Annotated in this window: 43 protein-coding genes and 1 pseudogene (2 of these 44 running past the window's edge); 21 read left to right on the forward strand and 23 right to left on the reverse strand. The window is 44.5% G+C overall.

What is annotated here, in order from left to right; genetic code table 11:
- A protein-coding gene (gene ahcY / locus AAE250_RS07980; protein ID WP_294596061.1) for an adenosylhomocysteinase crosses the window boundary here: on the forward strand, positions 1–165 show its 3' end. 1,254 nt of this gene lie to the left of the window's left edge; 165 of the gene's 1,419 nt are visible here — the last part of the coding sequence; its start codon lies beyond the left edge, outside the window; the stop codon is at positions 163–165.
- Positions 166–276: 111 nt separating this feature from the next.
- Positions 277–2,793, forward strand: coding sequence for a YfhO family protein (locus AAE250_RS07985; RefSeq protein ID WP_294596064.1), 2,517 nt, complete (start codon positions 277–279; stop codon positions 2,791–2,793).
- Positions 2,794–2,908: 115 nt separating this feature from the next.
- Here the strand turns inward: AAE250_RS07985 and AAE250_RS07990 are convergent, their stop codons facing one another.
- Positions 2,909–3,547 carry an HU family DNA-binding protein gene (locus AAE250_RS07990; protein WP_294596066.1) on the reverse strand — a complete coding sequence of 213 codons (639 nt, stop codon included), beginning with the start codon at positions 3,545–3,547 and terminating at the stop codon, positions 2,909–2,911.
- A 332-nt stretch (positions 3,548–3,879) separates the two neighbouring features.
- On the opposite strand from AAE250_RS07990, the gene AAE250_RS07995 reads away from it, so the two are divergent.
- From AAE250_RS07995 to AAE250_RS08005, 3 genes and pseudogenes are all read left to right on the forward strand, one after another.
- A complete protein-coding gene (locus AAE250_RS07995) occupies positions 3,880–4,029 on the forward strand; it encodes a hypothetical protein (RefSeq protein ID WP_294596069.1) in 150 nt (49 codons plus the stop codon).
- A pseudogene (locus AAE250_RS08000) lies at positions 3,993–4,796 on the forward strand (DUF3874 domain-containing protein); the annotation flags it as partial. The gene AAE250_RS07995 and the pseudogene AAE250_RS08000, both read left to right, overlap by 37 nt.
- Before the next feature lie 117 nt (positions 4,797–4,913).
- Positions 4,914–6,005, forward strand: a complete 1,092-nt coding sequence (locus AAE250_RS08005) for an AAA family ATPase (RefSeq protein WP_294596072.1) — start codon at positions 4,914–4,916, stop codon at positions 6,003–6,005.
- 16 nt (positions 6,006–6,021) lie between these two features.
- Here the strand turns inward: AAE250_RS08005 and AAE250_RS08010 are convergent, their stop codons facing one another.
- The gene (locus tag AAE250_RS08010; protein WP_294596075.1) at positions 6,022–7,224 is read right to left on the reverse strand and encodes an ATP-binding protein; all 1,203 of its coding nucleotides are present in this window, start codon (positions 7,222–7,224) and stop codon (positions 6,022–6,024) included.
- A 221-nt stretch (positions 7,225–7,445) separates the two neighbouring features.
- Here AAE250_RS08010 and AAE250_RS08015 point away from each other — a divergent pair, with 221 nt between their 5' ends.
- The 11 genes from AAE250_RS08015 (at position 7,446) to AAE250_RS08065 (ending at position 21,386) form a co-directional block, all read left to right on the forward strand.
- The gene (locus tag AAE250_RS08015) at positions 7,446–9,173 is read left to right on the forward strand and encodes a tetratricopeptide repeat protein (protein ID WP_294596078.1); all 1,728 of its coding nucleotides are present in this window, start codon (positions 7,446–7,448) and stop codon (positions 9,171–9,173) included.
- 108 nt (positions 9,174–9,281) lie between these two features.
- Positions 9,282–9,707 carry a DUF3244 domain-containing protein gene (locus AAE250_RS08020; protein ID WP_294596081.1) on the forward strand — a complete coding sequence of 142 codons (426 nt, stop codon included), beginning with the start codon at positions 9,282–9,284 and terminating at the stop codon, positions 9,705–9,707.
- A 24-nt stretch (positions 9,708–9,731) separates the two neighbouring features.
- Positions 9,732–11,273, forward strand: a complete 1,542-nt coding sequence (locus AAE250_RS08025; protein ID WP_294596084.1) for a vitamin K epoxide reductase family protein — start codon at positions 9,732–9,734, stop codon at positions 11,271–11,273.
- Positions 11,274–11,362: 89 nt separating this feature from the next.
- Positions 11,363–11,563, forward strand: a complete 201-nt coding sequence (locus AAE250_RS08030) for a hypothetical protein (RefSeq protein ID WP_294596087.1) — start codon at positions 11,363–11,365, stop codon at positions 11,561–11,563.
- Between the two features lie 102 nt (positions 11,564–11,665).
- Positions 11,666–12,874, forward strand: coding sequence for a TlpA family protein disulfide reductase (locus AAE250_RS08035; RefSeq protein ID WP_294596089.1), 1,209 nt, complete (start codon positions 11,666–11,668; stop codon positions 12,872–12,874).
- Positions 12,871–15,057 (forward strand): peptidase domain-containing ABC transporter, encoded by a 2,187-nt coding sequence (locus AAE250_RS08040; RefSeq protein ID WP_294596092.1) that lies wholly within the window; start codon positions 12,871–12,873, stop codon positions 15,055–15,057. Before AAE250_RS08035 ends, AAE250_RS08040 begins: the two co-directional genes overlap by 4 nt.
- Before the next feature lie 10 nt (positions 15,058–15,067).
- Entirely contained in the window at positions 15,068–16,363 is a 1,296-nt protein-coding gene (locus AAE250_RS08045) for an HlyD family secretion protein (RefSeq protein WP_294596096.1), read from the forward strand.
- 323 nt (positions 16,364–16,686) lie between these two features.
- A complete protein-coding gene (gene rbfA / locus AAE250_RS08050) occupies positions 16,687–17,019 on the forward strand; it encodes a 30S ribosome-binding factor RbfA (RefSeq protein WP_294596099.1) in 333 nt (110 codons plus the stop codon).
- Positions 17,019–18,245: an FtsX-like permease family protein gene (locus AAE250_RS08055; RefSeq protein ID WP_294596102.1), complete on the forward strand. Its 1,227-nt coding sequence runs from the start codon at positions 17,019–17,021 to the stop codon at positions 18,243–18,245. Before rbfA ends, AAE250_RS08055 begins: the two co-directional genes overlap by 1 nt.
- 118 nt (positions 18,246–18,363) lie before the next feature.
- Positions 18,364–19,440, forward strand: coding sequence for a sensor histidine kinase (locus AAE250_RS08060; protein WP_294596105.1), 1,077 nt, complete (start codon positions 18,364–18,366; stop codon positions 19,438–19,440).
- Complete coding sequence (locus AAE250_RS08065; protein WP_294596107.1) at positions 19,437–21,386, forward strand: tetratricopeptide repeat-containing sensor histidine kinase; 1,950 nt, start codon at positions 19,437–19,439, stop codon at positions 21,384–21,386. The genes AAE250_RS08060 and AAE250_RS08065 overlap by 4 nt, the downstream gene beginning before the upstream one ends.
- 3 nt (positions 21,387–21,389) lie before the next feature.
- On the opposite strand, the gene AAE250_RS08070 is transcribed toward AAE250_RS08065, so the two are convergent.
- From AAE250_RS08070 to aroQ, 3 genes are read right to left on the reverse strand one after another with little or no spacing between them, the layout of a single operon-like run.
- A complete protein-coding gene (locus AAE250_RS08070) occupies positions 21,390–22,019 on the reverse strand; it encodes an O-methyltransferase (RefSeq protein ID WP_294596110.1) in 630 nt (209 codons plus the stop codon).
- 6 nt (positions 22,020–22,025) lie between these two features.
- On the reverse strand, positions 22,026–23,483 hold the full coding sequence (gene pyk, locus AAE250_RS08075; RefSeq protein WP_294596112.1) for a pyruvate kinase: 1,458 nt from the start codon (positions 23,481–23,483) through the stop codon (positions 22,026–22,028).
- Positions 23,484–23,512: 29 nt separating this feature from the next.
- A complete protein-coding gene (gene aroQ / locus AAE250_RS08080; RefSeq protein WP_294596114.1) occupies positions 23,513–23,938 on the reverse strand; it encodes a type II 3-dehydroquinate dehydratase in 426 nt (141 codons plus the stop codon).
- 104 nt (positions 23,939–24,042) lie between these two features.
- On the opposite strand from aroQ, the gene xerD reads away from it, so the two are divergent.
- From xerD to AAE250_RS08100, 4 genes are all read left to right on the forward strand, one after another.
- Positions 24,043–24,993, forward strand: coding sequence for a site-specific tyrosine recombinase XerD (gene xerD, locus AAE250_RS08085; protein WP_294596117.1), 951 nt, complete (start codon positions 24,043–24,045; stop codon positions 24,991–24,993).
- Positions 24,994–25,129: 136 nt separating this feature from the next.
- The gene (locus tag AAE250_RS08090) at positions 25,130–26,824 is read left to right on the forward strand and encodes a tetratricopeptide repeat protein (protein WP_294596120.1); all 1,695 of its coding nucleotides are present in this window, start codon (positions 25,130–25,132) and stop codon (positions 26,822–26,824) included.
- 113 nt (positions 26,825–26,937) lie between these two features.
- Complete coding sequence (locus tag AAE250_RS08095) at positions 26,938–28,002, forward strand: thioredoxin-like domain-containing protein (RefSeq protein WP_294596123.1); 1,065 nt, start codon at positions 26,938–26,940, stop codon at positions 28,000–28,002.
- Positions 28,003–28,043: 41 nt separating this feature from the next.
- Positions 28,044–29,582 (forward strand): YifB family Mg chelatase-like AAA ATPase, encoded by a 1,539-nt coding sequence (locus AAE250_RS08100; RefSeq protein WP_294596127.1) that lies wholly within the window; start codon positions 28,044–28,046, stop codon positions 29,580–29,582.
- Here the strand turns inward: AAE250_RS08100 and AAE250_RS08105 are convergent.
- From AAE250_RS08105 to AAE250_RS08160, 12 genes are all read right to left on the reverse strand, one after another.
- Positions 29,579–31,090, reverse strand: coding sequence for a M81 family metallopeptidase (locus AAE250_RS08105; RefSeq protein WP_294596130.1), 1,512 nt, complete (start codon positions 31,088–31,090; stop codon positions 29,579–29,581). The genes AAE250_RS08100 and AAE250_RS08105 overlap by 4 nt on opposite strands.
- A 24-nt stretch (positions 31,091–31,114) precedes the next feature.
- Complete coding sequence (locus AAE250_RS08110; protein WP_294596133.1) at positions 31,115–32,512, reverse strand: hypothetical protein; 1,398 nt, start codon at positions 32,510–32,512, stop codon at positions 31,115–31,117.
- An 11-nt stretch (positions 32,513–32,523) separates the two neighbouring features.
- Complete coding sequence (locus AAE250_RS08115; RefSeq protein WP_294596136.1) at positions 32,524–35,190, reverse strand: carbohydrate-binding protein; 2,667 nt, start codon at positions 35,188–35,190, stop codon at positions 32,524–32,526.
- A gap of 32 nt (positions 35,191–35,222) precedes the next feature.
- Positions 35,223–36,662, reverse strand: a complete 1,440-nt coding sequence (locus AAE250_RS08120) for a sugar porter family MFS transporter (RefSeq protein ID WP_342288862.1) — start codon at positions 36,660–36,662, stop codon at positions 35,223–35,225.
- 17 nt (positions 36,663–36,679) lie between these two features.
- Positions 36,680–37,459: a glucose-6-phosphate isomerase family protein gene (locus tag AAE250_RS08125; protein WP_294596548.1), complete on the reverse strand. Its 780-nt coding sequence runs from the start codon at positions 37,457–37,459 to the stop codon at positions 36,680–36,682.
- 14 nt (positions 37,460–37,473) lie between these two features.
- On the reverse strand, positions 37,474–39,243 hold the full coding sequence (locus tag AAE250_RS08130; protein ID WP_294596141.1) for a class I mannose-6-phosphate isomerase: 1,770 nt from the start codon (positions 39,241–39,243) through the stop codon (positions 37,474–37,476).
- A 4-nt stretch (positions 39,244–39,247) separates the two neighbouring features.
- Positions 39,248–40,189, reverse strand: a complete 942-nt coding sequence (locus AAE250_RS08135) for an ROK family protein (protein WP_294596144.1) — start codon at positions 40,187–40,189, stop codon at positions 39,248–39,250.
- Between the two features lie 12 nt (positions 40,190–40,201).
- Positions 40,202–40,759 (reverse strand): glucose-6-phosphate isomerase family protein, encoded by a 558-nt coding sequence (locus tag AAE250_RS08140; protein WP_294596147.1) that lies wholly within the window; start codon positions 40,757–40,759, stop codon positions 40,202–40,204.
- A 20-nt stretch (positions 40,760–40,779) separates the two neighbouring features.
- On the reverse strand, positions 40,780–42,933 hold the full coding sequence (locus tag AAE250_RS08145; RefSeq protein WP_294596150.1) for a hypothetical protein: 2,154 nt from the start codon (positions 42,931–42,933) through the stop codon (positions 40,780–40,782).
- Positions 42,930–45,977 carry an alpha-L-rhamnosidase-related protein gene (locus tag AAE250_RS08150; RefSeq protein WP_294596153.1) on the reverse strand — a complete coding sequence of 1,016 codons (3,048 nt, stop codon included), beginning with the start codon at positions 45,975–45,977 and terminating at the stop codon, positions 42,930–42,932. Before AAE250_RS08150 ends, AAE250_RS08145 begins: the two co-directional genes overlap by 4 nt.
- Positions 45,978–46,072: 95 nt before the next feature.
- Positions 46,073–47,581 (reverse strand): RagB/SusD family nutrient uptake outer membrane protein, encoded by a 1,509-nt coding sequence (locus AAE250_RS08155; protein WP_294596156.1) that lies wholly within the window; start codon positions 47,579–47,581, stop codon positions 46,073–46,075.
- Positions 47,582–47,598: 17 nt separating this feature from the next.
- A complete protein-coding gene (locus AAE250_RS08160; protein WP_294596159.1) occupies positions 47,599–50,532 on the reverse strand; it encodes a SusC/RagA family TonB-linked outer membrane protein in 2,934 nt (977 codons plus the stop codon).
- Between the two features lie 341 nt (positions 50,533–50,873).
- Between AAE250_RS08160 and AAE250_RS08165 the strand changes: the two genes are divergently transcribed.
- The gene (locus AAE250_RS08165) at positions 50,874–51,605 is read left to right on the forward strand and encodes a GntR family transcriptional regulator (RefSeq protein ID WP_294596162.1); all 732 of its coding nucleotides are present in this window, start codon (positions 50,874–50,876) and stop codon (positions 51,603–51,605) included.
- 20 nt (positions 51,606–51,625) lie between these two features.
- Here the strand turns inward: AAE250_RS08165 and AAE250_RS08170 are convergent, their stop codons facing one another.
- The 6 genes from AAE250_RS08170 to AAE250_RS08195 form a co-directional block, all read right to left on the reverse strand.
- Positions 51,626–52,696, reverse strand: a complete 1,071-nt coding sequence (locus AAE250_RS08170; RefSeq protein ID WP_294596164.1) for a TIGR04133 family radical SAM/SPASM protein — start codon at positions 52,694–52,696, stop codon at positions 51,626–51,628.
- Between the two features lie 8 nt (positions 52,697–52,704).
- Entirely contained in the window at positions 52,705–53,169 is a 465-nt protein-coding gene (locus AAE250_RS08175; protein WP_294596167.1) for a radical SAM-associated putative lipoprotein, read from the reverse strand.
- 123 nt (positions 53,170–53,292) lie between these two features.
- On the reverse strand, positions 53,293–55,353 hold the full coding sequence (locus AAE250_RS08180) for an acetate--CoA ligase family protein (RefSeq protein ID WP_294596169.1): 2,061 nt from the start codon (positions 55,351–55,353) through the stop codon (positions 53,293–53,295).
- A 46-nt stretch (positions 55,354–55,399) separates the two neighbouring features.
- Positions 55,400–56,404 (reverse strand): sensor histidine kinase, encoded by a 1,005-nt coding sequence (locus tag AAE250_RS08185; RefSeq protein WP_294596172.1) that lies wholly within the window; start codon positions 56,402–56,404, stop codon positions 55,400–55,402.
- Positions 56,401–57,159: a LytR/AlgR family response regulator transcription factor gene (locus AAE250_RS08190; RefSeq protein WP_294596174.1), complete on the reverse strand. Its 759-nt coding sequence runs from the start codon at positions 57,157–57,159 to the stop codon at positions 56,401–56,403. The genes AAE250_RS08185 and AAE250_RS08190 overlap by 4 nt, the downstream gene beginning before the upstream one ends.
- 86 nt (positions 57,160–57,245) lie before the next feature.
- Positions 57,246–57,671: the end of a DUF6268 family outer membrane beta-barrel protein gene (locus AAE250_RS08195; protein WP_294596176.1), read on the reverse strand. The gene runs 480 nt beyond the window's last position; the window shows 426 of its 906 coding nt (coding positions 481–906); its start codon lies off the right edge, out of view; it ends in the stop codon at positions 57,246–57,248.

The raw sequence follows: 57,671 nt of genomic DNA on the forward strand, positions 1-57,671 counted from the left end.
TACGAAACCGGCGTTTACCGTCTGCCCAAGCACCTGGACGAAGAAGTAGCCCGCCTGCACCTCGAAAAGATAGGCGTGAAACTGACCAAGCTCACCCCCGCACAAGCTGCCTATATCGGCGTAAGCGTAGACGGACCGTATAAGGCAGACCACTATCGTTATTAACGAAGTTGAAAGTTGAAAGTTGAAAGTTGAAAATTACTATGCAGCCTGATAGCGCAGCCTAATTTTCAACTTTCAACTTTCAACTTTCAACTTCATAAAATCTTCGATTTTATGAAAAAGATTCTCCCCGACCTCATTGCCATCCTGGCATTTGCCCTGCTCTCGTTTGCCTACTTCTTCCCCGCAGACATAGAGAACCGTATTCTGTTCCAGCACGACACCGCTGCCGGAGCGGGTGCCGGACAAGAAGCGATACAGTATCATGAACAAACGGGCGAGCGTACCCGTTGGACCAACTCCCTCTTCGGCGGCATGCCGACGTACCAGATAGCTCCTTCGTACGACTCCACCAAGCCACTGCAATGGGTACAGAAAGTCTACCAGCTTTTTCTGCCCAACTATGTATACCTCACGTTCATACTGATGCTCGGCTTCTACATCCTCTTGCGGGCATTCGGCATACCCGCCTGGCTGGCAGCATTGGGAGGAATCATGTGGGCGTTTTCGTCCTACTTCTTCATCCTGATATCCGCCGGACACATCTGGAAGTTCATCACATTGGCCTATGTGCCGCCAACCATAGCGGGTATCGTACTTGCCTACCGGGGCAAGTTGTTGCTGGGAGGCATCGTCACAGCCCTGTTCATCGCCCTGCAAGTAACGTCGAACCACGTACAGATGTCGTACTACTTCCTTTTCGTCATCCTCTTCTTTGTAGGAGCGTACTTCGAGAAGGCGTGGCGCAACAAGACGCTACCACAGTTCTTCCGTGCAAGCGCCGTACTGGTAGTGGCAGCCCTCATCGGTGTGGCAGCCAACATTTCGAACCTTTACCACACCTATACTTATAGCAAAGAAACCATGCGAGGCAAGAGCGAACTGGTGCAAACCGGCGATGCCGCCAAGCAAACCAGCAGTGGCCTGGACCGCGACTACATCACCAACTGGAGTTATGGCATCGGCGAAACGCTGACCCTGCTTGTCCCCAATTTCAAAGGCGGATCATCGGCCGCCACCCTCGCCCAAAGTGAAACCGCGATGGAAAAGGCCAATCCGATGTACGCCGGACTTTACAACTCATTCCCGCAATACTTCGGCGACCAGCCCTGGACGGCAGGCCCCGTCTATGTAGGCGCTTTCGTATTGTTCCTGTTCGTCCTGGGATGTTTCATTGTGAAAGGCCCTCTGAAGTGGGCATTGGTAGGAGCCACCTTCTTCTCCATCGTTCTGGCATGGGGCAAGAACTTTATGCCGCTGACGGATTTCTTTATCGACTACATCCCGATGTACAACAAGTTCCGTGCAGTATCGTCCATCCTCGTCATTGCAGAGTTTACCATACCGCTGCTGGCAATCTTCGCCCTGAAACGCGTTCTGGACGAACCGGAGATCGTGAAGAAAGACCGGAAAGCCTTCGGCATCAGCATCCTCCTGACGGCAGGCATCGCCCTGCTGCTCGTCATTGCACCGGGCAGCCTCAATTCCGGCTTTGTACCTGCACAAGAAGCGCAGATGTTGCAAAATGCAGTGAACCAGCAGATGATACCCGCCAACGAGCTATCCGGTATTCTTGCCAATCTGCAGGAAATGCGTGCCGAACTTGTCAGCGCCGATGCCTTGCGGAGCTTCATCATAATAGCTATCGGCTGCGCCCTGCTTTTACTCTACACAAGAGGCAAACTGCGCAGTTCGCTGACCATCGCAGGTATCACACTGCTTTGCATCGTCGACATGTGGGGCATCAACAAGCGCTATCTGCACGACGATCAGTTCGTTCCCAAATCCATCCAGACGGAAACCTTCACCAAAACGAAAACGGATGAACAGATTCTTCAGGACACCTCGCTGGACTATCGCGTGCTGAACTTTGCAACCAGCACATTCAACGAGAACAACACTTCATACTGGCATAAGAATGTAGGAGGCTATCATGCCGCCAAGCTGCGCCGTTACCAGGAGATGATAGACCATCACATTTCTCCCGAAATGCAGGCTGCCTACGGAGCCATTGCTGCTGCCGGCGGCGAGATGGACAGTGTGGATGCCGCCAAATTCCGCGTACTGAACATGCTGAACACGAAGTACTTTATCTTCCCCGCAGGACAGCAGGGAGGAACAGTGCCTATCCTCAACCCCTACGCCTACGGCAATGCCTGGTTTGTGGACAAAGTGCAATACGTGGATAACGCTAATCAGGAGATCGATGCACTGAACACCATTCTGCCCACGGAAACGGCTGTGGTAGACGTCCGTTTCAAAGATATTCTGAAAGGTGCGACCGACGTTCATAAGGACAGTCTTTCCACTATCCGCCTGACGAGCTATGCTCCGAACCGGTTGGTATACGAAACCGACAATGCCCGGGACGGCGTTGCCGTATTCTCCGAAATCTATTACCCCGACGGCTGGCAAGTCACCATCGACGGACAGCCCGCCGAGCTGGCCCGCGCAGATTATATCCTGCGCAGTATGTATGTCCCCGCCGGCAAGCATACCATCGAAATGCGCTTCGACCCGAAGAGCCTGCACGTAACAGAAGGCATCGCCTATGCTGCCCTGGCATTATTGATAATCGGAGTAATGGCGGCAGTGCTGATAGCACGAAAGAAGTATTCCACCAAAAAGTAATTCATATTATTACCCTTCATCCTTTCACCCACCCTTGCAGCAGCCTGCGGGTGGGTGATGCGGGTGAAAGCGGGGCGATATGCCCGGTTTCAAGGGTTCACCCTATTATTTAATCTCACCGCCCCTGCGCCCCATCGCGCGACATCCCGTAATAGCCGGGTGCCGGGCGGTAAATGGGCTGTGTGCGCCGTCCCACATTTATCAGCTTGCCCTCGTCCTGAAGGCGACGCAGGTGTCCGTTGGCAGTAGTACGGGACATGCAGCACAATTCTTGAAAGTCATAGCGTATCATCACGTCGTGTTCGGCAAAGTAATCCTTCAGGCACATATCTATTTCCACTTCCGACAAATGCTGCGCAGAGCGGGTGTATTTGCTCCGGGTGATTTTAACCCCTGCCAACGCTGACTTCAGCCGGACGTCCGGCCGAAAGCTGATACTTTTCAACCGCAACTTTGTACTCTTATTTGAGGTTTTGCGGGTCACCTTCTCCGTGGCTTGCAGCGTGGGGGCAAAGTATCCCAACCCTTCAATGTGCACTTCCCGACCTTCGCGCAGTTCTTCGCCGAAGAGTTGCGCCAGTGTGTTCAGAGCGCTTTGGGCATCGCCCACGGTCAGCGAACTGCGTGCGTGTATCCATTCGCACAGTTGGGCTGTGCTCACTTTGCCGTTGAGAAAAGGACGCGGATGCAATCCCTTCTCCTCTGAATCCCCTTCGGCATTGGGGTTCTCATACCAATCGTAAACAATAGACATAGGCTTTTTACGTTTAAAAGATTCTTGATTTTCAGGTTGAAAGCGCCGAATTAGAAGTGAACGACTCCAGTCGGCCGATCGACCGACTCCAGTTGTTCGATCGAACGACTTCAGTCGGTCAGCTGAACAACTCCAGTCGGTCACTTCTAACTCACCGTCAAAGATAGGATAAAAATAAGACATTTACACCTTAAAAGGCTATGTTTCTCACGACAAACATTTTTATAATAATTTTCAGGCAATCGCTTGCAAAACGCCTCCCGACAGTAGTAACTTCGTGGCATCGGTACCGACAAAACTAAGTTTATAAATCATCAAAAAGAACAACTGAAATGAGAAAAAAAACAATGACACTGGAACAACACTGCCTCCTGAGAGAGGTGAAACAACTGATAACAGATTCCAAAGCAGACGGCAAACATGCCAAAGCAAAAACGATCCGTTCTGGACAAGAAGTTTCCATACCTGGATGCTTGCCCTGACCGCACAGTGGGCAGGTATGCAGAACATACACGCCAACAGTGTAGCCCCCATCCTCGTCAGCAGCGAACAGGGACGGCAAAAATCCACCTTTTGCAAGGCATTGATGCCACCCGCTTTGCAGCGCTATTATTCCGACAACCTGAAACTGTCCGCACAAGGCAATCCCGAACGCCTGCTGGCAGAAATGGGACTGCTGAACATGGACGAGTTCGACAAATACGGCGCCCGGAAGATGCCTTTGCTGAAGAATCTGATGCAAATGTCCAACCTCAACATCTGCAAGGCCTATCAGAAGAATTTCCGTAACCTGCCGCGCATAGCCTCTTTCATCGGGACCAGCAACCGCTTCGACCTGCTCAGCGACCCCACCGGCAGCCGTCGGTTCATCTGCGTCGAAGTGAAGCATGTGATAGATTGCAGTAACATAGAGCACGGACAAATCTATGCGCAGCTGAAGGCCGAATTGCTGGCAGGGGCACGCAGTTGGTTTACGAAGGAGGAAGAACATGAGTTGCAGCGCCGCAATGCCGCCTTCTACCACACCCCTCCCGCCGAGGAAGTATTTCACACCTGCTTTCGCCCCGCCGCCCCCGAAGAGAAGTGCGAGCAGCTTTCTGCCGCCGATATATACAAAGCGTTGAAGACCCGCAATGCTGCCGCCATGCATGGCAGCAATCCGGCTACCTTCGGGCAGGTGCTCCTGGCAATCGGGGTAAAACGGAAGCATACCAAGTATGGGAATGTGTATCTGGTGGTGCGGCAATAGAAGTCAGTACCGCTATATACCTGCTATTTCACAATGAACTTTTTCGCAAGGAAACGATGATAGCCAAGCAATAAATCCTATCTTTGCGAAAAAGTTCGCATTGAAAAAGTTCGCAAGATGGAAAACCCCTTTAAATTCGGTACAATAGTGGATGGTAGCTACTTCACAGACAGAGTGGAAGAGCAACAAAAAGTAAAGCAAGTCATATCGAGTGAGAATCATTTGATATTGATAAGTCCCCGTCGTTTTGGCAAGACAAGTCTTGTGCAAAAAGTAATGAAAGGACTCGCACGTCCGGTTTTTCAGTTGAACCTGCAGTTGGTGACAGACACGGAAGACTTTGCCTCCCATCTGCTTAAGCAGGTGCTTCACAAATACCCTTTGGAACGTTTAAAACATTTGCTGTCTCATTTCCGCTTCATCCCTACCATTGCCACCAATCCGATGACAGACGGCATAGAGCTGTCGTTTCAGCCTTCTGTAGATAGTTTCGTGCTTTTGGAGGATGTTTTTACGCTTATTGATAGAATAGGTGAAAAGGGAGAAAAACCGATTGTGGTCTTAGACGAGTTTCAAGAGGTAAAGACATTAGACAAGAATCTTGACAAGAAGATGCGTTCCATACTTCAGTTACATAGTCATGCCAACTACATCTTTTTAGGCAGTCAGGAATCTATGATGGAGGAAATATTCGAGAAGAAGAAATCTCCTTTCTATCATTTTGGCTATCTGATGAAATTGAATAAAATTCCTTATGATGATTTCTTCCAGTTTCTGAAGAAAGGTTTTCTGTTGCTTGGTGGAGAGGCAGAAGTAGAGAATATGAGTCGGCAAGTGCTTTCGTTTACTCAATGCCACCCATATTATACTCAACAATTGGCTTTTCAGGTTTGGGCACTTTGGCAGCAGAAAGGGTATGCAGATACATTGGTGCCCGATGCAATTCTCCAGTTGACGCAAGTGCACGATATGGATTACGAACGGTTGTGGGCAACTTTTAACCGTACCGACAAGAAAGTCTTGATAGGTTTGAATATGAACCTCGGCTCTCCTACCAGTTCTTCTTTTCTTAGAAAACAAGGCATAGAATCTTCCAGCACAGCTTTCAGTAGCTTGAAGCGATTGAGTAAACTGGGCTATGTCATCAAGAATGATGTGTATGAAATGGATGATCCTTTCTTTGCACAGTGGATTATGAATCACAGGTAACCATAAAAAAACAGCATCAATACAGGAAACCGAAAAGCCAAAGAGGAACTCTGTTTCCTGTACCGTATTCCACACCATCTATTGCCAAATAGCTATCAGGGATATCTTTTACCTGCTCAAAGGTCTTGTATTTCCCACCCACTTCAAACGTATAAGTATCGTCTATCCTAAAGTCTCCCTGCCCGGAGAATGCTATTTGATGGTTCTGTTTCAATTGATTGGCAAAGAATGTTTCACGGATGTTACCGATATCTGAAGTTGGAGAAAGCGCATACATCAGATTGGTATTATCCAAATAAACTTTCTCCGGCTTGGCAAGCTGCTGCATATTGCTCTTCCCGGAATATAGCGTAATAAGCAAGGCTGCGCGTTCCAGAATCTGAAACATGCGGACTACCGACTGGCGTGTCGTTTCTATACTCTCGCCCACCTTAGTCATATTAGGTGTAAAAGGAACCATCTGCGAAAGAATTACCAACAAACGCTTCATCTTTTTGATAGAAACATATTCTACCTTTTCTACAGCAGGCAAATCATTTTCAAGTATAGTAGTGACAACTTGTTGCAGCCGCAGTGGATAAGAAGCAGGAGCTTCCTTGTAGAAAGGATAATAACCATGCTTCAAGTATTCCTCAAATAGCGGAATAATTGTAACCTGCGAAACTACATCCGATGCAATCGCCAGATGTTCCTTCAATATCTGCTCTAAAGTGAAAGCAGGAAAGACACCTTTCTCTTCAAATGCCAAAAACTCTCTGAACGATAGTCCTTGAAGAGTATAAAAAACACATCTACGAGACAAATCGGCTAACGAAAAATCTATTTGCAATAAGGAAGAACCGGTAAATACGATATGAAGGCCTGGATAACGATCATAAATATTCTTTAGTTCCTGTATCCAGTTATCATAAGGATAGCGATGCACTTCATCTACAAACAGATGTGTTCCACCATGAAGGAAGTGATATTCTGCCAGGTCTATCAACCGATGTTCCGTGAACCAAAGATCATCCAAAGATATATAGACAGCTTGTTCTGTCTTAGGAAACAACTGCTTGATGCGTTGCAGCATAAGCGTAGTTTTTCCAACGCCACGCGCTCCTTTTATACAAATCATACGCGAGTCCCAATCTATTGCATCATACAAGTAACGGATGTGGGACATGCCAACCGAATTGACCAAACGGGTAGAATTAATATAAATGTCTGTTATTTCCATCTTTACACACTTATTATTTGTAAAGGCAAAGATAAGAAATGTTTTTTGTAAAGCACACATTTACTCCAAAAACGTGCTTTACAGATAACGTTTATGCGAGAAAAACGTGTTTTACAGATAACAGTTCGGTTACTATTCTATGAATTTTTTCAGTGTAGAAACGATGAAAACCAAGTAGTAAATCTTATCTTTGCAATAGACGAATCAATAACAAACCGACTATGAACCTACGCTTAATACTTGTATCAATACTTACTATCTTGCTTGCTGCCTGCACAACACGACCCGACTACAATAAAGTGTTGGTACAAGCAGACTCACTAATGATATCACGACCCGACAGTGCGCTGCACTTGCTGAAAGATTACGCAGTAAATAACTTAAAAACAAAGGCAGACAAAGCCTATTATGCACTACTGCTGACGGAAGCACAGGATAAAAACTACATTCAGCAAACGGATGATTCACTGATACGGACAGCCGTGCGCTACTATGACGCACAAGAGGATGCCGCTATGCAGGCGCGAGCATATTACCTTTGGGGAAGCGTTTACCGAGACAAGAACAAACAAGCAGAAGCTGTAGAGAAATATCTCAAGGCGACCGGTTTTGCACAAAAAGCAGAAGACAAAGCATTACTTGGACGAATATACGCCAATGCGGGCTACATTTATTACCTGCAAGAGTTCTATGAAAAAGCAGATTCCGCTTATAGGCAAGCTGAGCAAATAGGTCTCCAGCTAAGAGACACTTCCCTTTGGATTTCAAGCCTCACCATGCAAGGAGAAATGCAACTTTATCAGAAGCACTATCTGCAAGCAGAAGAAAAACTGCGGCAAGCGCTAAAGATTTCAAAAGGCTTTAAACAGAATGAGATAAAAGCAGGCATTTATTCTGCACTAAGTTCGCTATATGCCAGAACCGGAAAAGACTTGAAATCACTACACTATGCCAAGCAGAACTTCAGCCTGCAAAGAGACACAATGCATTGTTATCGCACTTTCTTGAAATTAGGAGACGCTTATTACCAAACGGGACAATACGACTCGGCCACCATATATATAAGGAAAAGCTTGTCATCACCCAGTCATACCACTAAAGCCGGAGCATATATGCGCCTGGCTGATATCGCAAAAGCTCAAGGCGATGTCGCACTGTCTCTTAACATGGAACGACTATATTCAGCCTATAAAGACAGTGCAAACTTATCTCGGCAAAAAGCCGAAATCATAGAAGCCGAACAAACCATAAAGATACAACATCAACGGACACGACACGAATATTACTTGAAAGAATATCGTTATTACATCCTCATTTTGATACTCATTGGTATTCTAAGCATTTGTCTACTACGAAAGCGCTATCTGAAGAAACTCAACAGACAAAGAGAAAAAAACCTCTTAAAAGAAAGAGAGCTGCACCAACAATACCTTTTATCGAAAGAAGAAACGAAACGGAAAGAAGAACAAATAGCCATCTTGCAACAAAAAATTGAACAGCACTACTTAGACGAAGTTCAAAAAGAACAAATGCAGAAGAAACTAAAGGAATTGAACAAGCAACACACCTTGCTGCTAAAGAAAACGCTGCAATATTCCGATGTCTATACCAAAATGAAACGAATTATTTCAGACTACAGAGAATACAGGAAGTCCAAGGAATCATTAACAGACGACGAATGGAGTAGATTCATGGTAGAAACAGATAAAAGCGGCTTTCTCCTGAAACTGGCCGCCGAACATAAACTTAATAAAAAGGAAATCTATTATTGCCATTTACTATTAGCCGACTTTTCTATAGAGGAAAGAATGCTGATTTTGCAAATTGCCCGTGCCACTATCTATCGGATAGAGCAACAAATCTTTCAGAAAATAGGCGTCCCCTATCAGGCAAAAGAATTACCCAAGCTACTAAGAGGCATAATAAGCAGCGTTTCTACCAATGTATGAGACATGTCTCATGCTAAATGAGACAAATTACACCCAAAATGAGACATTTTCTATTTGACAAATACAAAAAAATCACACTAACTTTGCCATAACAAAAAACAAAGAAGCATGAAACGAATCTTATACCTAACAGCTTTAGCTTTGCTCTTTATAATAACGAGCACAACAACTTCCAAAGCCGAAGAACTCGTTAATAACAGCAGAGAGATTACACTCACTGTAACCCAAGATGACACAAGAGATTTAGGGCAAGGACATGATGTGGAACCGGACGATATTAAAGTACCCCGTAGCATCATTCTTCAACCTGCTTATGCTTATCTATATAATAATGTGGTAAGTCTTGATTTCACTGAGACATTCTCTGCTGTCATCGTCACTATAACCAATAATGCAACCGGTGAAACCGTCTATTCAGAGACCTGTAGCAACCCTGCCACTCTTAACATAGACCTAAGTAGTGAAAGCAGTGGGAACTATCTCATTGAGATAGAAGCAGATGACACCCGATTGGAAGGAAATTTCTCTCTATAACAACATTAATATTTAGAATCACTTATGACGGCAGTTGATAACACCGGCATCGTTCTTTATCGCTATTTGCGGGCTTTGTCCGTAAAAGTGAGCCGGAGCACTGTGTCCCGCCTGCTCGATACCCCCGTAGGCAGTAGCATACGGGGTGTCAGCGATGCACTGGACGCACTGCACATAAAGAACGAGGTGTATCAACTCCCACCGTCACCCGATTACTTTTTCCAATTGGATGCACCCTTCATCACAATGCTGCAAGTGGACAAAAATCCATTCTGCGTAGTGACAAAAAAGGACGATTTCATCGTAGAATTCTCCCGTTCGGAGGGCAGAACGCAATGCATAAAAGTGGACACTTTTCTGAAGAAATGGGCAGGAACAGTGCTACTGGGAGAAACTACCGGAGAAACTCCTTCCGATTCTTTCTATATCTGGAAGAACATCGGCTACCGCCTCTTTAAGTTTAAAGCCGTAATTGCCCTATTCTTAATCTTGGCTTTGGGTTTTCTCTGTACGTTCCGACAAGAATATTCCCCAACCTTAATTGCTTATTTAGCAACATTAAGCCTTGGCATATTTGTATCCATTGCCATTATCTATAAAGAACAGTTCAATGACAGCTTTCTGGAACGTTTCTGTCATATCGGGCGAGCAGTGGACTGTAATAAAGTACTCCGTTCCAAGGGAGCAAACATAGCAGGAGTAAGTTTAGGAGAACTTTCCTTACTCTATTTCTCCACTTTATTCCTTTTCAGTACTTTGTGCCCAACGGACTTCTACGGTATAGCCTCCCTTTGTTGTGCGGCAGCCCTTTGCTTCACCCTCTATTCCGTCATCTATCAAATTTTCATCTTCCGCAAAGGTTGCATGCTCTGTATGCTGGTGAACATTACGATATGGATAAGTGCCGCTATACTCTACGGAAGCAGTCGCAATCTGACATTCCCAATTTCTTTGTCTGCTTTATCAACGTTAGCAGCTATCGGATGTATTTGTTTGATTACCGGAATATCCATAAAGGCTTTACTCAAAGACCGCAAAGAAAAAATTGCATTGCAACGTAGGATAACATCCTTACTAAAGCCTGAAGTATTTCAACGCTTGCTACCGATCGAAGCACATATAGAAAAACCGATAGCAGCGGAATTAGCTTTATCAAATCAAGGCGGGAACAGCAATCGCCTGATGATTGTCACTAATCCGAATTGCGGAAACTGCGCTAAAGTACACCGGCATATCAAGGAACTCGCATCAGCCGTTCCCATGGCAATGGTGTTACTGACTTTTCCGAACGACAAAGTGGGTGAGCACGTTGCACAGACCATCATCACAGCCTACCGGGCGGAAGGATGGCAGCGCGCCATGCAAATGCTGGAAGAGTGGTATAAAAACAAACGGATAAGCGAAGCGGACAAATATCCCGTTACTCCCGAAGCCGAACAGATTTGGAGAGAGCAGCAGGAGTACTGCCGGAAGCAAGGGATAAACAAAACCCCCGTTGGTATAGTTGCTGGGTATTATATATCGGATGTATATCCGCTATCGGAATTAAAATATGTATTAACATAAAGATATTGGTTTCGCGAACCAAGCAGGAGATTAAGGGACGCCAAGAATCTCAAGTTAACTTAATTATTAATCTTAAAATAATTCGTATTATGAAAGATTTTGCTAAATTTGAAGCATTTAGACTTGAAAAGAGTCAGATGGCTAAAGTAAGTGGAGGTGTAACCTGCCAAGTATATTACAGCGATGGAATGGGAGGTTCTTTTGCTCAATCTTACGATACTACTGATGCAAAGGCTATGCAGGAAGCTTTACAGAAACAACATCCGGATGGAAAAGCCTCTTGTTGGTAACAAGTGCCCGTTACAATCTACGTAACTTGCCAAAGAATTCGGGGAAGATGGTTATCCCTTTTCCCCGATATTTACAACAATTTCACAACAACATACAACGTCATGAAATATTTTATTTATTTATTCGCAGTGCTAATGTTCTCCTTTGGATTTCATCCTAACGAAACTTCCAAAGACAAAGAGTTAGTGTACAAAAACACGAAAGTGATTCTAAATGTAGATGATTATATTTGCAGCGAAGATCAGTGGGTATATGTTCATGACTATAAATGTTGGATTTCCGGAAATGAACATTTTTTTTTCGATTCGGCGTTTATTGCAAAAGGTCAACACCAAGTAGAACTCAACTTTAAAATTCCGTGTGCTATAAAAGCTAGATTATCATTTTCCAAAAATGGCCCTTTGGATCTTGGATTTGTAGCAGAGCGAGACTCTTGTCTTATTCTGAATATAGATGAATCTTCTCCTTATCTAAATATTGATTGCTGCATAAAGGCAGTTCAAGGAACTCTACATAACTTCTTCTACAAATTGACTCAAGAAACTAGTAAGTTTAGAAACAAGATACAACTTTACGCAGAAAAAGATCAGATAGACAGTATTCGCATATTAAGTGACCATTACCTTCAGCAGCTAACAAAGTGTATAGATGAAACAACTGAACCTGCAGTAGCATACGAGTGTCTTGCAATTATGAAATACGTTATTCCGGGTGTAAATACAAGTGAACTCTTTCCTAAATATGCTTCGAAATTTGATTGGTATCCTGCCCTAAAATCATTTTATGATCCATCGGCTGTCGTACCGCCTTCCGAAGAAGCCCGAAAATCATCTGCCCGATATGGAAAGTTACGTAAAGAAAGAATGCAATGTACTCTGATAAATAAAGATTTAGGCAATCATTTGGACTTAACCTTTAAAGATGTCAATGGAAAGGAAATTGCCACCAAGGATATTAGCACTCCCTATATATTTGTGGATTTTTGGGCAAGTTGGTGCAGGCCTTGCAGAAAAGAAATTCCCAACATAAAACAGGCTGTAGCCAAATATAAAGATGACCTGACCATTTATGCCGTTTCTTTGGACAATAAACGGGAGGCTTGGCAAAAAGCCATAAAGGAGGACAGCACTCAAGAATTCCTGCAAGTGATAGGAACTCTCCGAAACGAGTCACCCACACTCCTGCTGAGACAACTGGACATACAAACAATTCCCGCAAACTTCTTGCTGGATAAAGAAAGGCGCATTGTAGCCAAAGACTTACGTGGTGAACAACTGATGCAAACACTTGACAGCCTTATCAATCAATGAAATCTTTCCCCCATTACATCCAGCACGATGTCATGGATTGCGGCCCCACCTGCCTACGTATGGTCTCCGCCTTCTACGGAAAGCGTTATTCATTGGAAGGATTGAGGGAAAAGTCATTCATCACCCGCGAAGGAGTCTCCATGCTGGGTATCAGCGAAGCGGCGGAGAAACTCGGCCTGCGGAGCATCTGCGTGCAAGTAAGTTATGAAATGCTGCTGGAAGCTCCCCTGCCCTGCATCGTGCATTGGAACCAGCAACACTTCGTAGTAGTCTACCGAATAAACAGCAAGCATGTTTGGGTAGCTGACCCCGGGGCAGGGAAACTGAAATATACCCGTGAAGAATTCTGCCGTTGCTGGCTGAGCGCAAAGAAAGACGGAGAAGACACGGGAGTGGCATTATTGCTGGAGCCGACACCGGAATTCTACATCATGGAAGATGAAGGAGAAGCGGTGAACTATAAAGGTTTCGGCTTTCTGTACTCATACCTAAAACCTTACAAACAACTGGTGGGGCAACTGCTATTGGGCTTGTTGCTGGGCAGCATGATACAACTTATGCTGCCCTTCCTCACGCAGAGCATCGTAGATTTCGGTATTAACAACCAGAATCTCGGCTTCATCTATCTGGTACTCATCGCTCAACTGATGCTCACCTTCAGCAGCAGCGCCGTAGAGTTCATCCGAGGATGGATATTGCTGCACCTGGGCACACGCATCAACATCGCCCTTATCTCCGATTTCCTTATCAAACTGATGAAGCTCCCTATGGGATACTTCGACACCAAAATGACGGGCGACATCCTGCAACGCATCAACGACCACACCCGCATACAAAACTTCCTGACAGGAAGCAGCCTCAGCGTAGTGTTCTCTACCTTCAACATCGTGATATTCGGCATTGTACTGCTGGTGTACAGCGGCATGATATTCCTTATCTTCATGGGAGGAAGCGCCCTCTACATAGCCTACGTATGGCTCTTCATGAAGAAGCGCGCGGAGCTGGACCACAAGCGTTTTGCACAACAAAGCGCCAACCAGAGCACCGTAGTGCAACTGGTGAACGGAATGCAGGAAATAAAGCTGAGTGCCTGCGAGAGGCAGAAGCGCTGGGAATGGGAGCGCATCCAGGCGCGGCTGTTCAAAGTAAATATCAAAAGCCTTGCCTTGAGGCAATATCAGGATTCGGGAGCAGTGCTCATCAACCAGACAAAGAATATCGTGATTACAGGTTTGGTGGCCTCGCTGGTGGTGCAAGGACAAATGACGCTGGGTATGATGCTTTCCGTGCAGTACATCATCGGGCAGCTGAACAGCCCGATAAACGACCTCATCGCCTTTGCCCGTGACATGCAAGACGCACGCCTCAGCACAAACCGGTTGAGCGAGGTACGGGACAAGCCCGACGAGGAAGATCCGGCAAAGGAGTTGATAAGGGAGATACCTATAGGGAAAGACCTCAGGATAGAAAAACTAAGCTTCAAATATGATCCGCTGAATGAAACACCCACGCTGGACAACATCAGCCTGGATATAGGATCGGGCAAGCAGACCGCCATCGTAGGCATGAGCGGGAGCGGAAAAACCACATTGGTAAAACTGCTGCTGGGGTTCTATCCGCCTGCAAGCGGGCAAATATTGCTGGGCGATATACCTTTGGAGAACTTCAGCATCAGGGAGTGGAGAAAACGCTGCGGCGTAGTGATGCAGGACGGCTTCATCTTCTCGGACAGCATCGCGGGAAACATTGCCCCCGGAGTGGAGCACATCGACAAGGCACGGTTGCAGCATGCGGCAGAAGTGGCGAACATACAGGGATTTATCGGAGACTTGCCGCTGGGCTACAATACCCGGATAGGCCAGGAAGGACACGGACTGAGCCAGGGGCAGAAGCAGCGTATTCTCATTGCCCGCGCCGTATACAAGAATCCGGAATTCATCTTCTTTGATGAAGCCACCAACGCACTGGACGCCAACAACGAACGCATCATCATGGAGAACCTGCAAAAGTTCTTTGAAGGAAGAACATCGGTAATAGTAGCCCATCGGCTGAGCACTGTGCGCCATGCAGACCGGATCGTAGTAATAGAACAGGGACGGATAGCCGAAGAGGGAACACATGAGGAACTGATTGCAAGGGAAGGAAGATATTACAAGCTGGTGAAGAATCAGTTGGAGCTATAAGTGGGAGTGGATGGAAAAAGAGACGAAAGACATAGAATTGAGATGCGAGGAAGTGCAGGAGATACTGACACGACCGCCGCATACGCTGATACGGTGGGGCATCACGGTGTTCTTCATCGTGCTGGCCCTCTTCTTTATCGGCGGCTGCTTCTTTAAATATCCCGACGTGATAAGCGCCCCGGTCACCATCACCACGGAGCATCCGCCCGTATGGATTGTGGCACGGGGAAACGGAAAGATAAAAGAAGTGTATCACAAGGACCGGGATTCGGTATGGACCGAAGACATCATTGCCGTGCTCGAGAATCCGGCTGCAACGGAAGATGTGCTGCTGCTGAAAAAGGAATTGGATGCCTTCAGCCCGGCAGACAGCAGCGTATGCACAAAGTTGTTTCCCGAAAGACTGATATTGGGAAGCATACAGAATGCATACGCCTCATTCCTGAAAAGCCTGACGGATTACCGGAATTTCCTTTCGCTGGACCTCTATAAGCAGAAGATAGAGGCCACCCGAAAAGAATTGCAGGAATACCGGAACTACATAGCCCACCTGAAAAAGCAGGCGGAACTGGATAAGGAGCAGGTGCAGATAGCCGAGACTTCGCACCGCAGGGAAAAGAAACTCTTCGACGAAGGGCTGACCGCACAGTCGGAATACGAAGAAGCCAAACAGACCTTCCTGAACAAACAGCAGGGGCGGGAGCAGTTAATGACTTCCCTCTCGTCCGCCAAAATACAGGAAGCGCAACTGCAACAGAACATCGTAGAAACCCAAATGGAGCAAAGCCGCGAAGCCAACAACCTGCTGACGGCATTGAAGGCCGCCCGCAATGAGTTACAGGTCAGCATCAACGACTGGGAACTGGCATATCTGTTCACGAGCCCGGCAAGCGGCATACTGTCCTACAACAATATCTGGCAAAAGAACCAGAACGTCAACAGTGGAGACAAGGTATTCTCGATAGTGGCACAGGAGACAGGGGACATCATCGGAAAGATAAAACTCCCCGTCGGCGGTTCGGGAAAAGTGATGCCCGGTCAGCGGGTGAACATCAGTGTAACGGGTTATCCGTACATGGAATTCGGCTTCCTCACAGGCAAGGTTATGTCTGTCTCCCTGCTGGCAGATGACGAGAGTACCTATACCGTCACCATAAGCCTGCCGCAGGATTTACGCACTTCATACAACAAGACGTTGGAGTTCAAAGGAGAAATGACTGGCACAGCGGAGGTGATGACAGACGAACGGAGCGTAACCGAGAGATTGCTCAGTCCGCTACGCTATTTGTGGGAGAAGTATTTATAAAAAAAGTAAACCGTTTCTGCCCTCGCGGGTAAAAACGGTTAAGTCAATAATACATGAAAAAACGCTATTTAGAGAGAGTCTCTTCTATTATGAATAATCTATATCAAGATTGTTCTCAGACCGGAAGAACTTTCATAAAGTATCAATTCTTCAAATCCGATACAAAGGTAAAGAATCCCGAAGAGACTAACAAATAAAATCTACCAATTGGCAAATATTATCGACCAAAAGCCTCCGGAGTGCAAATGAAAAAAAAAGTATAAATAGCGCACTGAATAATATATTTACGTAACTTTGCTCTCTAATTCAAAAAAGAGAATCGTATGGAAACTACCAGACAGAACAAAATAGCCCGCCTGCTCCAAAAAGAGTTGAGCGACATCTTCTTGTTGCAAACCAAGTCAATGCCCGGTATACTGATTTCGGTCAGTGCCGTACGCATCAGCCCCGATATGAGTGTGGCACGTGCCTACCTCAGCGTATTCCCTTCGGAAAAGAGCGAAGAAATCATCAAGAACGTCAATGCGAACATGAAGTCCATCCGCTTTGAACTGGGCACACGTGTACGCCACCAGTTGCGCATCATTCCCGAGCTGAAGTTCTTCGTGGACGATTCGCTGGACTACCTGGAACGGATTGATGAATTGCTGAAATAGTGAATCTTCCGTTCTACATAGCCCGCCGGTATCTCTTCTCCAAGAAGAAGCACAATGCCATCAATATCATCTCCGGTATTTCGGTATGCGGGGTGGCGTTGGCAACTTTGGCGCTGGTGTGTACCCTCTCCGTGTTCAACGGCTTTCAGGATATGGTAGCGGGGTTCTTTACCGCCTTCGACCCCGAACTGAAGATTACCATCCGGGAAGGAAAAGTATTCGACCCGAATGAAGGGCGCGTCCGGCAAGTACGCGCCCTGCCCGAGATTGACATCTGGACGGAAACCCTGGAAGAGAACGCCATGGTGCAGTATAAAGATCGCCAGGCCATGGCCGTCATCAAGGGAGTGGAAGATAACTTCGAACAGCTCACCTCCATTGACAGTTTGCTGTACGGCACGGGAGAATTTATACTGAAAGATTCTCTGGTAGATTACGGCGTGCTGGGAGTGGAGCTGATATCCGAACTGGGAACGGGCATCCAGTTTGTAGACCCGCTGCAAGTCTATGCTCCCAAGCGAAACGTACGGGTAAACATAGCCAACCCTACCGCTGCTTTCAACCGGGATTACCTCTTCTCGCCCGGAGCAGTCTTTGTAGTGAACCAGCAAAAGTACGATGCCCGCTATATACTGACCTCCCTCAGCTTTGCACGCCGTCTGTTCAATTATGATACGGAGGTTTCTGCCATCGAACTAAAGCTGAAACCCGGTTCCAACGTCAACGCTGTGCAAAAGAAAATGGAGAATATACTTGGCGACCGCTTTGTCGTGCTGAATCGTTATGAACAGCAGGCCGACGTTTTCCGCATCATGGAAATCGAAAAGTTCATTTCTTACCTCTTCCTTACCTTTATACTTGCCATTGCATGCTTCAACGTCATCGGCTCACTGTCCATGCTGATACTGGACAAACGTGAAGACGTGGAAACACTCCGCAACTTGGGAGCGGACGACCGTCTCATTGCCCGCATATTCCTTTTTGAAGGACGACTGATTTCCGTCTTCGGTGCATTTTTCGGTATCATTTTAGGATTGCTACTATGCTTCCTGCAACAACACTTCGGACTCATTTCATTGGGAGGAGGCAACGGTAGCTTCGTGGTCGATGCCTATCCGGTAAGTGTACACCTGACGGATGTGATACTGGTATTTGTGACTGTCATCGCCGTAGGTTTCCTGTCTGTCTGGTACCCGGTAAGGTATCTCAGCAAACGGTTACTTTAGTACTTTTTTACAAGGAAAGCAGGCATTCCTATTACGCTACACATCTTTTAACGCTTATTCTCACTTTATTTGAATTTAATTCGTACTTTTGTAAAAGATACAACAAAACACAAATTGTATGAGATTCTATATTTCCCTATTACTGTTAGTATTTCTTCCTTCTGTTGGTTATGCCATCAATGACAGCTTACAGATAGAAGCCGATAAATATATGCAGGCACAACAGTATGAAGCGGCTGCAAAGTTATACGAAGAGATCGGGAATAAATCGGATTCCGCTTACCAAGAGGCAAACTCAAAAAAAATAAATGACCTACGCAAGGCTTATTCCATCAAAGAACTGGAGCTTGCCAATAAGCAACAACAAAATCATATCCTGCTACTAGCACTAATCATTCTGCCTATCGGCATTTTTATTGCCGTCGGCAGCATCATCTTCCTGAGCAAACAAAGAAAGAAACTCACCCTCTCGCAACGGAAACTCCAAGAGGCGCAGAAGGAAGTGGAAAAATCCATATACAATAAAAGCCTGTTCCTGTCGAATATGAGCCACGAGATACGCACTCCTTTGAATGCGTTGTCCGGCTTCTCGGATATACTGACGACTCCGGGCATCGACGAAGAAACACGCAAACAATGTAATGACATCATCCAGCTGAACTCCCGCTTGCTGTTGAATTTGGTAAACGACATAGTGGACATCTCCTGTCTGGACCTGACGAACATAAAGTTTAACCTCACAACGTGCGATGCAATTCCTCTTTGCGAAGGCATCATCCAGACACTGGAAGGCATCAAGCAAACACAGGCGGAAATCTCTTTCGAATCGTCACTTTCCGCACTGGAGATAGAAACCGATACCATGAGGCTGCATCAAGTGCTCATCAACATATTGGTGAATGCAACAAAGTTTACCAAAGAGGGCAGCATCGTCTTGGGACTTGAACTGAACGAACAGGGCATGGCCCAGTTCTCCGTGACCGACACCGGCTGCGGCATTCCGCCGGAGAAACAAGGCAAGATATTCGAACGCTTCGAGCGCGTCAATGAGAAGGCACAGGGAACAGGACTCGGTCTGTCCATCTGCCAACTTATCATCACCCGTCTCGGAGGGGAAATTTGGATCGATCCGGAATACACAGACGGATGCCGTTTCGTCTTTACTCATCCTTTAAAGCAGGAGGAAAAGAAATGAAGAAAGCAATACTCATCCTCCTATTTTTGAACGCCGTTCTTTGCGGAGGAAAGATACAAGCATCAGAATCCGACACTGATCAGTCACGCGACAGCATCTTCCGGGTAGCTGCCTCGCAGCCTAACGACACATTGCGTTCCAAGTTCCTCAGGGGGATATTCGAACAGCAAATCAGCCGGGAATCGGCTATGGAATATCTGGATTCGGCGTACGCACTCAGCATCAGGAAGCAGTTGAATACTGAAGAACTATGGGCACTCTTCGACTATTGCCGCCGCTATGAATTCTGCAGCGACATAGTCAATATGGATAAGTATCTTCAACTGCTGAAAGATGCCAGCAGCCGATATAAGATATATACATTTTACTATACTGCATGGATGGCGATGCTCCAGATGCGATGTATGCAGGGAGACACCGAGTACGCCATCCTGGAAGCCAAAAAAGTGCGTGAAGAAGCCGCTTCCTTAAAACAAGAGAACGGCGTTTTCATCGCTTCCCTTGCATTGGCGCAGGCATATTACTTTGCCAAACAAGATAAAGACGCCATCGAAGTCTACGAACGGGTTTTAAAAGAAAATCCCGACGCAAACAACAACGCATTGTTGTCTATTTACGGCAGACTGGCCGAACTCTATAAAAAAGAAAAGAAGTATCCGGAAGCTCTTCATAAATTGCAGCAACGACTTGATGTAATGAACAAGATAAGTGGAGGAGCTCCGCTATCGGATACGTACAGAAGTGTATTCTTAGGAATAGAGAATGCGTTCTGCACCATCTATATGGAAACCGGAGATAGAGAAAAGATGAGACAGCATCTGGAACAGGCCCGGAAATATTGCGATGAAAGCAGTTTCTTTGCAGGGATGATGGACTATTATGCTTTGTGGGGAGATTACTATCGACTCAACAAAGAGTGGGACAAGTCTCTCGCAGAATTCGACCGGGCGCTTTCTATATGTCGGGAAACGGCCCCCCTCCGCACAAACAATATACTCAAAATGAAAGCGGGAACCCTCATGGAAAGTGGCCGTTATAAAGAAGCTGCCGAAATATATCGGGTAGCCGCCCAAAAGAGCGACTCCCTCAACCGGGACATCATACTCCGCCACGAAGAGACTTATGACGCCAACTATACGATACAAAATGCACTGCTTCAAAAAGAAGAACTAAAGAAAGGATATCGACTCGGACAAGTAATTACCGCCGGCATCATTCTAATCTTTTTAATTGTCGTCATAGTCCGCGCCATACATTTAAGAGAATTGTTGCACCGCTCGGAAAAGCAGACCCGCGAAGCGTTCGAAATGATGAAAGCCTGCGACAAAATGAAGGAGCGCTTTTTGCATAACATCACCTTCGAGATACGCATACCGCTGAATAGCGTAGTGGGTTTCTCCGAATTGTTGTCTTCGGAAAGTGGTTTGCAGGAGAGCGAAATAGAGGAATATTCGCTTGCAATAAAAAAGAATTCCATCAAGTTGCTGGCATTGATTAACAATATCCTCGATTTATCGCGCCTGGAAGCCGGCATGATGCGCTTCAATGTGCAGGAATGCGACATCGTACAACTTTGCAAAGAAGCCAAAATGATGATAAACATGCAGTTCCCTCAAATCGTAGAACTGAACTTCCGAACAGACTTGGAGGAATTGATGATCCAAGCGGACAGCAAATGGTTTCTGAAGTTACTGACTGCTCTCTTCTCCGTCCCCGGAGATTATACAGGGGAAGGGTGCAAAGTAGAATATACATTAAGTAAAGCCGGCAAATATCTGACTGTTGTTGTGAAAGGAAGCCCGCTCTACCAATGCTGGGAGGATGAACAAGAACAACGCATCCTGCACGACATAAACCGCCTGTATGTGGAAACTTTCAAAGGGAGCTATCGGGTACTTGGAAAAGAAAATGAGAAGATAGTAGATATTACCTATCCTATCTCCTGATGCCTATTTCTTACGGATGATAGTCAGACCATCACGAAGGGGAAGAATGACTTTCTCGACGCGGACGTCTTGCGCCACCAGGTCGTTGAATGCTTTGATGCCGATAGTTTGCAAGTCTGTGCGGTGGGGGTGCTCTTCGAGCACATGACCGTCCCATAAAGTATTATCGGCGATAATATAGCCACCATCGGAAAGGCGGGCAAGTACCATTTCATAATAATCGATATACTTGCGCTTATCTCCGTCAATGAAAGCAAGATCGAAAGTAAGATCCAACCGAGGCACAAGTTTCAGGGCATCACCAATGTAGAATTTTATTTTATCGGCATAGGGAGACCGCTCCAACCAGGGACGGGTAAAGTCTTCCTGCTCGTCATTGATTTCGAACGTATGCAGTATTCCGTCCCCGGGCAGCCCCTCGGCAATGCAAAGGGCGGAATAGCCGCTATAAGTTCCTATCTCCAACACCTGACGCGGACGTATCATCCTGACAAACATTTTGAGCATGCGTCCCTGCAAATGACCCGAAGCCATGCGGGGATACAGCAATTTGACATGCGTATCGCGATAGAGGGCTTTCAGATAATCGCCCTCTTCGTCGATATGTTGCAGGATATATTCGTCGAGTGTCATAGTGGGTTATAAGTATCTGTTGCTGTTGGGCAACACGCTATCTTCGGCATGCTTCAAAGCATCTTCTACTACATTGATTTCGAGGAAAGAAGTCTGTGTACCTTCTTTGCCGCTACTCAAATAACCCACCATATCGGTAGGACACAAGCGGCCTTCCTTCAACAGGCGGCGCAAAGCGGCAAAGTAATATTCCTGTCCGTTGGCAAGTTCGGGCATATAAATAGCCTCTACACCGTAAGAAAGGGCAAGGTGACGCATCGTCTTTTCCTTGTAGCAAATAGCAAGTACCGGATATTTACCGCGGAAAGCAGCAAGATTGCGAGCGGTACGTCCGCTGTAGCTATCTGTAATAATGGCACGGATTTTCAACTTGGAAGTAGCTTTAACGGCTTGCTTGGCCAGGAAGGCAGTCACGTCGTTACTGTTCTCATCCAAAGGAATACGTATGTCATTATCGGCCAGTTTATCCTTCTCTGCCTGGGCGGCAACCTTGGTCATGGTCTTGACGGCTTCTACAGGATACTTTCCGTAAGCAGTTTCACCACTCAGCATCAAGGCATCCGTACGGTAGTAGATGGCGTTAGCAATATCCGTTACTTCTGCACGGGTGGGACGTGGGTTGGAAATCATGGTGTGAAGCATCTGAGTGGCAACAATAACCGGCTTCTTGGCAAGAATACACTTGCGAATCAGCATACGCTGGATGCCGGGAATACGTTCCTGCGGTACTTCAATGCCGAGGTCGCCACGAGCCACCATCACACCATCCGCTACTTCGAGGATTTCGTCGATATTGTCTACACCTTCCTGGTTCTCGATCTTGGCAACGATACGGATGTCGCTGTTATGAGCATCGAGAATAGCCTTGATATCAAGAATATCCTGCTTGTTGCGTACAAAAGAGTGGGCAATGAAGTCGATGTTCTTCTCGATGGCATAAAGGATATTGATACGGTCTTTCTCCGTCAAGGAAGGCAAATTGATGCGGACACCCGGTACGTTGACACTCTTGCGGCTGCCCAAAGTAGCCTCGTTCTGCACTTCGCAAAGCAGGTAGTCGGGAGTTTTCTCTACAACAACCAGCTCCAGGTCACCATCATCAATCAGGATATGCCCGTCTATATTCAAATCGTGTACAAAGTTGGGATAAGAAACGGATATGCACTCACGTGTAGTTTCCTGATCGGGATTGCCCACTACCTTTACACGGTCGCCCGTCTTAAAAGGAATAGGCTCGGCAAGGATAGTTGTACGCACCTCAGGGCCTTTGGTATCCATCAGAATGGCAATACGGTTGGACACCGCACGTACATTATTTATCAACTTCTCGGAACCTTCGCGGCCAAGATGCGCAGTGTTCATACGCACTACATTCATGCCGGCTTCGAACAACTGCCTTATAAAATCGACATCACAACGCTGGTCAGAAATCGTTGCGACAATTTTGGTTTGCTTTAATAACATAATCTATACCTATCTTATTTACTAATTTATTACTTGGAATGATCCAGCAGCGCTTCCAGAGCCAGACGGTAGGAATTCAATCCGAAACCGAGAATAACTCCCTTGCACGCGCAGGAAATCATGGATACATGGCGAAACGACTCGCGGGCATGCACATTAGAGATATGCACCTCAATCACCGGAGAAGTGACCGAACGGATAGCATCTTGCAGAGCAATGGACGTATGGGTGTAAGCACCCGCATTCAAAATGATGCCGTCCACATCAAAACCTACTTGCTGTATCTTGTCTATCAGCTCTCCTTCAATGTTGGACTGGAAATAGTCAATCTGTACATCCGCATACTTTGTGCGAAGTTCGGCAAGGTAGTCTTCAAAAGTAACACTACCATAAATGGAAGGTTCACGCTTACCCAACAGATTTATGTTGGGACCGTTGATAATTTGTATCCTCATAACACAATTTTTTATACCTTTGTCTCTGAAAGGAATCCGATGCATATCAAGCACGACTGAAATTCCTTCCATACTAAATCAGGCTGCAAAGGTAGAAAAAAGAAATGAAATCAGAAGAAAAATCAACGAATAAGGAGAGACAAGCGCTGATAATCAGAAAGTACCAGCAATACTTGAAGTTGGAAAAATCATTTTCAGCCAACACACTGAATGCTTATCAAGCGGACTTGGAAAAGCTGTTGCATTTCTTGGAAGGAGAAAATATAGGTGTCCTGGACGTCACATTGGACGACTTGCAACGCTTTGCCGCCGGACTGCACGATATCGGCATCCATCCCCGTTCGCAAGCACGTATTTTGTCCGGCATCAAATCGTTCTTTCACTTCCTTGTCATAGCTGATTACCTGGAAGGAGATCCCAGCGAACTGCTCGAAGGCCCCAAAATAGGATTCAAACTGCCGGAAGTATTGACCGTAGAGGAGATAGACCGGATTATAGAAACCGTAGATATGGATAAGAAAGAAGGACAAAGAAACCGTGCCATTCTTGAAACGCTCTATAGCTGCGGTCTGCGTGTATCTGAACTCTGCAATCTGAAACTATCCGATTTATACTTCGACGAAGGCTTCATCAAAGTAGAAGGGAAAGGAAGCAAGCAAAGGCTTGTCCCCATTTCTCCACGCGCCATCAAGGAAATAAAATACTGGCTCATTGACCGCAATCTGGGTAAAATCAAAACAGGATTTGAGGATTATGTGTTCCTGGCACGCTGGGGCAACAACATTTCACGTATCATGGTCTTCCACCTGATTAAGGAATTGGCAGAAAAAGCAGGTATCACCAAAAACATCAGCCCGCACACTTTCCGCCACTCTTTCGCCACCCACCTGCTGGAAGGTGGGGCGAACTTGCGCGCCATACAAAGCATGTTAGGACATGAATCCATCGCTACAACAGAAATTTACACCCACATAGACCGTAATATGCTGCGCAGTGAAATCATAGAACATCATCCACGCAACATAAAATACCACAAAGAGCAGGGAATTCATTAAATTATGATAAAATAGGCTCGCGAGTTAACAAATTGTAAAGGGATTTAATATCTTTGCGTTGTTGTGCGCGCACAAAGACAGTGCACAACAACAGAATAGACAAATTTCAATTACAAACAATTAATTTATACCTAAAATGACGAAGAAGTTGTATTTGCCTTTGTTAATGGCTATGTTCGTTGCATTGCTAACATCATGCAGCAGCAAAATGGGTGAATTGTCATCAGACTATTTCACAGTGACTCCCCAAGTATTGGAAGCAGTAGGCGGTAAAGTACCTGCTACTATCAACGGTAAATTCCCCGAAAAGTACTTCAACAAGAAAGCAGTGGTAGAAGTAACCCCTGTCCTGAAGTGGAACGGTGGCGAAGCCAAAGGCCAGTCAGCTGTATTCCAGGGAGAAAAAGTGGAAGGTAACGACCAGACTATCTCTTACAAAATGGGTGGTAACTACACCATGAAGACTGTTTTCGACTATGTACCCGAAATGGCTAAGTCTGAACTGTATCTGGAATTTAAAGCTACTGTCGGCAAAAAGACAATCACGATCCCTGCCGTAAAGGTAGCCGATGGTGTAATCGCAACTTCCGAGATGATCGGACAAACACTGGGCAGTGCCAATCCTGCTAACGGTGACGATGCTTTCCAACGCATCATCAAAGAAAAGCATGACGCTAACATTATGTTCTTGATCCAACAAGCCAACGTACGTGCCAGCGAGTTGAAGACTGCCAAGGAATTCGGCAAAGAAGTACAGGATGTGAACAATGCTGCCAACAAGCAAATCAGCAATATCGAAATCTCAGCTTATGCTTCTCCTGATGGTGGTGTAGGTCTGAATACCAAGTTGGCTGAAAATCGCCAGGACAATACTGCAAAGATCATCAGCAAAGATCTGAAGAAGTCTAAGATTGATGCAGCAGTAGATACCAAATATACTGCTCAGGACTGGGAAGGTTTCCAGGAACTGGTTTCCAAATCAAACATCCAGGATAAGGAACTGATCCTCCGTGTTCTGTCCATGTATTCTGATCCCGAACAAAGAGAACAGGAAATCAAGAATATCTCTTCTGTTTACAAGACTCTGGCTGACGAAATCCTGCCGCAACTGCGTCGTTCTCGTCTGACTTTGAACTATGAAATCATCGGTAAGTCTGACGACGAAATCGCAAGTCTGGCTGACAGCGATGCCAAGCAACTGAACATCGAAGAACTGCTCTACGCTACAACGCTGACAAAAGATCCGGCTAAGCAAGAAGTTATCTTCACGAAAGCTACTCAGATCTATCCGAACGACTTCCGTGCTTATAATAACTTAGGTAAGTTGGCTTATCAGGCAGGCAACCTTGACAAGGCTGAAAGCTATTTCAAGAAAGCCGCTTCTGTGAAGGATGCTCCCGAAGTAAATATGAACCTCGGTCTGATTGCTTTGACTAAGGGTGACAAGGCTGCTGCTGAAACTTACATGAGCAAGGCTTCCGGTTCTAAAGAACTGAACGAAGCGCTGGGTAACCTGTACGTAGCTCAAGGACAATATGACAAGGCAGTAAGCTCATTCGGCGACACGAAGACCAACAGCGCAGCTCTGGCACAAATCCTGGCTAAGGACTACAACAAAGCTAAGAGCACACTGGCAAGCGTTGAAAAACCGGATGCTTACACCGACTACCTGATGGCTGTACTTGGCGCAAGAACCAACAACACTTCTATGGTAACCAGCAGTTTGAAGAATGCTGTTGCCAAAAAACCGGCGTTGGCTAAGAAAGCTGCTTCTGATTTGGAATTCTCCAAATACTTCACGAATGCTGACTTTATGAATATCATCAAATAATAAAGGTCAAAAAATGAAAAGAACTTGCCCGGCATAGAAATATGTCGGGCATTTTTTTTTATTCACACCAAAAAGAAGTACTTTCGCAGCAAAGTATCAGTAAAAGAACCGGAATGAAGAAAATCTACCTTGCATACTTTCTGCTTATCGCCTTGTCTGCCTGTAGCAACAAGGATGCAAACTCTGTCAGCCTCAACGGTGAAATAAAAGGACTGGGGAACGATACTCTTTACATCTATGGAACGGACAAGCTATACAACCGTATGGATACATTGTTCGCCAAGGACGACAAATTCTCTGCTACCCTTACCACCGATACATTGGTTTCCACCTGGCTACAGTTCAGTGACGGAACGGAATACCCCCTCTTCCTGAACAAAGGAAACAAGATAAAAATCAAAGGCTCTGCCACCGACCTAACTGCACTGGAGATAACGGGAAACACCCCGAATGAAGAGCTGACCGCCTTCCAAAATGAGATGAAAGGTTTGGGCAAACCTTCAGAAAAGGTACTGGAGGAAAAGGTGAAAACATTTATCAGCAGCCATCCCTCCTCATTGGTGAGCATCTATCTGCTGGAGAAATACTTCGTACAGAAGCCTCAACCCGATTTCACTGTTATCCAACAATTGACAGACCGCATGACCGGTGAGCTAAAAGACCGTCCCTACATAGATGAACTGCTTGACCGCATCCAGGAGGAAGAAAAAGTATCTATCGGGAAAACGGTTCCTTACATCCATCTGCCCAATGTCAAAGGCGAACAAATCAGTCGTAATAATTTTAAAGATAAATATCTGTTAGTCCACTTCTGGGCATCTTGGGACCTTCAAAGCCAAGAGGCAAATGCCACCTTACGTCGTATCTATAAAAAAACAGAGAAGAACAAGAAATTTGCACTTTGGGGGATTTCTCTGGACATTGACAAGAAAGAGTGGGAAGAGGCTATCAAAAGGGATACGTTGAAATGGGAACAAAGTTGCGATTTCTCCGGTTGGAATACATCATCGGTAAAACAACTTGCCATACAGACATTGCCCGCCAATATATTGCTCAATCCTTCCGGAAAGATCGAAGGCAAAAATATGAGTGAAGAGGCAATAGAGAAGAAGTTGAAAGAAATAGAACAAAAAGAGAAGGAGAAAAAAGAAGCGGAAAAGAAAAAAATAAAACGCTAAAGTTTTTCTCTGATTTTATAACTCAAAATAAATCATTTAACGTGCTGATTAAAGTTTTTGGAGCGGCTGTTCAAGGTATTGATGCCACCCTTATCACTATCGAAGTCAACAGTTCCAGAGGTTGTATGTTTTATCTGGTCGGCCTACCGGACTCTGCAGTTAAGGAAAGCCACCAACGCATCATTTCGGCCTTGCAAGTCAATGGCTACAAAATGCCTACCAGCAATATCGTCATCAATATGGCTCCGGCAGATATCCGTAAAGAAGGTTCGGCATACGATTTACCTTTAGCTATCGGTATGCTGGCTGCCAGTGAAGTAATCCAATCCGACAAGTTAAGCAAGTATCTGCTGATGGGCGAGCTTAGCCTTGACGGTAGCCTGCACCCCATCAAAGGCGTACTCCCGATCGCTATCAAGGCCAGGGAATTGGGATTTGAAGGAATGATCGTACCTTTTTCGAATGCACGCGAAGCTGCCGTTGTGAACAATCTCAAGGTCTATGGAGTAAACAATCTCAAAGAGGTCATTGAGTTTTTCAACGAGAAACGGGAACTATCACCGACGCAAGTCAATACGCGTGAAGAATTCTACGCCCAACAAAGTAATTTTGATTTAGACTTTGCCGAAGTAAAAGGACAAGAGAACGTGAAGCGTGCTTTAGAAGTTGCCGCAGCCGGAAGCCACAATATTCTTCTCGTTGGTGCACCTGGAAGCGGTAAGTCCATGTTAGCAAAGCGCCTTCCGTCCATACTCCCTCCATTATCATTAGGAGAAAGCCTTGAAACAACCAAGATACATTCCGTTGCCGGAAAATTGGGCAGAGACGGTGGACTCATCTCCAAACGTCCGTTCCGCGATCCGCATCACACCATCTCAACAGTAGCCATGACCGGTGGAGGGAGTTTTCCCCAACCGGGTGAAATAAGTCTGGCTCATAATGGAATTTTATACCTGGATGAATTACCCGAATATAACCGCAGTGTACTGGAAGTGCTTCGCCAACCGCTGGAGGATCGGAAAATTACTGTAGCCCGCATCAAATGCAACGTTGAATATCCGGCCAGTTTTATGCTGGTTGCTTCAATGAACCCCTGCCCCTGCGGATATTACAACCATCCAACAAAAGCCTGCGTGTGCAGCCCGGGGCAAGTGCAGAAATACCTGAACCGTATATCGGGACCTTTGCTCGACCGCATAGACCTCCAAATAGAAGTTACCCCACTCCCATTCGAGAAGATGTCCGATAACCATCCCGGGGAATCGAGTGCCACAATACGGGAACGCGTAATGCGTGCCCGCCAGATTCAGGAAAAAAGATATGCCGACATTCCCGGAGTCTATTGCAATGCCCAGATGAGCAGTAAACTGCTTTCCCTGTACGCCCGCCCCGATGAGAAAGGACTCACCCTGCTCAAGAATGCAATGAACCGGCTCAATCTTTCAGCGCGCGCCTATGACCGCATCCTGAAAGTATCACGCACCATCGCCGACCTCGAAGGCTGCGAGGCAATACAACCTTCACATCTGGCAGAGGCTATTGGGTATAGGAATTTGGATAGGGAGGATTGGGCAGGCTAAATACCTGCCTTCCACTCCATTTCCAGATCAAGAGGGTAAGCCGGACGTCTCACCTTAGTAAAAGGTAAAGAAGGCATATCCAAATTACAAAATCCTGAAGTAAGGGCCATTAAATGAGCAGGAGCAATATCACGCAGTTCCGGATAAAGATAACCAAGCTTCACCACCACAATTTTGAAGTCTAACGGATTAAGGCCTATCTCTTCAAAATCTTTAAGAGAAACAAACGAGCGCCGACTATTAATGATTGCTATTTTTACACCCTCAGAGTGCACCAACGCTACTCCATGCGAAGTAGAAAGAAGAGAATCTGGTGATAAAGCGTCCACCGTAATATCCAAAGTTAAAGGAGAACCGAACACTGTGTCCTTCTTTCCTCCCATTGTCAGACGAATCGTATTGCCAACACCGGCTTCAATGCACTTCTGGTAGGCTTCCTCGTCTACCAACCCGGCCACCAATGCATCATGCGCATTATTTTTAAGTAACGCCCGAATGACCTGAGGATTATCTCCTGGTGCTCCGGCAGTAGTATTATCACCCGAATCAGATATAAATACAGTTTTCTGTGGTAACTGATAAGCACGTTTTATCATTTCATCAATATTGCCGGCCTCGACATCCAGTTCCAATCGATGCCGTACATCCCAAATATTCTGCGCCAAACTATATGCCTCATGCTTCGCCTTATCGAGATAAACAGAATCTTGAGCCACAACAAATACCCGCATTGCAGAACGAGGAAGATCAGCCCAGGCATATCCTACAAAAATAGATGCATCCAGAATTCCTTTCTGTTTCTCCAATGTATCCAGTCTGGCATAGATAGAATGGAGTGGTTCTACCTCGGTGATGCTCTTTTCACCCGGAACAAGAATAGGTATGTCTACATGTATAATCCGAGGATGCTCATGTTGGCGAAGCACTCTTACCAGATTTTTCACAGCCCGAAGTTTTGTTTCCTCTCCATCACGATGTGGGGCTGTACGAAATCCCGTAACCAGATTCAGTTCTTTTACAAACTCATCGGACAAATTACCATGAAGATCAAAACTACCACTAATAACGACCTCACTACCCACAATTTTACGGATTGCTTTTATCAAATCGGCCTGCGCATCTTCATAACCATCGACGTGTAAAGCACCATGCATATCCATATATACGCCATCCAGATCGCCAGCTTTTCTTATACCTTCCAAAATTTCACTCTTGAAGGTTTCATATGCTTCTTTCGACACAACTCCACCTGGCCATGCATAGGCATGAAGAGTGGGTATTATTTCTACATTCTCGGCTTTCAAATACTCGCTCCACAAATGTGTATCCTGAAGAATTTCCTCACCACGCAAAACATTAAAAACATCTATATCTGTTACCAAAGTGGAAAAAGTATTCGACTCATGGCGAATACCACAAGTAAGAATACGCAATTTCTTCTCATCAAGCCGAGTATTGCAAGATGCAATAATCAAACCTGCTAACAACAAAAAAATTAACTTTTTCATATATTCCTCATTATGTTCTTAGAATCATATAAAACTTAAAACAGAACGGTACCTCAGGAAAAATGGCACAACAATACCAGCCATATTAGATAAAGGCAAGATTTCTTCAGGTAGTTCAAATCCCAAACTTTCCATAAATCGGCGCCTGGCCATGCAGCGTTCATATACTTCAGGATAGCAGTTTTTTATCATACAACGGAGTGTATAGTCTGCAATAACAACCCCTTCTTCCATACGTGAAGATGAAAACTGCGGCGACCTGGGAATAATATCTATTTGCATATACATGCCGGAATGTATTATTTCTTCAGACCCCTCATAAATAGGAGAACTTATCCATTCATCCAAGTGTATCAGATGTCCGGGATTAAGAAACACTGCAAATTGCTCAAATGGCAACATATCTGCAATCAACCGATACAATCGCCCACCCGAAGTACCAATCCTCAGATGCTTAAGCCATTCTCGAATAGCCAGAAAATAAGGAGCTGCAAACTTCTCTATATAGCCTTTTGCATGATTGGGTAAATCTTCCTCACTTTCGGCAACCCACCCTGCCCGACAAATGTTACTGCCCCAATGAGCAATACTTACAGAACAAGGGTCGCCTCTGTAAATAATGCTACCTACAGGGCTGGACAGCCCATAATGCTGATTTCCGCTGCTCTTGATACTTATATGACAAGACAATGGGAAACCACTATATTGCAAAGCTTTTATCTGCTCAAAGTCTGTAATACCTTCTTTAAAATCTCTCAGAAGAGATTTCATCGCCTCAGAACCCAGCACATTTGAAAACTCAAAGAAAGCAACTTCATAAGGAGACAGAAAAGTACGCATACCATAAGACGGCGCAGTAAACAGATCAGTTGCATTTATGAGCCTATTAACAGGCACCAATGTCCTCAAAACATCTATTATATAATTAGGAACATCGCTGGCATACAAAGGAAAATCAAATTCTGAATCGGAATAGTATTTCCAGCCAACTATACCGATATATGCTTCTTCAGTGATTCCCTCCTCACGGAAAATGACATCAAGACGTCGGCTTGCATTCCGAGGCTGATTCATCAAAGAGAAGGTCTGAAAACGTTCATGTCGCAATTCTTTTGCCAAGTGTAAAGGAGAGATTCCCAAATGTCCTTCACATTCATTGCCAACCAAAACAAGCGGTTTTTCTGTCAATCGTAGAACCAACAATGCTTCCTCAAACCTCGGATCAAAGTTTGTCAGATACATCAGATTAGCAAAATGCTCCCGATCGCCGTATACCAATAAATGAGTCAGCCCCCGTTGCTCCATCATTTCCCGGCAACGAATTATCCGACAACTCAGCTCCTCCACAGTAGGAGGAGGCAAAGTTGAAGGTTGAGAATAAACCGGATAATCAATATCTTTGATAATAACCTTTGGCTTCATTGTATGTTATTTCAGAAACGGATGATCGTCAGATAATCAATAAACCAGTCATTCAGGTTTTCTTTATTGAAGGACATATTGTTATCAAAGCCGCGTTGTTCCGGATTAACCGTCAAAGACACAGTATGCTTTCCGGCCGACAGATTACGCAACTGAATATGGTTGGTATGTGTCCACTCACTCCAATCTCCATAGGCTTCCAAAATCACAGTAGCATAATCCTTTCCATCCAAAGATAGTGAGCGGATAGTGCAGAAAGTGTCATGTGGTCCATTTCCATTGGAACCGGTGAAGCGAATCATGTAATCACCTGTCTCAGGCACTTCAATATCTATTGAAAGATTGGCGGGAGCAGCAGAACAGTCTTTTACATAACCGCTACCGGAATATCCTTTTGATTTCGCCTCAATAAAAGATGATTTGGCAAAATCTTCAGCCTCATACCGCCTTTCATAGAAGGTATAAAGTACCGGATTAGAAAGATCGGATTCCACTCCTTTCTCATCTACTGCACAAACAGCGTAGTATCCGGGTTTCTCTTTCCGCAGATTATAGGGAGAGCGCACTTCCTTGTTTACTCCTATACCCTTTAGACGATATGTTACTCCTGGCTGCATAGACCAATGAATGTATTGATTCTCAAGGCGAATAACCGGTTCTATAGGTGACCAGCAGTTACGCGGCCCTGCAGTAACCATATTAATATCTGCGTTGCTATCAGTATCTCCGGTCACCGTCATGACAATATTATAAACTCCTTTCGCATTAGCAGGCAGTACATAAGAGGGCTTCTTTTTCTGTCCATTTACAATAAACGATGTTACTTTTGTCCCTTCCCCCTTCACTGTGATATTAAGAATAGCATTTCGATACTTGAAATTATCCAATTTGATTTCATTCCCCACCCAAGCAGGCAATACAGGATTAAAACGTACCCCTTCCATCGTCAACTCCATTCCGAAAAGTACACGATATACCATACTGATGTAAGAAGCAACCGACCAAAGTTGCCGGTCAGAGTTCAACGCAGTATTACGGTCATAGCCCGTATCATAAGTCATATTCTCTTTATGCGTCAGAAAAAGAGCCGACTGGCGGACAAGCGACTTCATCAAATGTTCTGTCACAGCAAAGTTTCCAGAGGTCTTGGCAGCATACATCAACGGAGTCTCCCAAACCGGCCATACACTTTTATTATGATAGGCAAAATCATCCGGAATACTCGGATAAAGAACTGCTGCGCCATACGCATACATCGGTGAGTTCTTAACAACCTTATCAATCTGCTCGGAAGAAGCCACTCCTAAGATGGCAGCCAAACCATTGGACATACAACCCACCCTTTGTGAAGGTATATACCCTAAGAATCCGGGATATAAATAGCATTCAAACAAACCTTTTTCTTCATTCCAAAAATGTTCATTCATTCCTTGCTTCAGCTTTTCACCTGTGTTTTTCCATAACATCTGCTCTTCCGCCGGAACTTTAAGAATACTCCCGGCATTAGCCAAAAAGCGATAAAGAAAGAAATGCAACGCATTGGTACCACTGGAAAAAGACTCACCGATATTCACATTCGTAAACCAGTTGGGGTATGTATGAGTACGCCAATCCATGGAACAAGTTTCTCCTTTGAAAAGATTGGCATCCGCGTCAAAAGCTATATGCAGGTCCTTTAAAGCCGTATTGCGTAGCCCTTCATAGGCCTCTTGCAGCCAAACCTTGTCACCCGTCACCAGATAATACTCCCAGGCGGCAACAGCCCATACCACACGATCGGTAGAGATAGGATAAGAGCCACCACTGCCGGTATCTTGCAAAGCTTCACGTGGATTTCTCAGTGTCTGCTTCTCTAAGGTACGACGGGAAACTTCAGGCATAATCCATGAATAGGAGAAATAAATGCTATACACAGCATCACGTGTCCAGGTATCAGGCCATAAAGCCCCGGCCATATACGTAGAATCCTTACGAATATCCAACAACATTTCCTCCAGTGCCATATTATAGAGAGCAGGAACTAACAGATTACTTTTAGCTGTGAATTTTGGGAAAGCAGATATATCACGCGAAAGCTTCCAACGGTTAGTACCATGATAGTTCGATACAATTTCCTTTTCAGAAATAGCCTTGGCCATACGTTCTCCCAAAAAAGAAGATTCTACAACCTCATTTGGAGCCAAAGTAAATGGAAGACTTGCACTGTTCTGGCGGACCGGAGTCCAATGGGCATTAAAATCTGCATATCGTTCTATCGGCAAATATCGGATTTCTCCATTCCGGACTACAAGATATGAAGCTTTATCCCCTTTTGCATTGCTCAAAGTAAACCAGCCACAATTAGTCATATATTTATGAGTAAAACCTTCATAAGACCAGATAAAAGAACTGTCCCATGTAATCGGCATCGGTGAAAGCCGCACATTATTATTATCATCCAGCCTCAAGTACTCTCCTGTCTGTTTATTGCGGATACGTACAGATTCACTGTCAGTAGCTTCTATCAGCCAAAGGTAACTTGCATCATGCGGTTCTTTTCCCACTTTCAAGTCCTTCCCACTTCCATACATATACTCATCAGTTCCACGAATATGGAACATCCATTCAGATACTGTTTGTGCAGTCATTTGCAAAGCAGCTGCACAAAGCAGTAAAAACATAAATATGAGTTTCTTCATTTTCAGTTATTTATTACGTTTAACAAAGTCTGTTACTTAAGATTACGCGGTTTGCCACCTTTACGCCAAAAATCTTCAATCTTCTCCAAGGATACACCTTTAGTTTCGGGCACAAAGAAGTACCCCCATACGAGAGCCAGTAATGCAATGATTCCATAGAAGCCAAATGCTCCTGCCGGATTCCCCACTTGCTCCTCACCTATCATGATTTCAGTACCGGGTATGGTCAATGCATTGACAATCTTGAAGAAAGTGAAAGAAACAATACTGTTAAATACCCACACTGAAAGCGAGCCTACTGATGCACCCAATCCACGTACTTTCTGCGGAAAAACTTCCGAAATGATCAACCAGCCAAGTGGTCCTATGCTGATAGCAAAGAAAGCAACATAAAGAAACATGAAAATAACCGTCATCCATTGGCCGGTGCCACCCAGTTCGCCAGCAAATACAAAACTCATGGACAAAGCAATCAGAGACAGCACAATCCCCGTCAATCCGGTAAAATAAAGTTTACGACGCCCCAATCTATCCACGAAATAGATTGAAACAAGCGTAGCTACAACATTAACTACCCCCACACCAACAGCAGCCCAAATGGCAGAGATTGCTCCGTCAAAACCAGCCATAAAAAAAATTTTGGGACTATAATAAATAACAGTATTAATGCCCACAAACTGCTGAAAGAACATGATTCCTACAGCTATAAAAAGTGGTGTACGCAGCCCCGGCTTTATCAACTCGCTCCACTTTGAGATCTCATCCTTACTTTTTTCTATTTCCTCGCTAATGGCATGTGCAACTTCTTCAGCATTACTTTCTCCTTCTATCCTATTCAAAATATGCATCGCCTCTTCCCTGCGTCCTCTACTCATTAACCACCTCGGACTCTCAGGCATAAAGATCATCCCAATCAATAAAATAAGAGCCGGAAGCACACCTGCATAGAACATAGGACGCCAACAAGTAATATCCGTTTCATCGGCAAAAAACAGATCGGACAGGTATGAAACCAGCACTCCCAATGTCACCATCAACTGAAACATGGACACTAAAGTTCCACGAATATTTGTTGGTGATATTTCTGCAATATAAAGAGGAACTGCAAATGATGACACACCTATTGCTACCCCCAGAAAAAGACGAGCCAGAATCAAATTCATAGAATCCGGGGCCAGCCCCGACCAGACAGCACCTATTGCAAATATTACAGCCGATGCAAATATCACTTTTTTACGTCCCAAATAGTCGGTAACCTTACCACAAAACAATGCACCCGCAATTGCTCCTACAAGTCCGGCAGTAGTAATAAGCTCTATCGTACCGTCATCAATGCCAAAGTCTTTTTGCAAAAAAGGGATGGCTCCCGAAATAACACCGGTATCGAATCCAAACAGTAATCCTCCTGTAGCTGCAATAATAGCTATTACATAGACTATCATTGGATTTTTATGTTGACATATTGGTTTCATTTTCTTAGTATTAGTAATTAAGGTATAAAACTCTTCCAGACATCTTCTTTCAACTGAGGCGAAGGGACATACAAGAATGTATCGGGATTCTCCTCAAAAGTTTCGTAAATGCTCTTACCCGGCTCTATGCCCAAAGCAGAATAGTCATCCGGAGTCTTACATATCAACTCAGACGTCTGATACCTTGGGTTAGCTTTCCATTCTATTTTATTTTCCGCATTGAAAACAGGGAACCAGGCAATTCCTCCGTGACCACGGACCCCATCGTAAACAAAACCATAATCACGGTCACACCAAGCACCGAACGTTAGCGGACATTCAGGATTTGCACTGATCGTAGCATGTGCCCAATAGGGAGGTACAATAACAACTTCTCCTGCTTTGGCATGCACGGCAAAACAACGCCCGGGAATATCTTCAGCATATTCTTGCATATAAATAATCGCTTCACCCGACCAAATTTCATACACTTCAGGAGTAGACCATCCACTGTAAGCCGAAACCTTATGTATATGTCCTTGGCTACGAATAGGCTCATCCCCCAAACGTCCGGCAGCATAAGTTACAACTCCATATAGCAAATGCATTTTTTCCAGCAGCGCTTTATGCTTCTTCTTGCCTACATCCATAGCAATGGAATAAACCACCTCAGGACCTTTACAAGCCGGATTCATCAAACTTTTCCGAATGTCATCCAGCATTCTATTCTCAACTTCAGGACCAAACACATCCTCTCCATATTCAAAGCCCATTGGCAGAAATGTCGGGGTAATATCAAACCCCGGATTAAAAAGCATCTTTTTACAATCTATCATTTTCGTATATATGCTTTAATGGTTGCACATTCTTTTCCTTCCGATTCTCCGTAAGGACGTATAGTATAAGAACCTACTACTGCCGGAATAATAAATGTTTCGGCATAATGAACTACAAAAGGAGCAAAAGCATTTACGGGACTTTCTACTATAGCTTCACGGCCTTCTACCAAATTCAAGACCTGTACTGACCCATTTGTATCATGAGGAACTCTTCCCGTGAACCAATGGCGGCGTGTTTCAATAAACTCACGTTCATGAAGCCCGGTAGCTTCTTCACGCCACCCTTCGCCTTCAGTAATAGGAACTAAACAGTTAATCGCCTCTTTCTTTACCCAACTTTCCGTACGATTCCATTGAATGACATGTTTTCCATGCTCGATATTGATGGGACGTGGACGTCCATCCAGTCCTAAACGCCCCCAATCCCAAAGTTTGAAGGTGAAAATATAAGGGGTAGCACTGATTTCAAGTACCATGCTGTTCGAGCCTGAACAATGTATTGTACCGGGAGGAATCAACACATGGTCGTGCTTCTTCACTGCATGTACTCCTACATGTTTCTCCGCATCGAAAACTCCAGTTTCTTGCGCCTGACATAATTCATCTATCATAGCTGCCGGATCAACATTCTCCTTTAGTCCCAGATAAACTTTGGCATCTTCTTCCGCATCCAAAATATAATAACTCTCCTCCTGAGTATAATGCATTCCAAACTTCTCTTGAATATATTCAATCAAAGGATGAACCTGAAGGCTTAAATTTCCACCTTCCATTGTGTCCAAGAAGTCAAAACGAATAGGAAATTCATCGCCAAACCGACCATAAACATTAGGCCCTAATAGCTGAACCGGATGAGTAAATACCAAATCAATGGAAGGTAACTCAAAACGTACCTCTCCAAAGCCTAAATAAAGACTGTTTTCTTCAGGAACACAATCAAAGCACCAAGCATAATTCACAGATTCCTTATCAAGATCACAGACTTCTTTCATCCATTGCCCGCCCCATGGTCCCGGATCGAAAAACGGCACAACACGGAATGGGCGAGATGCAGCAATATCCAATCCTTTGAAGACAGCAGCAGCAGGTACCATCTTTGGTTCTCCGGCTTTATTCGTATCAATGAAAACATCAATCTGTTTCAGAATCTGCTTTTTCCAACGGTCGCAAATACGCCAGTCCACGAAAAATGCCTGCTTGTATTGCAATGAAGCACGTTCCGCTTTATTTTGAAATCCCACATTCGAAATCTCGTCACGACGAAAACGAAGTTGTATCTCCCAACGTGCCATATCCAGATAGGCAAGAAAAGCAGATTCCTGCCAAACATAAGAAGCCCCTACTCCGTAAACAATAGTACACTTAGCTAAGGATGCTGCTATCAGACCACGCATACGTTCCACCTTGGCATCATCAAAGTAAATTCCCATCGTATGCCGCGTCATATAACCGAAGATCTCATCGTCTGTTACATCATCTTTAATTGCATCGTATAAAACATGCTGATCTTTCATTGCCAATGCAGACTCAAAGATGCAGGCTTCCGGAAAGCCGTCACGCAACGCTTTCAGTACTTCATCTTCATATACCCCTTGATAGCATTCCACAACCAAGATGTGCTGTTGTTGTTGCTGTAACAGAGAACGCAACGCAGCGGTTACGTTCTCCCAACCTGTTACACAACTATGTTCTTCTCCCGGGACTTGCACTACCGGAAACTTGTCATAATTCGATTTTCTGTTATTCTGCAAATATTTATTCATAGTTTTATCTTTTATCGTCTTTTAAATAATACTCTGCAGCAACTAATGCTGCGTCATCACCCAATACAGAAGCTACAATCTCCACCTTTTCGTCAGGGCACCAAGCCAATGAACCTACTTTCTTACGTATATAAGGCAATATTAAATCTTTACTTTTCACAATTCCACCTCCCAAAATAATAGTTTGAGGGTCGTAAGCATGAATGTAGTTCACAATGGCAGCACTCCACACATCCATGCAACCCTCTACTACACACTTGGCATCTGCAACACCAGCAGCAACTTGCACGAATAAACTCTTGAAGTCATAATTAACTGAATCATTGCGAAATGCCGGACTAAGCTTTTCGTTTTCCCGGATAATCTGTGGCAAGAAAAAGGAAGATGCGTGTGCTTCTACACAACCCACATTACCACAAGTGCACTGCCTGCCCTGATAATCTACAATCAGGTGTCCACCCAACGAACCTGCCCGATAATGCTGTCCATAAAGTAATTTACCTTCAAGAATTACTCCGGTACCAATACCTGTACCAATGGTCATCATTACCACATTCTCTTTTCCACGGGCAACACCAAACTGCCACTCGCCAACAGTCGCTGCACGGGCATCATTATCAATAGCAAACGGAACATCCCAACGTTCAGAGCACCATTGCTGCAGATTAATGGAAGGAGCATCATCATACTTAGCATTAGTAGATACAGCCCGCTTAGTACGAGCATCTACAATACCAGGAAACGCCAGGAATACGCCTTTGAAGGCATTGACGGAAATATTGGCTTCGGCCAACAAGCTATCTATAGCACTGGAAATTAGCCCCAAGCGAGGTTCCAAGCCATGTATGGAATCTGCTTCAAGCCTTTTAGTGCCAATGACTTTTCCTTGACTTACCAGCCCCACCTTTATAACAGTACCGCCTAAATCTATTCCTATATAATACATTTCAATCTTTCTTTAAATCAATTTCGGTTTACCATTCACTTCTTTCAAACGACGCGCAAATCCTCCCCGGGCTATTGTTTCGTAATTATGCCCCGCATCCGAAGGCCAACTGGCAGCAAACGTCAGCATACCATTACCTACATTAGCCACACGATGGGCAACCCCTCCCGGAATATAGTGTAAACTCCCCGGATACATACGCTCCGCCCAAACCTCACGCGCCTCATTCATCAGGATAAGCATACCTTCACCTTCCACACCCCAATAAAATTCAGCCCGGTCAATATTCGAGTGGAAATGTCCCTTTGTCATAAAGTATTCATCACCCACCTTACCAGGCATCAAGTAAGTGATGCCCATAAACAAACCTCCCGGTGTCCCCTCCTTTACCGGGAAAGTACTGGACACATGATAAACAACCTGTTCAAGGTCCATAATCTCAAATGCAGTTTCATCTTCGTAAACTCCTTTTAGATCAATCAGTTTACGAGTAGATTTCTCGACATGTTCTCCAATCAGTTCTTTACCGTTGAAAAACAATTCAGGCATAAATATTTTTACATTTTCCATTGTTGATAGTAAGTTATATATTAATTTTCAAGTTCTATCCTCAAGTTGTTGGAACAGGCTGGGTTCAAGCTAATACTGTTTTTTCCGTTCACTTTGCCCCAAGACCCCGTATGCACAACCAATTTTTTGCACAAGTTATCGCCTAATGGTTCAACCTTCATTTCGGCTATTTTTCCATCCTGGCTCACTTCTATAGAAAAAGATAATGGACCAAACGGAGTAGCTACTCCACGAAGAGCTGTACGCATTCCTGCTTTTAGCCATTCCCGAGGCATCCCTTCCAGAAGATGCAAATCATTCCCCCTATCCAACTGGAGCAAATGAACCACTAAACGGATAAACTCCGCACTTCCCCAGTTGTGGGGCATGTCACCTACAAAATCACGTTGCAAATCGCGTGGATTATGCTCCTCACGCCACAAGTATACAGGAGATGCATGATTTGCAAAAGCATACAATGATGCTATAGCACGTTCCGGCTCCCCCATCCATAGACAAGCATGTCCATAGAAACTGGCAAAATAATTCCAAATTCCTTCAATAATCCATCCTGTTCCCATCACCATGCCTTCCTGCAGGGTAGTATGTAACATCTTCATCGTACCAACTGCAATTGAATCATTCATCTCAAATATCTGTCCCGGATAGATGCTTTGACAAAATGCCCACAATGCACGTTGTGGCAGACTCCGGTGTTCAGGAACCATCATATTGTTCAAATAATAATTGCCAAAATCATCAACCGCCATATCTCTATGAGCGGCTTTGTGGAATGCAGCAAAGAAATCATCATACTCGGCTTGCCATTTTGCTGCATCTTCCTCAGCGCCAAGCCATCTGGCAGCCTCGATCATACTCTTCAAACCAGCAAGATTCCATACTGTATTCGAATATTCCGGTTGATCAACTCCACCATTCAATCCTCCGTCAATATACCCGGGAGGGATAAGCCCATCATCCAATGGCGTTTCGTTTTCATAAGAACGCTGCCGCAAGACTTTGATATAATCAACAGTCTTGCAAAGGGTCGGCCAAACAGCATGCAGCCATTCTTTATCTTGTGTCAACATAGCATGGCGAACACATGTCCAAAGCACAATGCCATTCTCTTTCCAAAAAGTCTTGTTCAGTTTAGCAAACTCCCCCTCCTTACCCTGGAAGGATAATGCATATTCAATGCCTTTACGTGCTTCCACACCACGTCCTAACAAAGCAGCAGTCTCAGCAAGGAAGGCACCATCTACAATCCACAAGCCACGATAGCAAGTAGGACCTACCTGAAAACTGATTTGCCCATCAACAATTTCCCTGGCCTGCCAAATTCCACGAATGGAAGCATCTACCAGGTTCTGAATTTCGCGGTCAGGCACCTCTATCCTATTATACGGAATGTTTGAATCGTTTTCCCAGAATGCAACAACCTTTTTGCACATGTCAGGGAGCCTGCATAGCAATTCTTGAGGCTCGGACAGCATGGAAGTCATCAAATCCGACTGCAGACCATTATCATAAACCCCAGCCAACAAGTATTCATCGCCCGGGCTTAATGTAACCGGAGCGAGCTCCACAATCGTCTTAAAACTTGCAAGATTCCTACGTACACGAATAACCGGCAGAGAAAAACAGAAATGTTCCTTATCTCTAATTGTAATCATCCGTCCTTCCACCTTTATCTCATGCTCCGAGTTCACCACGACTAAAGGAAAAAATGTATGCTCGGAAAGAGTCCGGTTCTTGATGGAAGTCATCAGAATATCTTCACGATTATCAGTTAGCGGATGCACCAACTTTTCACCAGTCTGCAGCGATTTAGTTGAAGAGTAGACTTCTTGCGTAACTTCCATCCCATAAACAGAACTCCTCGTTGTAGCTATAGGAATACGGGCAGAACGCAAATACTGTGATTCAAAGCGCTGATTCTCATCAGCCATCATATGAATAACTGTTCTGAAGCCTTTCCCCAAAGCATAAGCAAAAAACTTTTTACCTCCATAATCATAAAATAACTGCCCTTGAGGGCCGACTAAGGTTTTATAAGAATCATCGGGTAAAGCCGGCGTCGTCAGATGCCAGTCCGGAGCATAACGATAATCAACCGTCATCTCTTGTCCGACAGCAGGCATGGAACATACCCAAGAAGCTAACAATATAATGATATACCTATCTATTCTCATTGGATACTATTATTTAATTCATGCTTATTTTTACCAACAATACGTCCTATAATCTCCTCACCGAGCACACGAGTCGTTACGGCTGGAGTAATCAAAGTATAACCTCCTCCGCTGTCTCCATGTGCGATGCGTACAACACATGGATATCGTTCCGTTTCCATAGGATAGAGCAAACGCTCATGAGTCCAAGTATAGGCCAACACTTCAAATTGGAGAGGTGCAAAAAGAGCAAAATCCGTATAAGCAGTATTGACAGGCATATCAACTTCGGGTAATCCGGCAAGCACCGTCCCGTCCATAAACTGAATGCCTCGTCCGTTTATTGCAAAGCCAAACAGCCCTTGTTTAGTACTCCATGAATTAAAGAACTGTTCATTTCCCCAATAATTAACTCCCTTCCGCTTCGATACTTCAAGACCTATTTCAGGTAAGTCTTCATCTAAAGCCTGCCAAGCATACCGAGCACCTTCAATACCAACATTTGGACGATTTTTATCTGTCAATCCTTCGCATAACGCATCTTTCATAATACGTATTTCTACCTTATTCTCTCCTCCAAAATTGAAGGCTTTATAAGCAGGCGATGCAGGAGTAAAACGATATATGCGACTAACACGTTTATATTTATGGGAATGCCGGTAGTCAGTACGCGTAGGGTATTCTTGCTTCATATACCGATCCATATCTACATACGAAGCCACAAAGTTTCCATTTACGAAAATAGAATCCAAACCAACAATCTGCCCGATCTCAACAAACAATTCCTTACCATTGAAGTATTGAGGTATTTCAACCGTAGCCTGATAATTGAATGTTCCATTCTTTGAATCCCCTACAGATTTCCAGCCATGAAAATATCTTTTTTCTCTTGCCGGCAGGTACTGCTCCCAATCTACAATGCCACATTGTTCTCCCAGAATACCAGCTCCATCCTCATCATTCTTTTCATTTACTGTAGCACCATAAAAAATCACATTACCACCTCTAGCAACAAATTCTTCCAATGCCACTCGTATTGAAACTCCCTTCTTTGTAGCCAGTGGTAGTCTGTTACCCTGAATAATAAGATGCCGAATATCAGAATGAGCAATCTCAGCCAATCCTTCCACATCTACTTTTTCCGTAATAAACCCAATCGGTTGCACATGAAACTCCGGATCAAAGAACTGGGCATATTTACCAGCTTTGAGTGGCATTACTTTTTTCTTGGTCACCGGAACATAAGACACACTAATGTTTTGGGGGACTTTCTCAACCACCTTCTCAGCTCCAATCACATTTATTTCCTCTACCGTAAATACTTTCTTTATCAACTTACTATCTACAGAAACAAAAACCTTACCTCCTTTGGCTATAATCCTGATAAATCCGCCAGGAACAGGCATCTGACAAGAATAGTCAGTCCAAGTGACCGGTACCTTCGGAACAACGCGTATCCCTTTCCAACCAGGAATCACCACTTCAATTCCCATCAAATCTTTTACAACCACATCCATCAAGTTACCGGCTGCCGTAGGAAAAGCATTCCCCCCATAAGTTGTTCCATCCAAAGCAAGAGTTTCTTCCATCAATCCCGGATATTTTTCATCCTTAATAGTATTGGCTGCCAAACTAAGCAGTCTGTACCCCCCTTCAGGATCTCCATGTTTAAATCGAGCCTCAGCTTCCCAAAGATTCCACCAGGGCCACACTTTCACGTTCTGATCATTAGTAAGAGGCACATGATTCATTTTAGGTAAGATAGTTATTGAACCGAAATCGTTCCAATTATTTTGCTTCAGAAAATCCAAGGTCCGGCTGGTACGCTTACCATCTGTTGCTCCTATCTTCAAAAGCATACTCTGCGAGGGCTGTGCACTACGCTCGCTAATGTTTCCCCATAAAGCCATATTATTGAAATATCCTTTCTGGTCATTCCAATATACAGTATTTATTGCATTTACCGTCCGCTGATACAAAGACTGATAATAAGCTGCTTTGCCGGCATTTCCCAATTCCTGCTCTATCCTATGTGCATACTGCAACATACCCGAGTACATAGCGTTGGCTGCAAGCGTAGAGACTCCATTTGTTGTAAGCATCATAATCATGTGATCCATAAACTCGGTCACATCGATAATCAAACCATCCTCATCATAATCACGGGTAATCCAGAAATCGACCCAAGGGCGCATGATGCAAGCATCTTCAGCCAGTTGCTCCTTGTTGCCGGAATAGAGGTAATAATTCCAAATGGAACGTACTGTCCAGCCGATACCCTCAGCAGTTCCTCCCTGAGACGGGTCATTTGAATTTTTACAATCAGCAGGAGACATCAAATTATAGCGTTGCAAATCATATTCCAATGATTTGCGTGCCTTATCGGCACGACCAGAAGCCAATGCTCCAGGAAGAAGCCCGGAACCCAAATCTCTTGCCCAAATATCAAGCCACCGAAAGAGTTCACACAACATAAACTCTCCATTGAATCCTAAGTCAAGGAGATATTGCGAGAACTGTACAGCCATATCAAGAGTATGATTCGGTGTATTGATTACCAATTTCTCCTGATAGGGTTTGTACAAAATATCTTTTAAGGCTGCATATGTCAATGAACCGGCGACATTCCTTTCCGAAAAAAAGGTTGTACATTTTTTAGCATTTCTGTTTAATCGTTTTTTAAGCCGAGAAGCAGATCTATCCTGCAATACAACTTCTGTTGCAAGATTGGTCTCAACAGCCAAAATAAATCCATACTTAGGGGTAACTCCATAAAGCACGCGCGTACCGTCACTGCCAACGTACTCCACTCCACCGGGAAAAAAGAAGGAGGTCGGATCGTTCAATACAGAAAGCTGAAAAGAATCTGCAAATATCTGCAAACTACCTTCAATCTTCTTTCCCCGCACAGATTTGAAGCTATCAGGATGCGTTTGGATCAAAAAAGTTCCATCTCCCACAAGCCCGGCAATAGATTTGTGAGGGTACTCCAAGGACATTGTATGCTGTGCGAGAAGTAAGCTCCACCCACAAACAAAAATCAGAAATATCAGGCTTTTTTTCATTGACACTCAGCATTTATTGTTAATGGAGAAATTGACTTTCAAGCCACAGTCAAACTGAAATTACTGCAAATCAATTTCTCCATCAAATATTTCAATTAATAACCCGGATTCTGTACCAGACTAGGGTTCTTTTGAATCTCAGCAAGAGGAATAGGGAATACAAAAGTATGCTTATCCGCATCATCTTTATTTGGCTTGAAGTCCCATGTATCGCCAAACGTTCCAAACCGGATCTGGTCATTACGTCTCCAGCCTTCAAAAACAAGTTCAAATCCACGTTCATCAAGCAAGACTTCAAGAGTGAGCTTTTTAATAGCCTTATCCTCTGTCCAAGGATCAAAATTGCGAGATCGCACTTCATTCACAATGGCACGTGCTTCCGGCTCATTGGCTTCACTAATACGAAGCAAGCATTCAGCCTTCATCAATAGAACATCCGAATAGCGGAATATTGCAAAGTCATTGTTCAAATGATTATGCCCACCTTTCTCCGGTTCCCATTTATACAGTCTGGCACCTTCAACCTCTGTAGCATTCTCGAAATTCACCATATCAATAGTAATATTCAAATCATTGCCATTACGGTCTTTAAGCTTTTCTCCTGACGGGCCGTACTGCTGTCCATACATAAACCATTTTTTCCGAATATCTGCTTCATCATACTTATGAACAAAACCGGGTACGGCACACGGTCCATTCCAACAGTCACAATCGAAATCAAAAGTCCTATTGTTGGAATAATGCCATGACATCTGATATGGGATAAAATAACCACGGAAGTAATTATAATCATACGGCACTATCAAAATGTTTTCTTTCGAACCTTCATTCTTCACCTTAAAGTTCGTATTGATATCAGGTTCAAGAATATACTGTCCTCCCTCAATTACTTTATTACAGCAATCCAATGCTTTCTCCCATTGAGGAGTTCCCGTATACACTTCCGCATTGATATAAAGTTTTGCCATCAGAGTATAGCATGCCCATTTGGTGAACTTTCCATAAGTAGTAGTAGTAACCTCCCCTGTCAGTTGATCTTTGATTGCCAACAGTTCACTTTCTACAAAGTCATAAACATCCTTACGGGTAACCCCTTTATTGGTTGGCAGCCCTTCTTCGTATTTGGTTACAATAGGCACACTTCCAATGCCATCGAGCATAACGAAATACCACAATGCCCTCAAACCGCGCAGTTCTGCCATAATACGGTCCTTATCCTGAATATCAACTGTCGTTGTTTCCAAGAGGTTCAGCGTTTTATTAATCGTTGTCACATCAGTGAAATGCCACAAGTTGGGGCACTCTTCTGCCCGCCATTCATGACGATGATAGCGCAGATAAATACCTCCTGAAAGCCAGTCCAGACCACGAGCCGGAATCATATACTCATCCGAGCTAACCATGGTATACCAAAACTGATCATTCACCCAATTGACAAGAGTTCCATAAGCCGGGCCTATAAGCGCATTCATTTCCTCTGTTGTCGTACCAAACTCATCTTGCGGAATAACGCTATACAGACGTTCATCCAAATCTGTACACGACGTACTGAATACAGATACGGTAAAAAGCGTAGCAAAAGCTAATTTATTGATATTTTTCATGATGATTATCGATTTAATTAAAATGTTACATTCAGTCCTAAAGAAAAGGATCTTGTTTTAGGATAATAATTACGCGCATCAATACCAAAAACCAAACCGTCCTGACTCACCTCCGGATCAATACCACTATATTTGGTTATGATAAACAGATTATTGGCTGTTGCCGTCAACTTCAGATTCTTAACCGGCGTTCCCGGTCTGAACTTGAAATTATACCCCAATTGAATGTTCTCCAACCGCACAAAACTGCCATCCTCAATATAATATGAAGAGTATACAAGAGGCTGTTTAGCTATTTTCAAGCCTGTATCAAGAATGTTACTACCCGGCAAACGGTTTGCATCATTCAAATACAAAGCTGTACCATTCAATACATCATTTCCAAATACACCTCTTAATAAGAACGAACAGAAGAAATTCTTATATTGGAAGGAGTGACTCATATTGATGGTAAAGTCTGGTTGTGCACAACCAATTTCCGTACGGTCATCCGCATAAACATATTTTCCATCACCACTAATATCTGCATATTGAAAAATGCCATTCTCATCCTTGCCTATATATTTCGCACCATAAAATGTTCCAATGGGAGAACCCGGTTTAAGAATCTGAGAAGTCTCCTGCAAACCGGTTATAGTTTGGGCTCCAGTATATACAACATCACGTTGGAACTCATCATTTGATAATGACTCCAGCATATTTTTATTGTGTGCCAGGTTTACGCTTACATTCCATTGAAAATCTTTAGTCTGGATAGGAGTCGATTCCAACGTAATCTCGAAACCTTTATTCGAAACCTCACCTACATTGGCCATCATTGTACCATATTGATAGGGAGGAGTCGGTACAGGATAGTTATACAACAGATTTTTAGTATACTTATCATAATATTCAATGCTACCTCTCAGCAATCCATTCCATAGATGAAAATCAAGACCGATATTGAACTGTGAAGTTTGTTCCCACTTCAGATCGGGATTGGCGTTCTGGTTCGGAGTATATTGTGTATAGAATTGCCCGTTACTGTAATAATAACCTCCTGTACCATACATTGCCAATGTCTTATAATTGGGAATATCCTGATTACCTGTAACACCATAAGATACACGCAACTTAAGATCTTCTACAAAGTTGAAGCGATTCATAAACTTCTCCTGAGAGATGCGCCATGCCGCTGAAACTGACGGAAAATATCCCCACCGATTATTAGCACCAAACTTTGAAGAACCATCACGACGCAAGGTTGCAGTCAGCATATATTTGCTGTCATAGCTATAGTTCGCACGTCCATAGAAAGAAATCAAACGATTAGAGTTTTTCTGGCTCGAAATATCACCTGGCAAAAGATTATTACCTGCACCTAAATTATTATAAGTGAACAAATCTGTAACAAATTCACGATTTTGGGCACTAAAACCTTCATTAAAGAATTCCTGAAAAGAATAACCAACAACGGCATTCACTTTATGTTTTTCAACAAATGTCTTGTCAAACGTCAGGTTACCTTCAAGAAGCGACTGATTATCCTCTGAAGTTTCACGCCTGGCAATACCTTTTGCAGCTTCTGCCGGACGAGAAGTCCTGGGAGCATAATATCCCCATAAAAAGTCATTACGCGACATTGACCCATTTAGACCTATTGACAGAAAGGGAAATATCTTATAATCAGCAGCAAGGCGTCCCTGAAGATAATTACGACTTTTATCGGAAGTCAGCTGATTCAGAATGGCAACAGGATTATAATTGAGCATTCCGTTTTCTTCCTTATAACCACCGTTTTCATCATAAATGGGCATTGTCGGATTCAGATTATACGCATAAGTATATACATTTCCATCAGGCACATCATGCCACTTTTCAAATGTACCGTTCAAAGCCAGATTGACGGTCAATTTATCATCAAGCGCTTTTTGTTCTAATGAGAAATTGGCATTGAAACGTTGCAAATCATTACTAAGCATAATACCTTTTTGGTCAAGAAAAGTCACACCTGCACGATACTTGCTCGTCTTACTGCCACCGGTAAGGCTAAGATTATGGCTCTGAGAATATCCTGTACGGAAAATCTCTTTATGCCATTCCGTATTGCCTCCATAATCTGTAGCATTCAAATTATTCTCTTTCACATATTGCCTCCACTGGTCAGCAGACAGCATATCCAGATTATTGGCTATATTCTCAATACTGAAATACCCATTGTAAGAAATGCTTGCCGACCCCTCACGTCCTTTTTTCGTTGTAATAATGATAACGCCATTGGCAGAGCGGGCACCATAGATGGCAGCAGCCGAAGCATCTTTCAGCACAGAAACAGACTCAACATCTTCCGGAGAAATAATATTCATAGAAGCCCCGGGAACACCATCAATAACTACTAACGGGCCATTTCCTCCCAAAAGGGACGTAGTACCACGCAAACGCATCGAAGCGCCAGTTGTAGGATCTCCTCCCGGCTTTGTTATCACAAGACCAGCTACCTGCCCGGCTATCAACTGATCGACAGAAGCCACGACACCTTTATTAAAATTCTTATCCGAAAGATTAGTAACCGATCCCGTCAAATCTTTTTTACGCACTGTACCATAACCTACAGCTACAACCTCTTTCAATGTTATAGATTCATCTTGAAGAGTGACCTTCATTATACCATTAGAGGGAATTTCAAATTCACTTGTTCTCATTCCAATATAAGAAAAGCGCAGACTCTTAAATTCTGCAGGAACTTTCAGTTGAAAATTACCATCCAAATCAGTAATCGCGCCAATATTGGATGCACCTACAACCAGCACACTGGCACCAATAACAGCTTCTCCATTAGTATCCAGTACAGTTCCTTTTACATCTCGCTGCTGTGCAAATGTCGTTACAGTACATAACAGTAACACAATAGCCACAGCTACAAACTTAGAGTAATAACTCCATGTGTTTTTCTTCAGGTTCATAGTTTTCATTCTTGTAAATTATTATATTTAAACAAAGTAAGATAACCACTCATGAAATTAACAGAATCATAAATCTATTTTGCCCGGACAGTTCAAGAGGCAAGGTACCGATACCTCCTGGTATTTATTGCAACTATTATTTTCACTATATGATTTCTACTCTATTTTCTCTATACAAAAGCTTCACTTTTCAAAATGTTATCCTGCAAACAATCCTTTCACTAATCTTATATGTATGAACATATAATTGATTGTGCAAATATATAGATTACTTTTTTATTTCAAAATAATATTTGGATATTTTTTCAAAAAAGAGTAATTTTGCCACATATTTACTTAATTAACAGATTATGACTATAGATCACAACAGCAATAAACCTCTTCATATTCAAGCAGAAGAAGTATTAAGAAAGTTAATAGAAGATGAAGAATACAAGAACGGAAAACTTCTCCCGAACGAGGTTGAATTGTCTGCACAATTAAACATATCAAGGAACACATTAAGGCAAGCTATTAATAAGTTAGTTTTTGAAGGGCTCCTGATCAGGAAAAAAGGATATGGAACGAAGGTAGCCAAGAAGGGGATTGTAGGCGGAGTAAAGAACTGGCTCAGTTTCTCCCAAGAAATGAAAATGTTAGGTATAGAAGTTCGGAACTTTGAGCTTCATGTCAGTTTGAAGAAACCATCTAAAGAAATAGCCAATTTCTTTGATATACCCTATGAGAACAATACAAAACGCTGTGTTGTACTCGAAAGGGTGAGAGGCAACAAAGACTTTCCTTTTGTCTATTTCATCTCTTACTTCAACCCGATTATCCCGCTTACCGGCGAAGAGAACTATACACGCCCACTCTATGAACTATTGGAGACAAACTATCAAATCATCGTAAAAACGAGTAAAGAGGAAATAACCGCCCGCCTGGCAGGCGAACTTATTGCCGACAAATTAGAGATCAAAGCCGATGATCCTATACTTATTCGCAAAAGATTTGTATATGATATTAACAATGTACCGGTAGAATATAATATCGGCTACTATCGGGCAGATAGCTTTACATATACAATAGAAGCAGAAAGATAGAGTATGTTCATACATTATAATCAGGAATGCAACCTCTTATAATGGCAGAACAGCAACTCCCCCTTATCATCCCTCAGATGCATACCATTTCCTTCGCAATAACGGAAGAAATTACAATCTGCGCAGGTACCTTTCTTCATCCACTTCCGGTTGCGGAAAGGCTGGAAACGATTCTCCCACACATCCATGAAATCATCCTGATAAATATTGCCCTGATGGAAATTACTGCGGATGCTGGGACAGGCAGAAATAGAACCATCTGCCAGAACAGAGCCCACGCTGACACCTGCATTGCAAGAAAAGAAATAATCACGTACCTCTCCCTCATAGTTGCCCAAGAAACCCTCACAACCATAATTCACATGCATTTTCTTCTCTCGGCGAACACGCTTGATGAACTCCATGACACCGGTAAATTCCTCATCTGTCAGCTGAAAATCAGGATGTTCTGCTGCACGCCCTACGGGAAAAACAGTGAACAACCGCCAATTGCGGACACCTATAGAATAGAGGGAAGTTTTCAGTTTATCCAGGTAGGGATAATTACGACGATTCACACAAGTCACCACATCCCATACCAGTTCCCGCTCGTGCACCAGCATCTTAATGGCAGTCATCGCCCTTGAATAGCTTTCGGGATGTCCACGCATCCAATTATGGTCTTCGGCAAGACCATCCAGACTGATGGTAATGGCATGAAGTCCGGCAGCCATCAAGCTTTGCAAACGTTGCTCAGTAAGATAAAGTCCGTTAGAAACCATGCCCCACGGATACCCTCGCCGGTACAAAGCCAATCCTACTTCCTCCAAATCATCCCGTACCAATGGCTCTCCACCAGTAATAACAATATTCACTTCATTCGGGTTGACATGCGGAGTAATAGAGTCGATAACCCGCAGAAAAGCTTCAGCAGGCATATCTTTGATATCCGATGTACGCTTACAATCACTGCCGCAGTGCTTGCAATGCAGATTGCAACGCTGCGTACACTCCCAGAAAAGCTGCTTCAGCGGATGCAGCTCCTTCCTGTTCTTACGGATTTTCCGCGCAATCTCCAGCGCCAGACGTTTACGGATAGAAAGAGTAGTCACTGAACTAATTATTCTTTGTTTTCCTTTTTCTTCAGTTTAAAATTCACTTCTTCTTTGCCGGTACCTTCAAACCAGTCATGCCCACCCACAAGTTTCGGGGTTACATCTGTAGAGTCGGCTTTATACACCCCCGACGGATCTTCACAAACGACGCGAAACCTATCAGTCACTCCCCCATTTGTTTCATAAAGATAAGTTCCATCTTTTCCCGTATAAATCGTATCGCCCGAAGGAGCAATACCTATTGCATCCCCTCCGATGAGTACCGCCCTCTTCATCAGAACCCGTGCATTGGACACAGGAGTGTCTTGCTCGGCGTCCACAACTTTACCTTTGATTTCATACTTAGCATAAGGCGACCCGTATTCATCAGGAGACTCCCCTCCTATGCAAGATGCAAAACCCAACAAGGCCAAAGCACCTGACAGCAGTTCATTACTGAGAACCAACAAATTTCTTCTCCCCTTCTTCATAGTATTTCTCTCTGTATTAAAAGTTATAATCTATAAATGCAATCTACAAACAAATACTGCATCAAAAGTATACTTTTTCTATGAATCAATAAGGTTTTATCGTAAAAATATAGAAAATAGTTATTATCGTTCTATTCTTATGCGTGCATCCACTGCTATTATTTGCTTTTCGGTTGCAAGCAACGGGTTGATGTCCATTTCCTTGATTTCAGTAGCAAAACGCAGCAATGTGGAAAGCCGTACGATAATCTCTGCAAATTTATCTTCGTTCACCCCTTTTTGTCCGCGTGTGCCTTTGATTATCTTGTAGGCGCGAAGCGAATGAATCATGGAGTAAGCCTCTTCGTAGGACAGCGGTGCCAAACCGGAAGACACATCCTTCAGCACCTCTACGAAGATGCCACCCAAGCCACAAAGTACCACATGCCCGAACTTCTCCTCATACTTAGCACCTATGAACAACTCCGTCCCTTGCAACATCGGCTGAACCATAATGGCATGCGCCTCGGGAATCTGCATCATACGGTCAAATTCCAAAGCCAAATGTTTGTCGCTCTTGATGTTCAACACTACGCCGCCCACATCCGACTTATGTACCGGCCCTACTACCTTTGCCACAACCGGGAAACCCGTGCGACGTGCAAAGGCAAGCACTTCCTCTTTATTGTCCGATACAAACTCCTCCACAATAGGAATACCTGCCGAACGAAGCAAAGCTTGCACATAATGCGGGGCAATATAGCCGTCCTCGGGGATAGAATCGATGATGCGGCGAATGCGGGGCACATCTACTCCGAACAATTCAATTTCATTATTAGCAGGCCGGGGAGCATTCACAATGCGCGAAAGCGCCGTACCCAGCGTCACCTCATCTGCAAAGTTCACATGCCCTTTGGCAAGAAAAGCCGAAACCTCTGCCCCTGCCGTATTGATGGAAGGAAGGATCGGGAAGATAGGCTTCCGGCAGTTCTGCATCTTCTCGTGCAGCACATCATACATCTCGAACATGGTGACCAGGCCCGGCGTACCGAAAATAGCCATCACAGCATCAATCTCATCGAACTTCTCTTCGCAATATTCCAGGCAGAGACGCAGATGCTCCGGCGTACCTGTAGCAAGGATGTCTATCGGATTCCCTACCGCGGCACCGGGGAAAAGTTTGCTTTTCAGCTCTTCCGCCACCGGGCCTTCCAGCTTCGGCACATTCAGTCCGCCTTTACTCAAAGCATCGGTCAGCATCACTCCCGGACCTCCGGCATGCGTGATGATAGCAAAATTCCTGCCCTTCAATTCCGGCAAGGTGAAGATACAGCCCACCGTCGTCAGCTCCTCACGCGAATAGCATCGCACAATACCTGCCTTACGGAACAAAGCCTCTACCGCCGAATCACTGCTGGCAATGGCTCCCGTATGCGAACTGGCCGCCCGGCTACCGCTTTCGCTGCTGCCTGCCTTGATGGCTGCAATCTTGCAACCTTTCTTAATGAGGGATGAAGCATGAAACAACAACCGATCCGGGTCGCCGATGCTCTCTATATAAAGGAGTTTGATTTTAGAATCCGCTTCCGGGTCAAAGTGCTCGTCCATGTATTGCAGTACATCTTCCACACCTATCTGCTTGGCATTGCCCACCGACCAGACGGAGTTGAACTGCAAGCCTTTGGTCACCGCACTCTCCAGGATGAATACAGCCGTAGCACCGGAACTTGATATCAAGTCCACACCCTGCGGATGCAGTTGCGGGATGGGCTGGCTGAATACGCTGTGATGCCAAGAGTTCATGAAGCCTATGCAGTTGGGACCTATCAGGGAAGCACCATATTTGTTCACGGTATCCAGAATCCTGTTCTCCAACAAAGCACCTTCGTGCGTTTCTTCCCCGAACCCGGCAGAAAGAATAATAAAAGCCCGCACCTGCTTTTCCGCGGCAAGCACCTCCACGGCATCAGGACAAAGCGCAGCCGGAATAGCAAGTATCGCCAAATCCGTATCCGGTATATCCTTCACATCGGCAAAGGCGGCAACGCCCTGCACTTCGGTCTCTTTAGGATTCACTGCACGAAGCTCACCGGTATAACCACCGCTAATCAAATTCTTCAGAATAGCGCCTCCCGGCTTATGTACATTATTGGATGCCCCCACCACAACGATGCTGGCAGGATGCAGCAATTGGCTTGTTATCATAGTCAGTTTGCATTAAGTTAATGAATAATGCACAAATATACATTTTTCATACGGAAAAGCAATCTACAAAAGGCAGTTTCACTATAAATTCCTCCTCATTTTTTATAACCTCTATCTGTCCGCCGTATAAACCATACTGCCGTTGCAGGTTTTTCAGCCCTGCCCCATTACTGGCCACATAGTTGCGCAACTGAAGGTTATTGCGGACTACAATCCCCTCACCACCTATCGCCACACGGATCACCAGCGGCGATTTCTTTGTACTGATGTTATGTTTCAAAGCATTCTCCACAAGCATCTGTATGCTGGCAGGGATGACAAGCCGGTGATGGTTCTTCAAATCATCTTCTATCTGCACATTCAGAGCATCGCCAAAGCGGATATGCTCCAGATACAGGTACGATTCCACAAAAGCCAGTTCCTCCTGCAAAGTAACCGTAGGCTGGCCGTGCGTGGTGAGCAGATAACGATAGACGGTGGACAACTTCTTGGCAAACAGATTCGTCTTCTCCGCATCCTGATAGGCCAGAGAAGCCAGCACATTCAGGCTGTTGAACAAGAAATGAGGATTAATCTGGTTCTTCAACACCTCAAATTGATAAAGTGCCTTCTCCTTCTCCATGACGGCCAACTGCTTCTCTATCTCCGCACGTTGCAGGCTGTAGAAGAATATCTCTATCTGCAGAACAATGATCCAATTCCACGGAACCACCGGCAAAGACCCCTTCAGAATGTACCAGCCATTTACACGCATATCTATAAGCAAGGCATTCAAGGCACATGTCAAAAGAAGCGTCAGAATGGTAGTCAAAACCACGTCCAGTAGGATTCTTATTGCATTGTTACATAATTTCAGCTTCTTGTATATCAAGTTAATAACCCAGAAATCGACAAGTCCTATTCCGAGGCACAACGGAAAGTTCAAGAAAAACTGAGCCATGAAATTCTTGTGCCACGGATTTCCGCCAATCAGGTTATAGATGCATCCAAAGACAAACAGCGAAATAGAGATTGTCAGGATGAAGAGGAATATATACTTCTTATGCTTCATACGACCCCGTCCACCCATTTTAAGAAATCCGCCACGCGACTGCGACTTACCAACACCTCATGCGGGCACTCCGGTTGAAAATAAAGCTTCAACCGGCTACCGAAGTATCTGGAACTTTTACAGAGTGATTTGATATTAGCGATACAATTCCTCGAAACGCGGAAGAAGACACAGCGGTCCAGCATGCTTTCCAGCTGTTCCAGCGAGTAGTTTATGATATACCGCTTGCCGGAAAACAGATGCAGGTACGTCAGTTTGTCTTCACTATAAAAGAAAGCGATGTCGGCAGTTTCCACATAGCGGAAGGTATCGCCCACCTGCACCAGGAAACGGTTCTTCTTGTTTGCCGCCAGGTAACCCATTTCCAGCTGCTTGCATTCGGGGGCGGCAGAGCGGAGCATGCCGTTGCGCTCAAACTTGCACAAGGCAGCTTCGAGGTCGCATTCTTCAATCGGTTTCAGCAGATAGTCGATGCTGTTCACCTTGAAAGCCTTGATGGCATATTCATCATAAGCAGTGGTGAAGATGACAGGCAAATCTACGGGACATTGCTCAAAGATTTCAAAGCTCAGTCCATCGGACAGACGGATATCGACAATCAACAGGTCTATGCCGCCTTGCTTCAAGAGCAGTACGGCTTGCTCCACACTCTCCGCCCAGCCAGCCAACTGATAGTCGGGCCGTAAGCTTTGCATCATCCGCTTCAACTCTTCATACGCGAAGCGTTCATCTTCTACTAATAAATACTTTATCATAAGTCGGTCTGCTTTATCCATATACCATTATATTCACCAAAAGTACGATTTATTGCATTATCTTCCGGGGCGTCCGGCATAAATTATTAAAAACCATACCGGATTCCCGCCGTAAAGCGTGGAGTTACTCCAAAATAAGGATCATTCTTATTCCCTTTAAAATTATCGAGGAATCCTTTCAGGCTGCGGTCCGATGTACTTATCCCACGTATCCAGTTGCCGCCTATCCCCAGATAAATGCTCGTTTTCTTGCCCAGTTGGTACGAAGGGCTGATGTACGACCTCATCATTACGGTAGAATAGATTTTCGACTTCCCGTCCACCTCCATCACAGCGGCCATTCCGTCCATGTCGATACCCACCAACTCTATTTTCAGCCGTTTGTTCAGCCAGGTTGCTGCAGACACCTTTATGCCGCTGGACATATCCACTTTGAACTCATACTTGCCCGCATTTCTCCAGCTGAAGTAAATCATGGGGAGTATCATCGGGATGCCGTACGAGTTGGTCAG

The organism is Bacteroides sp. GD17, assembly GCF_038448625.1.
Lineage (GTDB): Bacteria > Bacteroidota > Bacteroidia > Bacteroidales > Bacteroidaceae > Bacteroides.

What these genes read in the sequence shown, in the direction of transcription:
- AAE250_RS07985 (WP_294596064.1), top strand. Translation starts at nt 277, where the DNA reads ATGAAAAAGATTCTCCCCGACCTCATTGCCATCCTGGCATTTGCCCTG.
- AAE250_RS07990 (WP_294596066.1), bottom strand. Translation starts at nt 3,547, where the DNA reads ATGTCTATTGTTTACGATTGGTATGAGAACCCCAATGCCGAAGGGGAT.
- AAE250_RS07995 (WP_294596069.1), top strand. Translation starts at nt 3,880, where the DNA reads ATGAGAAAAAAAACAATGACACTGGAACAACACTGCCTCCTGAGAGAG.
- AAE250_RS08005 (WP_294596072.1), top strand. Translation starts at nt 4,914, where the DNA reads ATGGAAAACCCCTTTAAATTCGGTACAATAGTGGATGGTAGCTACTTC.
- AAE250_RS08010 (WP_294596075.1), bottom strand. Translation starts at nt 7,224, where the DNA reads ATGGAAATAACAGACATTTATATTAATTCTACCCGTTTGGTCAATTCG.
- AAE250_RS08015 (WP_294596078.1), top strand. Translation starts at nt 7,446, where the DNA reads ATGAACCTACGCTTAATACTTGTATCAATACTTACTATCTTGCTTGCT.
- AAE250_RS08020 (WP_294596081.1), top strand. Translation starts at nt 9,282, where the DNA reads ATGAAACGAATCTTATACCTAACAGCTTTAGCTTTGCTCTTTATAATA.
- AAE250_RS08025 (WP_294596084.1), top strand. Translation starts at nt 9,732, where the DNA reads ATGACGGCAGTTGATAACACCGGCATCGTTCTTTATCGCTATTTGCGG.
- AAE250_RS08030 (WP_294596087.1), top strand. Translation starts at nt 11,363, where the DNA reads ATGAAAGATTTTGCTAAATTTGAAGCATTTAGACTTGAAAAGAGTCAG.
- AAE250_RS08035 (WP_294596089.1), top strand. Translation starts at nt 11,666, where the DNA reads ATGAAATATTTTATTTATTTATTCGCAGTGCTAATGTTCTCCTTTGGA.
- AAE250_RS08040 (WP_294596092.1), top strand. Translation starts at nt 12,871, where the DNA reads ATGAAATCTTTCCCCCATTACATCCAGCACGATGTCATGGATTGCGGC.
- AAE250_RS08045 (WP_294596096.1), top strand. Translation starts at nt 15,068, where the DNA reads ATGGAAAAAGAGACGAAAGACATAGAATTGAGATGCGAGGAAGTGCAG.
- rbfA (WP_294596099.1), top strand. Translation starts at nt 16,687, where the DNA reads ATGGAAACTACCAGACAGAACAAAATAGCCCGCCTGCTCCAAAAAGAG.
- AAE250_RS08060 (WP_294596105.1), top strand. Translation starts at nt 18,364, where the DNA reads ATGAGATTCTATATTTCCCTATTACTGTTAGTATTTCTTCCTTCTGTT.
- AAE250_RS08065 (WP_294596107.1), top strand. Translation starts at nt 19,437, where the DNA reads ATGAAGAAAGCAATACTCATCCTCCTATTTTTGAACGCCGTTCTTTGC.
- AAE250_RS08070 (WP_294596110.1), bottom strand. Translation starts at nt 22,019, where the DNA reads ATGACACTCGACGAATATATCCTGCAACATATCGACGAAGAGGGCGAT.
- pyk (WP_294596112.1), bottom strand. Translation starts at nt 23,483, where the DNA reads ATGTTATTAAAGCAAACCAAAATTGTCGCAACGATTTCTGACCAGCGT.
- aroQ (WP_294596114.1), bottom strand. Translation starts at nt 23,938, where the DNA reads ATGAGGATACAAATTATCAACGGTCCCAACATAAATCTGTTGGGTAAG.
- xerD (WP_294596117.1), top strand. Translation starts at nt 24,043, where the DNA reads ATGAAATCAGAAGAAAAATCAACGAATAAGGAGAGACAAGCGCTGATA.
- AAE250_RS08090 (WP_294596120.1), top strand. Translation starts at nt 25,130, where the DNA reads ATGACGAAGAAGTTGTATTTGCCTTTGTTAATGGCTATGTTCGTTGCA.
- AAE250_RS08095 (WP_294596123.1), top strand. Translation starts at nt 26,938, where the DNA reads ATGAAGAAAATCTACCTTGCATACTTTCTGCTTATCGCCTTGTCTGCC.
- AAE250_RS08105 (WP_294596130.1), bottom strand. Translation starts at nt 31,090, where the DNA reads ATGAAAAAGTTAATTTTTTTGTTGTTAGCAGGTTTGATTATTGCATCT.
- AAE250_RS08110 (WP_294596133.1), bottom strand. Translation starts at nt 32,512, where the DNA reads ATGAAGCCAAAGGTTATTATCAAAGATATTGATTATCCGGTTTATTCT.
- AAE250_RS08115 (WP_294596136.1), bottom strand. Translation starts at nt 35,190, where the DNA reads ATGAAGAAACTCATATTTATGTTTTTACTGCTTTGTGCAGCTGCTTTG.
- AAE250_RS08120 (WP_342288862.1), bottom strand. Translation starts at nt 36,662, where the DNA reads ATGAAACCAATATGTCAACATAAAAATCCAATGATAGTCTATGTAATA.
- AAE250_RS08125 (WP_294596548.1), bottom strand. Translation starts at nt 37,459, where the DNA reads ATGCTTTTTAATCCGGGGTTTGATATTACCCCGACATTTCTGCCAATG.
- AAE250_RS08130 (WP_294596141.1), bottom strand. Translation starts at nt 39,243, where the DNA reads ATGAATAAATATTTGCAGAATAACAGAAAATCGAATTATGACAAGTTT.
- AAE250_RS08135 (WP_294596144.1), bottom strand. Translation starts at nt 40,189, where the DNA reads ATGTATTATATAGGAATAGATTTAGGCGGTACTGTTATAAAGGTGGGG.
- AAE250_RS08140 (WP_294596147.1), bottom strand. Translation starts at nt 40,759, where the DNA reads ATGGAAAATGTAAAAATATTTATGCCTGAATTGTTTTTCAACGGTAAA.
- AAE250_RS08145 (WP_294596150.1), bottom strand. Translation starts at nt 42,933, where the DNA reads ATGAGAATAGATAGGTATATCATTATATTGTTAGCTTCTTGGGTATGT.
- AAE250_RS08150 (WP_294596153.1), bottom strand. Translation starts at nt 45,977, where the DNA reads ATGAAAAAAAGCCTGATATTTCTGATTTTTGTTTGTGGGTGGAGCTTA.
- AAE250_RS08155 (WP_294596156.1), bottom strand. Translation starts at nt 47,581, where the DNA reads ATGAAAAATATCAATAAATTAGCTTTTGCTACGCTTTTTACCGTATCT.
- AAE250_RS08160 (WP_294596159.1), bottom strand. Translation starts at nt 50,532, where the DNA reads ATGAAAACTATGAACCTGAAGAAAAACACATGGAGTTATTACTCTAAG.
- AAE250_RS08165 (WP_294596162.1), top strand. Translation starts at nt 50,874, where the DNA reads ATGACTATAGATCACAACAGCAATAAACCTCTTCATATTCAAGCAGAA.
- AAE250_RS08175 (WP_294596167.1), bottom strand. Translation starts at nt 53,169, where the DNA reads ATGAAGAAGGGGAGAAGAAATTTGTTGGTTCTCAGTAATGAACTGCTG.
- AAE250_RS08180 (WP_294596169.1), bottom strand. Translation starts at nt 55,353, where the DNA reads ATGATAACAAGCCAATTGCTGCATCCTGCCAGCATCGTTGTGGTGGGG.
- AAE250_RS08185 (WP_294596172.1), bottom strand. Translation starts at nt 56,404, where the DNA reads ATGAAGCATAAGAAGTATATATTCCTCTTCATCCTGACAATCTCTATT.
- AAE250_RS08190 (WP_294596174.1), bottom strand. Translation starts at nt 57,159, where the DNA reads ATGATAAAGTATTTATTAGTAGAAGATGAACGCTTCGCGTATGAAGAG.